54 protein-coding genes, 2 tRNA genes and 1 pseudogene are annotated in these 57671 nt (G+C 49.5%); 34 read left to right on the plus strand and 23 right to left on the minus strand.

Features of this window, described 5'->3' with window-relative positions:
- Positions 1–179: 179 nt before the first annotated feature.
- The 3 genes from AC5JLP_RS16105 (at position 180) to AC5JLP_RS16115 (ending at position 2067) form a co-directional block, all read left to right on the plus strand.
- Positions 180–857 (plus strand): hypothetical protein, encoded by a 678-nt coding sequence (locus AC5JLP_RS16105; protein WP_496068945.1) that lies wholly within the window; start codon positions 180–182, stop codon positions 855–857.
- A gap of 334 nt (positions 858–1191) precedes the next feature.
- A complete protein-coding gene (locus AC5JLP_RS16110) occupies positions 1192–1374 on the plus strand; it encodes a CsbD family protein (RefSeq protein ID WP_496068946.1) in 183 nt (60 codons plus the stop codon).
- Between the two features lie 471 nt (positions 1375–1845).
- The gene (locus tag AC5JLP_RS16115; protein ID WP_496068947.1) at positions 1846–2067 is read left to right on the plus strand and encodes a YqaE/Pmp3 family membrane protein; all 222 of its coding nucleotides are present in this window, start codon (positions 1846–1848) and stop codon (positions 2065–2067) included.
- 188 nt (positions 2068–2255) lie between these two features.
- Here the strand turns inward: AC5JLP_RS16115 and AC5JLP_RS16120 are convergent, their stop codons facing one another.
- The gene (locus AC5JLP_RS16120) at positions 2256–2753 is read right to left on the minus strand and encodes a hypothetical protein (RefSeq protein ID WP_496068948.1); all 498 of its coding nucleotides are present in this window, start codon (positions 2751–2753) and stop codon (positions 2256–2258) included.
- Positions 2754–3010: 257 nt separating this feature from the next.
- Here AC5JLP_RS16120 and AC5JLP_RS16125 point away from each other — a divergent pair, with 257 nt between their 5' ends.
- Entirely contained in the window at positions 3011–3628 is a 618-nt protein-coding gene (locus AC5JLP_RS16125; RefSeq protein WP_496068949.1) for an esterase/lipase family protein, read from the plus strand.
- Between the two features lie 32 nt (positions 3629–3660).
- Here AC5JLP_RS16125 and AC5JLP_RS16130 read toward each other — a convergent pair whose 3' ends face one another.
- Positions 3661–5055 carry a sensor histidine kinase gene (locus AC5JLP_RS16130; RefSeq protein ID WP_496068950.1) on the minus strand — a complete coding sequence of 465 codons (1395 nt, stop codon included), beginning with the start codon at positions 5053–5055 and terminating at the stop codon, positions 3661–3663.
- A gap of 61 nt (positions 5056–5116) precedes the next feature.
- Positions 5117–5809 carry a two-component system response regulator RppA gene (gene rppA / locus AC5JLP_RS16135; RefSeq protein ID WP_496068951.1) on the minus strand — a complete coding sequence of 231 codons (693 nt, stop codon included), beginning with the start codon at positions 5807–5809 and terminating at the stop codon, positions 5117–5119.
- Positions 5810–6017: 208 nt separating this feature from the next.
- Here rppA and der point away from each other — a divergent pair, with 208 nt between their 5' ends.
- The 6 genes from der (at position 6018) to proC (ending at position 11668) form a co-directional block, all read left to right on the plus strand.
- Positions 6018–7376 carry a ribosome biogenesis GTPase Der gene (gene der / locus AC5JLP_RS16140; RefSeq protein WP_496068952.1) on the plus strand — a complete coding sequence of 453 codons (1359 nt, stop codon included), beginning with the start codon at positions 6018–6020 and terminating at the stop codon, positions 7374–7376.
- An 8-nt stretch (positions 7377–7384) separates the two neighbouring features.
- Positions 7385–8377 carry an energy-coupling factor transporter transmembrane component T family protein gene (locus tag AC5JLP_RS16145; protein WP_496068953.1) on the plus strand — a complete coding sequence of 331 codons (993 nt, stop codon included), beginning with the start codon at positions 7385–7387 and terminating at the stop codon, positions 8375–8377.
- Between the two features lie 318 nt (positions 8378–8695).
- A complete protein-coding gene (gene pipX / locus AC5JLP_RS16150; protein ID WP_496068954.1) occupies positions 8696–8965 on the plus strand; it encodes a transcriptional coactivator PipX in 270 nt (89 codons plus the stop codon).
- Positions 8962–9651, plus strand: coding sequence for a YggS family pyridoxal phosphate-dependent enzyme (locus AC5JLP_RS16155; RefSeq protein ID WP_496068955.1), 690 nt, complete (start codon positions 8962–8964; stop codon positions 9649–9651). Before pipX ends, AC5JLP_RS16155 begins: the two co-directional genes overlap by 4 nt.
- A 544-nt stretch (positions 9652–10195) precedes the next feature.
- The gene (locus AC5JLP_RS16160; RefSeq protein ID WP_496068956.1) at positions 10196–10750 is read left to right on the plus strand and encodes a cell division protein SepF; all 555 of its coding nucleotides are present in this window, start codon (positions 10196–10198) and stop codon (positions 10748–10750) included.
- Between the two features lie 96 nt (positions 10751–10846).
- Entirely contained in the window at positions 10847–11668 is an 822-nt protein-coding gene (gene proC / locus AC5JLP_RS16165; RefSeq protein WP_496068957.1) for a pyrroline-5-carboxylate reductase, read from the plus strand.
- Between the two features lie 112 nt (positions 11669–11780).
- Here proC and AC5JLP_RS16170 read toward each other — a convergent pair whose 3' ends face one another.
- Entirely contained in the window at positions 11781–12341 is a 561-nt protein-coding gene (locus tag AC5JLP_RS16170) for a hypothetical protein (protein WP_496068958.1), read from the minus strand.
- Positions 12342–12599: 258 nt separating this feature from the next.
- Here AC5JLP_RS16170 and AC5JLP_RS16175 point away from each other — a divergent pair, with 258 nt between their 5' ends.
- Both AC5JLP_RS16175 and AC5JLP_RS16180 read left to right on the plus strand, forming a co-directional pair.
- Positions 12600–12896 (plus strand): hypothetical protein, encoded by a 297-nt coding sequence (locus tag AC5JLP_RS16175; protein WP_496068959.1) that lies wholly within the window; start codon positions 12600–12602, stop codon positions 12894–12896.
- A gap of 55 nt (positions 12897–12951) precedes the next feature.
- A complete protein-coding gene (locus AC5JLP_RS16180; protein WP_496068960.1) occupies positions 12952–15339 on the plus strand; it encodes an FHA domain-containing protein in 2388 nt (795 codons plus the stop codon).
- A gap of 255 nt (positions 15340–15594) precedes the next feature.
- Here AC5JLP_RS16180 and AC5JLP_RS16185 read toward each other — a convergent pair whose 3' ends face one another.
- Positions 15595–15912, minus strand: coding sequence for an SMR family transporter (locus tag AC5JLP_RS16185; protein ID WP_496068961.1), 318 nt, complete (start codon positions 15910–15912; stop codon positions 15595–15597).
- A 462-nt stretch (positions 15913–16374) separates the two neighbouring features.
- Here AC5JLP_RS16185 and aat point away from each other — a divergent pair, with 462 nt between their 5' ends.
- The gene (gene aat, locus AC5JLP_RS16190) at positions 16375–16959 is read left to right on the plus strand and encodes a leucyl/phenylalanyl-tRNA--protein transferase (RefSeq protein ID WP_496068962.1); all 585 of its coding nucleotides are present in this window, start codon (positions 16375–16377) and stop codon (positions 16957–16959) included.
- A 193-nt stretch (positions 16960–17152) separates the two neighbouring features.
- Here the strand turns inward: aat and AC5JLP_RS16195 are convergent, their stop codons facing one another.
- Positions 17153–17872, minus strand: coding sequence for an esterase/lipase family protein (locus tag AC5JLP_RS16195; RefSeq protein ID WP_496068963.1), 720 nt, complete (start codon positions 17870–17872; stop codon positions 17153–17155).
- Between the two features lie 535 nt (positions 17873–18407).
- Between AC5JLP_RS16195 and AC5JLP_RS16200 the strand changes: the two genes are divergently transcribed.
- From AC5JLP_RS16200 to AC5JLP_RS16210, 3 genes are all read left to right on the plus strand, one after another.
- On the plus strand, positions 18408–19493 hold the full coding sequence (locus tag AC5JLP_RS16200) for a hypothetical protein (protein WP_496068964.1): 1086 nt from the start codon (positions 18408–18410) through the stop codon (positions 19491–19493).
- 72 nt (positions 19494–19565) lie between these two features.
- Positions 19566–20672 (plus strand): bifunctional heptose 7-phosphate kinase/heptose 1-phosphate adenyltransferase, encoded by a 1107-nt coding sequence (locus AC5JLP_RS16205; RefSeq protein ID WP_496068965.1) that lies wholly within the window; start codon positions 19566–19568, stop codon positions 20670–20672.
- Positions 20673–20875: 203 nt separating this feature from the next.
- On the plus strand, positions 20876–21142 hold the full coding sequence (locus AC5JLP_RS16210) for a hypothetical protein (protein WP_496068966.1): 267 nt from the start codon (positions 20876–20878) through the stop codon (positions 21140–21142).
- Between the two features lie 24 nt (positions 21143–21166).
- On the opposite strand, the gene AC5JLP_RS16215 is transcribed toward AC5JLP_RS16210, so the two are convergent.
- Positions 21167–23953 carry a WD40 domain-containing protein gene (locus AC5JLP_RS16215; protein ID WP_496068967.1) on the minus strand — a complete coding sequence of 929 codons (2787 nt, stop codon included), beginning with the start codon at positions 23951–23953 and terminating at the stop codon, positions 21167–21169.
- A gap of 105 nt (positions 23954–24058) precedes the next feature.
- Complete coding sequence (locus AC5JLP_RS16220) at positions 24059–27355, minus strand: peptidoglycan-binding protein (RefSeq protein ID WP_496068968.1); 3297 nt, start codon at positions 27353–27355, stop codon at positions 24059–24061.
- A gap of 120 nt (positions 27356–27475) precedes the next feature.
- On the opposite strand from AC5JLP_RS16220, the gene AC5JLP_RS16225 reads away from it, so the two are divergent.
- From AC5JLP_RS16225 to AC5JLP_RS16245, 5 genes are all read left to right on the plus strand, one after another.
- The gene (locus tag AC5JLP_RS16225; RefSeq protein ID WP_496068969.1) at positions 27476–27982 is read left to right on the plus strand and encodes a GNAT family N-acetyltransferase; all 507 of its coding nucleotides are present in this window, start codon (positions 27476–27478) and stop codon (positions 27980–27982) included.
- Between the two features lie 113 nt (positions 27983–28095).
- The gene (locus AC5JLP_RS16230) at positions 28096–28302 is read left to right on the plus strand and encodes a glycogen debranching protein (protein ID WP_496068970.1); all 207 of its coding nucleotides are present in this window, start codon (positions 28096–28098) and stop codon (positions 28300–28302) included.
- A gap of 565 nt (positions 28303–28867) precedes the next feature.
- Complete coding sequence (psbA, locus tag AC5JLP_RS16235; RefSeq protein ID WP_496068971.1) at positions 28868–29950, plus strand: photosystem II q(b) protein; 1083 nt, start codon at positions 28868–28870, stop codon at positions 29948–29950.
- Between the two features lie 152 nt (positions 29951–30102).
- Positions 30103–31503 carry a DUF6745 domain-containing protein gene (locus AC5JLP_RS16240; RefSeq protein ID WP_496068972.1) on the plus strand — a complete coding sequence of 467 codons (1401 nt, stop codon included), beginning with the start codon at positions 30103–30105 and terminating at the stop codon, positions 31501–31503.
- On the plus strand, positions 31484–31699 hold the full coding sequence (locus AC5JLP_RS16245; RefSeq protein WP_496068973.1) for a type II toxin-antitoxin system HicB family antitoxin: 216 nt from the start codon (positions 31484–31486) through the stop codon (positions 31697–31699). Before AC5JLP_RS16240 ends, AC5JLP_RS16245 begins: the two co-directional genes overlap by 20 nt.
- A gap of 86 nt (positions 31700–31785) precedes the next feature.
- Here AC5JLP_RS16245 and AC5JLP_RS16250 read toward each other — a convergent pair whose 3' ends face one another.
- Positions 31786–31935, minus strand: coding sequence for a hypothetical protein (locus tag AC5JLP_RS16250; protein ID WP_496068974.1), 150 nt, complete (start codon positions 31933–31935; stop codon positions 31786–31788).
- Positions 31936–32191: 256 nt separating this feature from the next.
- Between AC5JLP_RS16250 and aroC the strand changes: the two genes are divergently transcribed.
- Together aroC and AC5JLP_RS16260 are read left to right on the plus strand one after the other, a co-directional pair.
- On the plus strand, positions 32192–33361 hold the full coding sequence (gene aroC, locus AC5JLP_RS16255) for a chorismate synthase (protein ID WP_496068975.1): 1170 nt from the start codon (positions 32192–32194) through the stop codon (positions 33359–33361).
- Between the two features lie 88 nt (positions 33362–33449).
- A complete protein-coding gene (locus tag AC5JLP_RS16260) occupies positions 33450–36329 on the plus strand; it encodes a PAS domain S-box protein (protein WP_496068976.1) in 2880 nt (959 codons plus the stop codon).
- A 59-nt stretch (positions 36330–36388) separates the two neighbouring features.
- Here AC5JLP_RS16260 and AC5JLP_RS16265 read toward each other — a convergent pair whose 3' ends face one another.
- From AC5JLP_RS16265 to AC5JLP_RS16275, 3 genes and pseudogenes are all read right to left on the minus strand, one after another.
- Entirely contained in the window at positions 36389–36790 is a 402-nt protein-coding gene (locus tag AC5JLP_RS16265) for a hypothetical protein (RefSeq protein ID WP_496068977.1), read from the minus strand.
- An 83-nt stretch (positions 36791–36873) separates the two neighbouring features.
- Entirely contained in the window at positions 36874–37008 is a 135-nt protein-coding gene (locus tag AC5JLP_RS16270; RefSeq protein WP_496068978.1) for a hypothetical protein, read from the minus strand.
- Positions 37009–37145: 137 nt separating this feature from the next.
- Positions 37146–37742, minus strand: a pseudogene (locus AC5JLP_RS16275) (TonB-dependent siderophore receptor); the annotation flags it as partial.
- A gap of 76 nt (positions 37743–37818) precedes the next feature.
- On the opposite strand from AC5JLP_RS16275, the gene AC5JLP_RS16280 reads away from it, so the two are divergent.
- Entirely contained in the window at positions 37819–38025 is a 207-nt protein-coding gene (locus AC5JLP_RS16280) for a hypothetical protein (protein ID WP_496068979.1), read from the plus strand.
- Between the two features lie 41 nt (positions 38026–38066).
- On the opposite strand, the gene AC5JLP_RS16285 is transcribed toward AC5JLP_RS16280, so the two are convergent.
- From AC5JLP_RS16285 to AC5JLP_RS16310, 6 genes are all read right to left on the minus strand, one after another.
- Positions 38067–39218 (minus strand): PepSY-associated TM helix domain-containing protein, encoded by a 1152-nt coding sequence (locus AC5JLP_RS16285; protein WP_496068980.1) that lies wholly within the window; start codon positions 39216–39218, stop codon positions 38067–38069.
- A 29-nt stretch (positions 39219–39247) separates the two neighbouring features.
- Complete coding sequence (locus tag AC5JLP_RS16290; RefSeq protein WP_496068981.1) at positions 39248–41782, minus strand: TonB-dependent siderophore receptor; 2535 nt, start codon at positions 41780–41782, stop codon at positions 39248–39250.
- Positions 41783–41819: 37 nt separating this feature from the next.
- Positions 41820–42938 carry a PepSY-associated TM helix domain-containing protein gene (locus AC5JLP_RS16295; protein ID WP_496068982.1) on the minus strand — a complete coding sequence of 373 codons (1119 nt, stop codon included), beginning with the start codon at positions 42936–42938 and terminating at the stop codon, positions 41820–41822.
- The gene (locus AC5JLP_RS16300; RefSeq protein WP_496068983.1) at positions 42935–43075 is read right to left on the minus strand and encodes a hypothetical protein; all 141 of its coding nucleotides are present in this window, start codon (positions 43073–43075) and stop codon (positions 42935–42937) included. Before AC5JLP_RS16300 ends, AC5JLP_RS16295 begins: the two co-directional genes overlap by 4 nt.
- Positions 43076–43129: 54 nt before the next feature.
- Positions 43130–43885 (minus strand): hypothetical protein, encoded by a 756-nt coding sequence (locus tag AC5JLP_RS16305; protein WP_496068984.1) that lies wholly within the window; start codon positions 43883–43885, stop codon positions 43130–43132.
- A 122-nt stretch (positions 43886–44007) separates the two neighbouring features.
- On the minus strand, positions 44008–44739 hold the full coding sequence (locus AC5JLP_RS16310) for an AMIN domain-containing protein (protein WP_496068985.1): 732 nt from the start codon (positions 44737–44739) through the stop codon (positions 44008–44010).
- Between the two features lie 510 nt (positions 44740–45249).
- Here AC5JLP_RS16310 and AC5JLP_RS16315 point away from each other — a divergent pair.
- From AC5JLP_RS16315 to AC5JLP_RS16325, 3 genes are read left to right on the plus strand one after another with little or no spacing between them, the layout of a single operon-like run.
- Positions 45250–45894, plus strand: a complete 645-nt coding sequence (locus tag AC5JLP_RS16315) for a MotA/TolQ/ExbB proton channel family protein (RefSeq protein ID WP_496068986.1) — start codon at positions 45250–45252, stop codon at positions 45892–45894.
- Positions 45887–46294: an ExbD/TolR family protein gene (locus tag AC5JLP_RS16320; RefSeq protein WP_496068987.1), complete on the plus strand. Its 408-nt coding sequence runs from the start codon at positions 45887–45889 to the stop codon at positions 46292–46294. Before AC5JLP_RS16315 ends, AC5JLP_RS16320 begins: the two co-directional genes overlap by 8 nt.
- A 2-nt stretch (positions 46295–46296) precedes the next feature.
- Positions 46297–47484, plus strand: coding sequence for an energy transducer TonB family protein (locus AC5JLP_RS16325; protein ID WP_496068988.1), 1188 nt, complete (start codon positions 46297–46299; stop codon positions 47482–47484).
- 74 nt (positions 47485–47558) lie between these two features.
- Here the strand turns inward: AC5JLP_RS16325 and dpsA are convergent, their stop codons facing one another.
- A complete protein-coding gene (gene dpsA / locus AC5JLP_RS16330; protein WP_496069354.1) occupies positions 47559–48095 on the minus strand; it encodes a DNA starvation/stress protection protein DpsA in 537 nt (178 codons plus the stop codon).
- Positions 48096–48330: 235 nt separating this feature from the next.
- Here dpsA and AC5JLP_RS16335 point away from each other — a divergent pair, with 235 nt between their 5' ends.
- Positions 48331–48708 (plus strand): IS1/IS1595 family N-terminal zinc-binding domain-containing protein, encoded by a 378-nt coding sequence (locus tag AC5JLP_RS16335; protein ID WP_496068989.1) that lies wholly within the window; start codon positions 48331–48333, stop codon positions 48706–48708.
- A gap of 148 nt (positions 48709–48856) precedes the next feature.
- The gene (locus AC5JLP_RS16340) at positions 48857–49123 is read left to right on the plus strand and encodes an Asr1405/Asl0597 family protein (protein WP_496068990.1); all 267 of its coding nucleotides are present in this window, start codon (positions 48857–48859) and stop codon (positions 49121–49123) included.
- Between the two features lie 295 nt (positions 49124–49418).
- On the opposite strand, the gene AC5JLP_RS16345 is transcribed toward AC5JLP_RS16340, so the two are convergent.
- Positions 49419–50909: an MBOAT family O-acyltransferase gene (locus AC5JLP_RS16345; RefSeq protein ID WP_496068991.1), complete on the minus strand. Its 1491-nt coding sequence runs from the start codon at positions 50907–50909 to the stop codon at positions 49419–49421.
- Positions 50910–51194: 285 nt separating this feature from the next.
- Here AC5JLP_RS16345 and AC5JLP_RS16350 point away from each other — a divergent pair.
- The 4 genes from AC5JLP_RS16350 to AC5JLP_RS16365 all read left to right on the plus strand — a co-directional run bounded on the left by AC5JLP_RS16350 (position 51195) and on the right by AC5JLP_RS16365 (position 52315).
- Positions 51195–51276 (plus strand) — tRNA-Tyr (locus tag AC5JLP_RS16350).
- A gap of 100 nt (positions 51277–51376) precedes the next feature.
- Positions 51377–51448 (plus strand) — tRNA-Thr (locus AC5JLP_RS16355).
- 278 nt (positions 51449–51726) lie between these two features.
- Positions 51727–51939 (plus strand): hypothetical protein, encoded by a 213-nt coding sequence (locus AC5JLP_RS16360; protein WP_496068992.1) that lies wholly within the window; start codon positions 51727–51729, stop codon positions 51937–51939.
- Positions 51940–52156: 217 nt separating this feature from the next.
- Complete coding sequence (locus AC5JLP_RS16365) at positions 52157–52315, plus strand: DUF3309 family protein (protein ID WP_496068993.1); 159 nt, start codon at positions 52157–52159, stop codon at positions 52313–52315.
- 587 nt (positions 52316–52902) lie between these two features.
- On the opposite strand, the gene AC5JLP_RS16370 is transcribed toward AC5JLP_RS16365, so the two are convergent.
- A complete protein-coding gene (locus tag AC5JLP_RS16370; RefSeq protein WP_496068994.1) occupies positions 52903–53163 on the minus strand; it encodes a hypothetical protein in 261 nt (86 codons plus the stop codon).
- A 315-nt stretch (positions 53164–53478) separates the two neighbouring features.
- Between AC5JLP_RS16370 and AC5JLP_RS16375 the strand changes: the two genes are divergently transcribed.
- The gene (locus AC5JLP_RS16375) at positions 53479–53820 is read left to right on the plus strand and encodes a hypothetical protein (RefSeq protein ID WP_496068995.1); all 342 of its coding nucleotides are present in this window, start codon (positions 53479–53481) and stop codon (positions 53818–53820) included.
- A 157-nt stretch (positions 53821–53977) separates the two neighbouring features.
- Here AC5JLP_RS16375 and AC5JLP_RS16380 read toward each other — a convergent pair whose 3' ends face one another.
- Positions 53978–55033, minus strand: coding sequence for a hypothetical protein (locus AC5JLP_RS16380; RefSeq protein ID WP_496068996.1), 1056 nt, complete (start codon positions 55031–55033; stop codon positions 53978–53980).
- Between the two features lie 499 nt (positions 55034–55532).
- The gene (hmpF, locus tag AC5JLP_RS16385) at positions 55533–57290 is read right to left on the minus strand and encodes a pilus motility taxis protein HmpF (protein ID WP_496068997.1); all 1758 of its coding nucleotides are present in this window, start codon (positions 57288–57290) and stop codon (positions 55533–55535) included.
- Between the last annotated feature and the right edge of the window lie 381 nt (positions 57291–57671).

Below are 57671 nucleotides of genomic sequence, written 5' to 3' on the forward strand. Positions count from 1 at the left end.
AACGCAGCTTCTTCCAGCTTAATTTGCTCTCGTTGAGGTAACAAAAGAGGGATTAACTCAAAACTCAAAACTCTCTCCCTCACCCTCCTTTCCCCTTCCCCTTTCCTCTCCCCGGAACCTTCTAATCTCTTGTCGAGTCTATGAAGCATCTGATGCATGGTTTATGCGGGTGACTCCTTATGGTTAATGTTCGTCAATGGCAGTCGGGCACTGCCTTTGCAATGACTCTAAGTATGGCTACAACCGCGATCGCTCCGTTGGCGATCGCGTCTACTGCAACAGCGGCTCCTTCTCCCTATTTGGTGGCGCAACTTTTTCCATCGCAAACAGCGCCGCGCCGTCTAGCAATTCCGGCTGGTACACAATTGCCTGTGCGATATGACGGTGCCGAGAAGATTGTCGTTTCGCCTACCGAAACGAGTCCCCTGACGTTGCTACTGTCCAGAAACATCCGTTCATCCACTGGTGCAATTCTGGTGCGGTCAGGTAGCCAAATTAGAGGCGAGCTGAGACCAGTAGAGGGCGGTTCTCAGTTTTATGCTCAAGAGATTACGTTAGAAAATGGTACTGTTCTACCGATCGACGCCAGGTCTGAAGTGGTGACGAAAACGCAAGAAATTGTTCCGGGTACAAACACAGATGCCGTGCTCAAAGGAGCGGCGATCGGAGCAGGTGCCGCTACCATCATTTCTGGAGTGACGGGTAAAAAGCGCATCACGCTTGGCAAGATTTTGATTGGTGGTGGTGCGGGTGCTCTGGGTGGTTTAATCTTCGGCAAAAAGCGAGCCGATGTCATTGTGGTTAACCCTAACAAAGATCTTACTCTGACCTTAAATTCGTCGCTGGCCTTGCCATAGTGTGAATGCCTCGGAAGGTTGCCTTACAATGATGTGCCTCTACTGTTTGGACTCACTCGCTCAAAAATGGCTGTGAGTAGGTAGTAAATCATACATTGCCAAGCGATCAAAAAAGCTCGTTAAATGTCTCGTGCGCCCCTTTGCTATGCATTTAGCATTTAGTCCTTCTCTGTCTTTTGGTGTGAATTAATTGTGCTGACTTATCTCTGAAGAGAGAGAGGTAAACGCGATCGTTCCTAGTAAATTATTGGTGTGCCGAAGGTAATGCAGCGAACAGATCAGTAGCTTCATCTACCAGACAGCATTTTTCCTAACATCAACTACGGAGAGTATCATGAGCTTAGAAGATAGAATTAAGGCGACTGCCAAAAACGTAGAGGGCAAAATTCAAGAAGCGGTTGGCGATGTTACTGGCGATCCTCAAGCGAAGGCTGAGGGCCAAGCGAAGCAAGCAGAAGCTTCGGGACGTCACACAGTAGAAGATGTGAAAGATAACGTCAAGAGAATGATTGACTAGGGGTGTTCCTCCCAAGAACTTTCACTTCTCTGAAGCTAGGGCTTACGCAAATTCTTGCAAAGCTAGCCCCAAACCCCCTCAATTTTTGGGGAGCAAGAACTCAGAGTCCCCAAAAATTGAGGGGGTTTGGGGCCCTCTGGGCATACCAAAAAAGAGGGCGACTGCGTAAGCCCTGAAAGCGTGTCTTTGAAGATTCTCTCTCCTTAGAAATCTGGCATAAGAAGGTTTGGACGCAGGCCGTGTTCCAGACCTTCTTTTTTAGTCATAGCAGTCTTTGGCTGGCGATTGGCGATCGATTGGAGCCTGCCTCGCTAAATTTGTCACTGTCTCACACATATTGTTTTTCAAAGCAGTGGGTTGAAGCCGCAACTTTATGTCAGCTTTTCGCTCTTGGGAGAGAGGCTAGCAAGCGTTGATTGCTACGACAATGTAGATATTCAAGACTATTAAAAAAGCAGGATAGAGGGATTTATGAAACTACTGCGCATCCTCTCGGCGATCGTTCTACCTCCACTTGGTGTTTTCTTAACTCTGGGCTTTGGGTTTGCTTTTCTCCTCAACGTGGGGCTGACACTGCTGGGATATGTACCTGGCATTATTCACGCGCTTTGGGTTGTCTTGAAGGAGTACGAGCACGAGGCGGCTGAACGTAAAGCCTATGAAAGCACGATCGAGCCAAGCCAACCTCTATAGAAACGCTACAGTGGCAGGCTAGCAAGCTTTCTCAGCAACCGCTCTAGATATGCTCCTCATCAAGGATCTCAAAAAAGCGGCGCTGAGCTAATGAACAAAGGCGCTAGAGAGCGAAATCAACTCTCTAGCGCCTTTGCAGGTTTATACCAGAATCAGTTACCGCAGTCGATGACTTCAAAGAAAAACGCTCAAGATGAGGTTTTCACCTGGCGTGCCATATCTAAAAAGGAAGACATGTTTGCACCGGGACGACGGCGACCGTTTGAACTGCTGGTAGGAGCGAGATATTTAGGGGCAAACGTTGTCACTGTTGGTTGAGGCAAATTTAACGCTGCCTTTGCCGCGGCAGGCTTAGGTTCGGCCTTTTCAGCAGTAGCTGCTGCCTTTGCCTTAGCGGCTTGCTTTGGTTTCGCCGCCTCTACTTTGGCAGGCTCTGGCTTAGCAGAGTCCTTCACAGCCTGAGATTTGGCTGCTGCCGCAACAGGTGTTTTAGCGGGTGCCGTAGCACCATTGCCAATGCCCTTAGCCTCATCAAGCTCTAGAAAATACCCAGAGTTCTTGGCTTTACGGGTCTTTGGCTCAGCCTCCGAGATCGCCGCTTTCGCTTTCTTAGAGCCAAATAGCCCACTTACGAAGGAAAAAAGACCAGAGAATAAATTTTTGAGAAAATTAACGAAACTGCTCATTGCAACTGCTCCTGAAATGCATACCGATATGCTCACGCATCGGTTAATCAAAAGGGGATGATGAAGTCAAACTATCCGACTCAAATTATCGCGGTTTTATGAGTACAGAAGGGTCAATATTGCGATTTATTAATTATTCCTTCAATACAACTAAACTGAGAAGAGTGTCTTCCTTTAGCCATTTCTGGAGCTGTCCCAGCCAACTCTAAGGAAAGACCTGGGGTGATTTAGACTCGGAATGTAACAGACTGTAAGCAATGAACACTTTAACCCCACGCAACCCAATTCTCCTTCTGCACGGTATCTGGGATACTGGCGCAATTTTCAAGCCGATGGCGCGCTACCTCAACAGCTTGGGTTGGGAAACTCACGACCTGAATCTCACACCAAATAATGGCGATGGCTGTCTTTCAGGGCTGGCACAGCAAGTTGCAGCCTACGCCGATCGCACCTTTGCTCCCAACACCCCGTTTGATTTGCTTGGTTTCAGTATGGGCGGCATTGTGGGGCGTTATTATCTTCAGCGTTTGGGCGGGATTGATCGTGTCCACCGATTTATTACCCTCTCGTCTCCTCATAGTGGCACCTGGGTTGCCTGTGGGTCTTTGCGATTGGGCTGTATGCAAATGCGTCCTCATCACGCCTTTCTGCAAGATTTGAATCAAGATATTGCGATGCTTGAGCGCATCAACTTCACCTCCATCTGGACACCGCTGGATGCGATGATTCTCCCAGCCAGCAGTTCGCAAGTGCCGATCGCGCAAGACGTGAAGGTGTGGGTACCGCTACATCGAGACATGGTATCGCACCCTCAGAGTCTGCAAGCGGTTGCCACTGCCTTAGCGGAACCTGTTAAGGTTATGAGCCGCTGCTAAAGGTGGTTGCGGTTGCTTACGAAAGGGACTGGTTATCCCCTCAGCGGTAACTCGATTTGAATGGTCGATCCTTTTCCCAAGGTGCTGGTGGTGGTGATGCGGCCTCGATGGGCTTCAATAATCTGTTGCGCGATCGCCAACCCCAAGCCAAAGCCACCTGTTTGACGCGATCGTGCCGTATCGACTCGATAAAAACGCTCAAAAATGTGTGGCAGATCGGCTGCGGGAATGCCAATGCCGTTGTCCTGGACTTGAATGACAGCATAGCGCGCTGTGGTGGAAAGGCGTAGCTGAACATTGCCACCTGGCAGCGTGTACTTAAATGCATTGCTGAGCAGGTTGGTCACGGCCTGACGCAGCAAGTCTGGATCGGCGTTTAAGGCGACAGCTTGCTCAGGCAGTTGGGGCGTGAAGGTTAAGCCCTGTGCCTGTGCTTGTGCGGTCTGATCGTCAATGAGCGATCGCACCAGTACCACCAGATCTATTCGCTGTAACCGAGTTGGATCAAGCGGGCCTTCCTGGCGGGAGAGAAACAGCAAATTGCCAATAAGCGTACTCATTGACTTTGCCGTCTCAACAATTTTTTCGAGCCGTAGCCGCTGCTGAGCTGTGTCTTCAGAAGCCATTAGACCGACTTGGGCATTGCTCAGCACGGCTGCCAGAGGTGCTCGCAATTCGTGAGACGCATCGGCTGTAAACCGCTGGAGCTGGTCGTAAGCTCGGCGGGTGGGTTGAATGGCAACACCGCCCAGAAACCAGCCCGTGACACCAATCAAACCGAGCGTTAGGGGTACGCCTAGCGCTAAAAATAAGCGCACTCGCTCCAAGCTTTCACGGATGGCGGTGAGGGGTTCTGCAACCTGTAGATAGCCAACCAACTGCTGATTTTGCAGTAAGGGTAGCGTGACCTGGCGTAACCACTGGCCTGTTGGCTGTGCTCCATTTTGTGGCTCGACCAGCACGATCGTCTGAAACTCTGGTGCAGGTGCTAAGCGCAAGGGCGCGGACAGGCCAATAAATCTGACTAGGAAGCCCTTTGTGTCATACCAGCGAACGTAAACCAATTCGCTGCTGCGCGATAAGCGATCGCCATTCATCCAGGGGGCATCTTCCGGCTCAATCTGCCATTGCCCTTGCTGAAAGCGAATCGTGGCACCTGCTGCGATCGCCTTGCTTTTCTTGTACAGCGCCTGATCGAATGCGTGAAGCTGCCCTTCCACACTTAAGTAATAGCTCACACCTGTAAACAAGACGAGAATGCCACCCATCGAAAGGGCAAACCAGTAAGCGAGATTGCGACGGCTGCGGGTGAACATGGAGGGAGGGGATAGGGCGTGGGGAGTGGGAGTGGGGAGGCAGGAGGCAGAGGAAGCAGGGGAGGTAGAGGAAGCAGGAGAAGAGCGATCGCCGTTACTAACAATTAACAACTGCTTTAACTCAAAACTTCCCCTCTTCTTCCTCTGCTCCCCTAGCCTCCCCATCTGTCTCTTACGCCTCACTTCTCATCTTCTCTGGCGACTGCAACCGATAGCCCATACCGTAAATAGTTTCTAGCCAATCTTTGGCATTGACAGCTTGTAGGCGTTGCCGTAGCCGTCGGACGAGGGTGGTGACGGCGTTGCTTTCGGGCTCGGTGCCCCAACCCCACAGCGCTTGCTCAATTTGGTTGTGGGACAAGACCTGTCGTGGGTGGCGCATGAGATATTCCATTAACTGAAATTCGCGGCTTGAGAGTTGGGTGGTCAGGTGATGGCACTCTAGCGTCAGGCTGTTCAGGTGCAATCGTAAAGCACCCAAAGAAAGGGAGTCGTTTTGCCAGAGAGGCGATCGCCGTCGCAAGGCACGCACTCGCGCTAGCAGTTCGACTACATCGACGGGCTTGACGAGGTAATCATCGGCTCCAGCATCTAGCCCGGTGACTTTATCGGCGATCGTGTCCTTTGCAGTTAGCATCAACACAGGGGCGGTTTTGCCGGAGCGACGATACTCCTGACAGAGTGCAACGCCGCTGATGTGGGGCAACATCCAATCGAGAATCAGCAAATCATATTCTTTTTGGGTGATTAACCACTGCGCCGTCTCACTCTCTTCGATCGCATCGACAATATGTCCGGCTTGTGAGAGTGCTGCCTGTAGTGGCTCTAGTTGGGATGGATCGTCTTCTACCAGTAAAATCAACATCGATCGCCGCGAAGTCTAACTATGTCCATCCTAACGAGTGGAAGAATGCAGCTTGTGTGCTGGAAATCGCTCTCCTCATCTGGCGATTGGCGTTGGGTAGCCTGCAAAGCAATACGAGTTTACGACTTATCGTTAGAATGGAAGACTTAAGTGATGATTCACAGCACTGAATCTGCATTGATCCTTTCGCCTTTATCCTTGTCTTCCCATGCCCTTGCCTATTGTTGCTATTATCGGTCGTCCTAACGTGGGCAAGTCTACGGTGGTCAACCGTTTGTCGGCGTTACAAGATGCCATTGTGTTTGACGAACCGGGCGTGACTCGCGATCGCACGTACAAGCCAGCCTTTTGGGGCGATCGAGAGTTTCAAGTTGTTGACACCGGCGGCTTGGTGTTTGACGATGACACTGAATTTTTGCCGCTGATTCGTGAGCAAGCAATGGCAGCCCTGGCAGAAGCAAGTGCGGCGATCTTTGTGGTCGATGGGCAGATGGGTCTCACCTCTTCTGATGAAGAAATTGCGACTTGGCTGCGGCAACAAACCGTGCCTGTCCTGTTAGCAGTGAACAAATGTGAATCGGTGGAGCAGGGCGCAGCGCAGGCAGCCGAGTTTTGGTCGTTGGGGTTGGGCGAACCGTTTCCCATTTCAGGAATTCATGGCAACGGCACAGGCGAACTACTGGATCAGTTGCTTGAACATTTGCCACCCGCAAATGAGATTGAAGCGTCAGACGACATTAAGGTGGCGATCGCGGGACGACCCAATGTGGGTAAATCGAGCTTGCTGAATGCGTTTGTGGGTGAAACCCGGTCGATTGTCAGCCCCATTTCGGGAACAACACGAGACGCGATCGACATGGTTGTGCAGCACGGCGACCAGACCTATCGCCTCATCGACACGGCGGGGATTCGCAAGAAAAAACAGGTTGAGTACGGGCCTGAATTTTTTGGCATCAACCGCGCCTTTAAAGCCATCAACCGGGCAGATGTGGTGCTGCTGGTCATTGATGCGCTGGATGGCGTGACCGAGCAAGACCAGAAGTTGGCAGGACGGATTGCGGATGAGGGCAAAGGCTGTGTCATCGTCGTCAACAAGTGGGATGCGGTTGAAAAAGATTCTTACACTATCTATGACCATGAAAAGCTAGTGCGCGATCGCCTGCACTTTACGGAATGGGCAGACGTGATCTTCATTAGCGCCAAAACCGGACAGCGCGTCGAAAAAATCCTCGATATGGTGAACATCGCGGCTGAGCAGCAGAAACGCCGTGTGTCTACTTCTGTCATTAACGAAGTGCTGGAAGAAGCGGTGGGTTGGCACTCACCCCCTACCACTCGTCAGGGTCGCCAGGGAAAAATCTACTACGGTACCCAGGTGAGTAGCCGTCCGCCTGCGATCGCCCTGTTCGTGAATGATCCTGCTCTTTTCAATGACAACTATCGCCGCTACATTGAGGGACAGTTTCGCAAAGCGCTTGGCTTTACGGGCACACCCATCCGTCTTCTGTGGCGTGGCAAAAAAACCAGAGAAGTCGAGCGCGTTACAGCGAATCGGGCCACAAGGTAACTCTGTTCATGGATCTTCTCCGCTCCCTACCATTAGGGCTTTACTTAGAACAACCCATTACCTGGCTGCATCGGTTAGATCCACGGCTCAAATTGGCGTGGCTCATGACGTTTTTGGCAGCTCCTTTACTAGCAAACTCGTTTTGGCGAGTGTTACTAGCTGGGTTATTGATGATCATCACCATCCTGGCTAAAATTCCGCTGCGGGTCTGGCGGCAACAGATGGTCTGGCTGTTGGTGCTTAGTCTTATGGTCTTTGCGCTCACGATGGTATTGCCCGATGGACTGAAAACACGCCATCAAGCTCGCTTACCAGTTGATGAGCTTGCTTTTGCACAGCAACCCGCCCCGTTACCGCCCGCCCCATCGCCTCGTCCCTGGTATAACCCATTTGGTCTTGGCAAACCTGCGATCGCTCCTACCCCTGGCACCGTGCCCCAAGTGTTGCCGCAACCGACAGACTACTGCTATGTGCTGTTTAAGGGCGGTTCTATCACGATCACTCAACGATCACTAGACTTGGCAATTCGCTATGGCACGCTGCTCTTTACCCTGCTCTACAGCACCAACCTCTTTCTACTAGTCACCGCACCCGAAGAAATTACCGCCGCGATCGAAGATTGGATGTCGCCCTTCCGCCGCTTCAACCTGCCCATTACCGAAATCGCCCTCACGCTCACCCTCTCACTTCGCTTTATTCCGCTGGTACTAGAAGAAGTGCAAAATTTGGTGCGATCGATCAGCACGCGTGCGATCAACTGGCGCAAACTCGGTTGGCGACGGGCACTGCAAATCTGGCTCATTGTGGCAGAGCGACTACTCAACAACTTATTGCTGCGGGCAGAACAAATTGCCAGCGCCATGAAAGTGCGTGGTTTTACCAGCCCAAACGACCATCAAGTGCAGTGGCACCAGTTTCAACTACGGTGGGGCGACTGGTTGGCGATCGTTACTTTAATTGGTCTGTGGAGTGCCCGTCTGGCGTGGGGTTGGGAACTTTAAAGAGGGGAGTAGGGAGTAGGGAGTGGGGCTAAAGGATGTAGCTTGCTTCCCGTTGGCGAAGCCTGCCGAAGGCATAGGGGCGGCTAAAGGCTAAAAGCCGACCGCTGACCGCTTGAAGGCTAAAGGCTAAAAGCCGGCCGCTGACTCCTGATTCCTATCCGCTCAACCAACTCAAAACTCAAAACTCGACACTCAAAACTCTCCCCCTCCTCCCCCCTCTCCCTACAAAACCTGCTTCAGACGCATCGTTATCACGTAAAGTGATGGCATACCGACTTTAAGTTGTACTGTTTTCATCGTCGTGCAGTCTAGACCTGAATGAGCAACGAAAATTATTTGAATCATCCGAATTTTGGCTTGCTTTTCAGAGTCTGTCTCATTGATGCAGCGCGTGAGTTATTTACAACGCTCTACGCGCAGCGTCTATTTTTTCTGGTTGCCAATGGAGACGACGGGCTGGAATTTGAGCCGATCACCCGGACTGACGCTCGCATCTTGGTCGAGAACCGTCTGCGAGTCTTGCGCCGTCAAGGACAGCAGCAAGACTACAATCAGCTTCAGGTGATTTATAAACAAACATTTCAATGAGAGCGTTTTCTCCGCTTAGCGGTACAATCGCAGAACGAATTGCCCAGATTCGCCAGACAGTGCCCAATTCGGTGCGGTTGATTGCCGTCACTAAGCAGGTTTCAGTCGAGGCAATGCGGGAAGCATATGCGGCTGGGGTGCGTGATTTTGCGGAGAACCGGGTGCAGGAGGCCGAAGCTAAACAGGCAAAGCTTAGTGATCTCACGGATGTGACTTGGCATCTAATCGGGCATTTACAAAGCAATAAAGCGCAAAAAGCGTTGGATTGTTTTCAATGGATTCATTCGATCGACGATTTAAAACTGGCGCAACGATTAAATCGCTTGGCAGCACAGCGATCGCACAAACCACAATCACTGCTTCAGGTGAAGCTATTGCCCGATCTAAACAAATATGGTTGGTCAGCAACCGATCTTTTACAGGATCTTTCAGCGTTGAGTCAGTGCGAAAATCTCAGAATTCAAGGGTTGATGACAATTCTTCCGCATGGATTATCGGCTGCAGACGCAACGATGGCGTTTCAAAAGACGGCAGAGTTGGCTAATACGATTCAGCAACAGAACCGCCCTCATCTGCAAATGCAAGTTCTATCGATGGGAATGTCTAATGATTATGCTTTGGCCGTGCAGGCGGGCGCGACCATGATTCGTTTAGGGCGCATCCTGTTTGGCGATCGTTCTACATAGCTGGTTTGAACCCTGGTAAACATCAATTCAATACGTTTTAGATCTTCTGTAAAATTCAGGAAAAAACGAAACAGTTTCAAATTTCAGACTGGCTGTGGAATTTGAGAAAAAATAAAGCGTTTTCCAAAAGATGGAGTATCTTGAATGCTAGAGTTCCTGCTTGGTTCCCCGATGCAGCATAAGTCTGTTCACCTGCCTGATCTGTCAATGATTTAAACATCTGATCAAAAAACTTTTGACGACATGTTTGAATTTTGGAATCTAGATGTATACTAATCTTTCAATTCGGTTAAGGCGGGCGGGGTGCCTGAGCAAATTGTTTGCGGATACAAGCCTTCATCCATTGGGCTTTCACTCAACGGTTACTCAACGTTTAAAGAGACGATCCTCTTGCCGACTCTTTCGATATTACAGACTAGATTTAGCGTTATTCCTGATATCTGGTCGCTATACGTCTTTCAATCTAAACCCTGATCGTGATGGAGCGTGAACAGTGAGCAGCATCTTTAGCAAGTTACGGGACTTTGTGGGATTTAACGAACCTATGGACTACGAATACGAGTACGACGAAATGGATGGCGATGAGTACCAGAATCTTTACCAGCAGGAGCATGCTCAACCCGCTGCCCCTCAAGAAGATGCTCGGATGCGTCGCCCTAGCCGCTTGCGTGAGCGCGCTCCACTGGGTACAGAGGTCGGTGCAATGGGTGCATCACCGATGGGAAACGTCATTGGCATGCCTGGGGTGAATGGTGTTTCTGAAGTGGTCGTGATGGAGCCCCGCTCTTTTGAAGAAATGCCTCAAGCTATTCAAGCGTTGCGCGAACGCAAGTCTGTTGTTCTGAATCTGACCATCATGGATCCTGATCAGGCGCAGCGCGCGGTTGATTTTGTGGCTGGTGGTACCTATGCGATCGATGGTCATCAAGAGCGCATCGGCGAAAGCATCTTCCTGTTTACCCCCAGTTGTGTTCAAGTCAGCACTCAGGGCGCTCCAGGTTACGAAGCGCCTCAGCCTCAGCAACCTCAAGCTCGTCCCACCCGTCAGGCTGCACCCGCTCCTGCTTGGGCAAACGAGCCAATGAGAATGGCTCAGTAGTTGTTGTTAGTCGTTAGTTTTTAGTTGTTAGAAGAGAGAAGATTGGCTTCTAACAACTAAAAACCAAAAACTAATAACTCTTTGGAGACAGTTAAATTGAGTATCAAGCTCGGCATGATTGGCGGCGGGGTAATGGGGGAAGCTCTGTTATCCCGCCTTATCGATCGTGGCACTTACCAGCCGCAAGATATTCTAGTCAGTGATCCGCAAGCAGAACGGCGAGAACTTCTGGTAGCAAATTATGGTGTTCAGGCCACAGAAAACAATCTGCTGCTGAAAACTGCTGATGTTTTACTCCTGGCAATCAAACCTCAAGTGTTTGATGCGGTAGCGCCGCAAATTATTCACATTGACTCTCCACGACGGTCTGAGGGCGTAATCATCTCGATTCTAGCGGGCACACCCTTGAGCAAATTGGAGGGGTCGCTGTTTGATCAGCCAGTAGTACGAGCAATGCCGAACTTTCCCGCTACAGTTGGTGCAGGCATCACTGCAATCTCCCCCGGTAAACGCGTAAAACCCCATCACCTTGAGCAAGCACGACAGATTTTTGAAGCGGTAGGCGAAGTGGTTGAAGTTCCCGAAACGGCGATGGATGCGGTGACGGGTTTGTCTGGCTCTGGCCCAGGCTATGTAGCGCTTGTGGTAGAAGCGTTGGCCGATGGTGGGGTAGCCGCCGGGTTGCCACGGGCGATCGCGCTCCAACTGGCACTGCAAACAGTAAAGGGGACTGCGCAATTGCTCCAGGAGTCGGGGCAACACCCTGGCGTACTGAAAGATCAGGTGACCAGCCCTGGTGGAACCACGATCGCAGGCGTTGCAGCTTTAGAGCGGGCTGGGTTGCGCTCAGCCTTGATTGAAGCCGTAATGGCTGCCTATGGACGATCGCAAGAATTGGGGCGCGAGGACAAGGTGTGAGAGGGCAGAGGGCAGAAAGGGGAAGAAGGTAAAGGGCAAAAGGCAGAGGGCAGAAGGGGAAAGGCAAGCTTACATCTCAAGGCTGACCGCTGACCGCTGACCGCTTTTTAACTCAAAACTTCTCCGCTGATGACTGTAGAGCACTTGCGTTGCGATCGTGAAAGCCAATTTGCTGTAAGTTCTCTGCCGACCAGTGCTGATAGTAGGCTGTACGCGCCAGTGGTTTGGAAGCGGCTTGTAAGACTGCTAATGATTGAACGGTGAGATTGATAAATGGCTCCTGTCGAGTATAGACCCCTTGCACATTGAAGGTGTCCTGGGGATGCCCGCCAAAGGCCGTTAGTTCTAGTGGTGCAAGGATCTGGTTCAACTGCTCTATAAAGGGTTGCATCTGCGCTACAGATAACGCCTGTTCGTCAGGGCTAATGACGAGCAAGACATCGTGCTGACGACTTGCATGAAAGGAGGCGATCGCTCGTCTGAGCTGAGAGTCCACGTGTAGCTGCTCCAGTCTTAACGTCAGCACTTGATAGAAAATTTTGTTCTGTAGCCGAGCCTTCTTAGAAAACGGACAAATGGGCAGTCCCCCAAAAACAGGATGGGGCTGTTCTAACACCGTTTCCAGGTACCGGATCATTGTTTCAATCATGCAAGACTCACGGTCAGAACTCATGCGTTTCTTCTCTCGTCACAGTGGCTGTCGGTAGGTTACGCGCCTAACGCCAAAGGACTTTGGTTTAGGTGGACGGTTATGAAAGCGCTCCTTTCTACGCTGTTAGTAAGTCCACTTGATGGTAATCACCAAAAATAAAATCCAGACTGTCCGGTGGAGTTTCTTTATCCCCCGTAAGAAGGTTTAAAGCTTTGAATCTTGGAGTGGCCTTTCGCTATTCAATCTTTAAACTCTTCTACCCTCGCTCAAGGAGGAGACATGGATTTGTCTCACATTGCGGTGCAATTGATTGCTGCGATCGTCTGTGGTTGGATTGCAAACATGCTCATTCCCGGTCAAATTCCCGGTAAATCTCTAGGCTTTGTGCTTACGGGATTGGTCGGAGTGTGGTTAGGAGAAACGGTTTTCAAATTGCTTAAAGCTCAGCATGGCCTGAACGTTCCGCTCCTTCATTGGACTGTGGGTGGGGTTGCTGTCGTCCCATCAATCATTGGTTGCGCCATCATCATTTATGTGGTGACAACGTTTGTGCGTTGGGGGCATTATCACCGATGAGTCTCTGTGGGTACTCTGAACACAGACGATTACCCGCCCTTTCTCATCACGCCTCATGCGAACCAGCGAAAAGACGGTTCTCACTCAACCCTATTTGGAGTTGAGTAAGCAAGGAACGACGCTTCAGCGCTTTCTCACTCAAGAACAACACTTTTTAGGCCGGGATGCTCAACGTGCTGACCTCGTTTTGCCTGGTGATTGGCAGGTCATTTCTGGCTGTCATGCGTTGCTGCGGCGATCGGGCGAAGATTACTGTATTTACGATGGTGATGGGCAAAAGCCAAGCACAAATGGCATTTTCCTTAACCGCACGCGCATTACGCCCTCAAAAGGCTATGTGCTCAAACACGGGGCAGAACTGCGAATTGGGCAAAATCCTCACAACCAGGTGGTGCTGACCTATCGCAATCCCCTGGGTGCAGAGGTGGCAGAAATGCCAGAGACACGATCGCTCTCGCTCAAAAATCGCTCTGTGCTGCTGGGGCGTGATCCCAAAGCGACGCTGGAACTGGATGCGCCGATCGTCTCTCGTCGCCACGCCACGATTGAATCGGATGGACACGATCGCTATGTCCTGCGGGATCACAGTACCAATGGTGTGTTTGTGAATGGCACGCGGGTCAACGCTAGCCTGGTTTTACCCGACGACTGCACGATTCAGATTGGCCCTTTCACATTGGTTTACCAGGGCGATACCTTAGCAGTGGTCGATCGCGGCAACCAGATTCGTCTGGATGCCTGGGAACTGGTGCGAGAAGTTCCTGGAAGCAAAAAAGGTGCTCACCGTTTGTTGGATGACCTTTCGCTGGCGATCGAGCCAGGACAATTTGTAGCGCTGGTTGGTGGCAGTGGTGCAGGCAAATCAACTCTAATGCGAACCTTGCTGGGGATCGATCCCACCGATCAAGGAGTGGTTTACCTCAACGGTGTGAATTTGCGCCAGAACTTTGGGATTTACCGTGCCCAAATTGGCTATGTGCCGCAAGATGACATTGTGCATCGAGACTTGACCGTTGAGGAAGTGCTAACCTACGCTGCCAGGTTACGCCTACCTGCCGATACAGACATCGCTGCTGTGGTCAACCAAACGCTAGAGCAGATCGAAATGAGCGATCGGCGTGAGGTGCTGGTGGGCAAACTCAGCGGTGGACAACGCAAACGGATTAGCATTGGCGTAGAACTGCTCGCTGATCCCAAACTGTTCTTTTTAGATGAACCTACTTCAGGACTTGATCCCGGTCTGGATAAAAAGATGATGCAGCTTTTGCGAAAGCTGGCAGACCAGGGACGCACGGTCATTCTAGTGACCCACGCTACGGCAAATATCAAGCTGTGCGATCGCCTTGTGTTTGTGGGTCGGGGTGGACGACTTTGCTACTTCGGCCCGCCCAGCAAAGCGCTAGACTTCTTTGAGGTGGAATCGGACGACTTCGCCGATATTTACAACGAATTGGAAAAAGGCAACACGATCGTGCGCCATTGGGCCGATCGCTTTCGCCACTCAGACGACTACTGGCATTACGTCACCGGGCACCTCAGTCCCGGCAATGGGCATAAGCTGCGATCGCACCCAACGCCTAGCAAAGGCATCTCTTTTCTGACCCAACTAATTCTGTTAACGCAGCGCTACTCTCAACTGGTTTGTCGCGATCCCGTCAATCTGGCACTGTCGCTCGTAACAGCACCGATCGGGATCAGCCTCATCATTCTGGCAGTGGGCGATCAAGATCCCCTGGTGCTGGCAGAACATCCTGATCCCACCCTGGCTCCATTAGCCTTGCGCGTCCTTTTTGTCTTTACCTGTGCAGCACTCTGGGTGGGCTTTTCCAGTTCTTTGCAGGAAATCGTTAAGGAGTCTGCCATTTACCTGCGGGAACGGCTCGTCAACCTCGGACTCTTTGCCTACCTGGGATCAAAAATGCTGATTCTTGCGTCGTTGGCACTTCTGCAAACGCTGCTGATGGTGCTGGTGATTCTAACGGGATTTGCTGCTCCCGACCACTTACTCTTATCCTGGCTTCTAGGTGTTGGCATCACGACCTTTCTCACCTTGCTTGCCTGCATGAGCATGGGACTGATGGTGTCGGCGATCGTCCGCAATGGCAGTCAGGCAAACAGCGCGCTGCCCTTACTTTTGCTGCCTCAGATCATTTTCTCTGGTGTACTCTTTCGCATGGACGGTCTCACCAGCAAACTGTCATGGCTCATGTTGAGTCGCTGGTCAGTAGGAGCCTACGGCACGTTGGTTAACATCAACGCGATGGTGCCCGAACCCACGAGGCTTCCTGATGGCAGCACGATTCCTCTCCCATTTGAGAAAACTACTGTCTACGATCTCACCTGGCATAACTTGACGCTGAACTGGGGCATGCTTTGCCTTCATGCAGTGGTGTACTTGATCGCCACCTTTTGGGTGCAAAAGCGCAAGGACATTTTTAAATAGCAGATCAGAGTTGGTGTCAGTGGTTGATAGGAGTCAGGGATTAGAAGGAACCCAGTCAATGGCTAACGAAGTTTCTGGCTTTTAGTTCTTTCGTCCTAAAGATATCTGCGGCATCAGTAAACGGATGGCTTACTGTAAGTGGCAGGATGATGGTTAAATTGAGCGAAAAGCGGATGCTGTGGCTCAATGAACGCAACAATTCAAGCTGATCTTCGGCAAGAGGGTGTCTTATGCGACAGCAGACACATGGCTACGTCACACAATCTTTCCTCGCAGACATGCTGTGCCTGCTGCAATTAGGAAAATACCGACAAGGGTCAAAGGCGTATAGCTTTCCTTAAAGATGAATAAGCTAAACAGAACAGCACACATGGCTTCCAATCCAAGCACCAATATGTACGTAATGCCTAGATGAGCATTGTGGGTGATATAAGTTTGCAAACTAACGCCTACAAGGAAAAACAGATATACCATTCCAGTCGGAATGAGCTGAGAAAAGCCTGCTGAAAATTTCATGAAAATGCCACCAACAGTGTAGAAAACCGCCGCAGCCACAGCCATTAAGAGATACATGAGCGCTATTTTCCTGGTAATCTTACATGCACGATCTGAGTATTTTGTATTGCGAAAGACGTACTTATATACTGTAGTAGGCACGTTCCATATGCCACCAAATACTTGAACTCACTCCATATCCAAGTGGTTTTAGAAATATTGTCCAAGTGGTTTTAGAAATATTCTATGTAATACGTAAGATGATGCGTTGCGCAACAATATCTACTTCACTGAAATTGCTTGCTGTCTTCATGGAGAATTTAAACTATCTTCATTGGCAAACCGAAACTGCTTTTTCAACCTGCGCTTTATTTACTGACTTCAGTCAATCCGCAATGGTTGTGCCTTTGGTGGTGACGAGTAAATGTATGGCCCGATAAAACGCTTCTCCTGCTCCCTCCGCTTCCGCTGCTCTCTCTACTCCCATCTTTCCTATAATGAGATTCTTGCCTCAACTGTTGGACTGGGAGCCTTGTACGATTGACTGTCCGTTTTGATGTTGCCTCGATCGTCCAGGGGTATACCCAGGGCTACTTTCTCATGGCAGATGAAACAGGGGCTTCGCTGGGTTGGTATTCCAGTCGAGAGCGAACGTTGATTCCTCTGGATGAGCGGTTTCGCTACCCTCGATCGCTCCAGCGAGTGCTTAATCAAGAACGCTTTACAGTCGCAGTCAATCGAGATTTTGAGGCCGTCATCGAAGGGTGTGCCGATCGCGAAACGACCTGGATCTCAGATGAACTGAAGGATATCTACCGATCGCTCCATGCGGCGGGATGGGCTTACAGCTTTGAAACCTGGCAGGGTGACGAACTCGCAGGTGGCATTTTGGGCTTGATCATTGGCGGCGCATTTATTGGCGAATCGATGTTCTTTCGCATCCCCGATGGCTCGAAAGTCGCAATGGTGAAGCTGGTAGAACGGCTGCGCGATCGTCAGTTTGTGCTCTTTGATGCCCAAATGATGAACCCCCATCTAGAGCGGTTTGGTGCTCATATCATCGGCAGTAGACAATACAATACGCTGCTAAAACTGGCACTCACGCGACAGTGCTCTCTAGAGTAATGCTGCTGTGTGAAAGGGGCAGGCAGGGAGTGGGAAGTGGGGGGAGAGTTTTGAGTTCTGAATGAATTCTGTCTTTAAGTTTTGAGCGGTCAGCTATCAGCAGTCAGCTACCAGCCGTCAATCATCCAGCTTCCTTCTAACAACTAAAAACTAATAGCCAGAAACTTCTTTTGCCTTCTACCCTCTGCCTCGACTACACAAGATACGACGTCCAGCGTTCTAGCAACCCAGGTGATCCATACCAAACTCGATCGCCTCTTGGAGAGTGCATCGCGCCATCGAGAATCAGATTTTCGGCTCCGTTTAAATGAGCGGCCTCGATTGGGGTGATGCCGTCCCCCCACGTGTTCCCTTGTCCGCAGGTGAGTTTATAGCTACTGTATGCCAACCAACTGCGCCAGCGATGCTTTCCAAGAGTTGCTCTGCGATCGCCATAAACTGCTTTTCCTGCCACGCACACATAACGCACATCAGGATAAAACGCACCGGGATAGCTGAGATTCACGAAGTCAAGATTTTTGCGCGTCCAGCGTTCCAGACTAGTATGAGGGGTGCCGAGTGTGATGAGGGTTGCGACTCGATCGCGGGCAGACCAAACGCAATCATCCGCATCATTAGGATGGATACAGTAAGGCTTTTCGCCCAGATAAATGCGCGACAGCCACCCGCCAGCAGAATGTCCAATGAGCGTCATTTTGGGAACACCATACTGTTGAATGACTTGCTGCACGGTGATATTCAGGATTCGCAGAATGGGTGCCACAGATCGCCCCCCGATCGTCGGCACCCAATCTTGCCAGCGAAGCGGTACTGTCACTGTTGGGAACCCAGATGCCCGTAGCGTTTGTTCTAAAGTGCGGTACTCGACAGCACCCGCAAGATAACCTGGCAAAATGACGATCGGTCGTAACATGGGTAATTTGAAGATTGAACATTCGTAACTCCCTTAAAATCTAAAGCGTTTTTGCACACAATAGGAAGTAGCTATCAGCCGTCAGCCATCAGCGCAGGAGTTTTGAGTTAAGACAGCTATCAGCCGTCAGCCGTCAGCCGTCAGCCGTCAGCTTTTTAGCCGCTCCTATGCCTTCGGCAGGCTTTGCCAACGGGAAGCAAGCTACATCCTTTAGCCTTCATCCTCCATCCCGCCTCCCCTGCCCCCTCTGCTTCCCCTGCCTCTCCTGTTCCCCCTTTCCCACTTTTCTCTCCTCACACCTCACTACCCACGGTTTCCAAACTGGCAACAAAGCTCAACCAGTTCAGCCACGAGCGTTAAGATTTGAGCAGGGCGTTTCTATCGATCACGTTATTCTAAGTAAACGGACACCGTTACACTGAACATGCTGAATGGGCTGAAAGCTGACCGCTGATTGCTTTGAAAGAGCGTCAGTTTAATTACAGACTTCTACTTAGTTGCCTTACCCAGTGCCCCACGACTGAACCTATCTGCTATGTCCAATTCTTTTTTGCCCAAAAAAGCGCCCAATGTTTTGAACCAGGAAACGCTGGAAAGAGCACTGGTGGTACTGCGCCAACCGTTTGCGATTGCCGTTCTCGCATCATTAGGGCTACATGGTCTGCTGTGGGCAGCGTTGCCGAACATTCTGGCTGAGACAGCAAAGGAAGCAGACACGAAGCAACGAGTTCGGACTATAGAGTTGTCGCCGGCCGAGCAAGGTCAACTGCCATCGCTAGGTCTTACTGCGATACCGCCAACGCTGTTGCCTACCACTCCCACCAAGCCAGCACAGTCAAACACCAAGCTGCCCGATCCCAAGCGGTACAACGATCCATCCCTTTACAACTTTCCACTGATTCAACCGCCACCGCCCGACGTTTTTCCCTCGTTTGGGCTACCGCCAACCACGTTTGATTTCAATCCACCGACGGTTAAAAAGACACCGAAGTCCTCTCCCAAGCCCACAACCAAGCCCACAACGCCGTCTGCACCACCGAACGAATCGAGAGCCGCAACGACACCAGATAAAAATTCACCTGGGGAGACGAATACACCCGTTGACCCCAACGCACCTGTCAGGCCAGAAACACTTTCATCTCAGCAGGTTGCTGCGCTACAGAAAGACGCTGAGCGATCGCGCCAACTAAGAAGCCTCTACGCCTTCAATGGTCCGACCAGTCTCACAGAACGTTCTGAGATCGGAAATCAGAATGCAACCAAGCTTTTTGAGTCTGCTGATAAATTGTCTGGTGGTAACTACAAGAAAACACATTTTGGAGTTCCATTAGGTAACGTTATCAGCGATCTCTTTCCAAAAGAAGCATGTCCTTACGTTAAAACAGGAGCGATAGCTTCAGTTGCCGCAATTGTTAAGCCTGATGCCCAACTGGCAGAACCGCCAAGCATTTTAGTGCCTTCAGGATTCAAAGGGCTTGATGATCTTGCAATCGACTACGTGGCAAAGAAAGATTACACCAAAGCAGAAGGGTTCAGTACCGACGGAAACTATCAAGTTCTTCGATTCAACTTCTTCTTCGATCCTAAATCAGCTTGCCCTACCTCTGATAATCCTGCTTAAACGACTCAGTTCATCGCAGATATCTACGCAAGCGTTGTCAGAGTGACGTGTGTGCCCCTAAATACGCTACTCTTGGCTGAGATAAGATGGGTTTCGTTATTTGGCTCCGTGCGATCGTCTATGGTTTTTGATGCGTCTTTTGCAGATCAGCTTGCAGCATCGGCTGAGCGGCTGTTTTACCTGATCAATCGCTTTCACGAAGCGACCGTTTTAGTGGTGGGCGACCTGACGCTGGATGAGTTTCTCACCGGGCAGGTCGAGCGGCTATCGCGTGAAGCACCCGTCCTCATTATTCGCCATGAGACGACGCGACAGGTGCCGGGTGGTGGAGCCAATGCCGTCTATAACTTTGCGAAACTGGGCGCGCAGGTGAAAGCGGTAGGGCTGTTGGGCGTTGATGACCAGGGCAAAGCACTGCGGGGCATTTTTGAAGAGGCAGGTATTGATACGCAAGGCATTTTTCTAGATAGCGATCGTCCCACCGTCACCAAAACACGCATTTCCGGTCATGCACGCCAGTCTGTAACTCAGCAAATTGTAAGGGTCGATCGCAAGTCGGATGCACTGCCCAACGAATCGCTTCAGCATCAGCTTGCTGACTACATCCAGCAGAACATTGGGTCGGTTGATGCGGTCGTTTGTTCTGATTATGGCGATGGTACGCTGACGCAACCCGTGATTGCTGCGGCACTTGCCCATCCGCTCTGCGTTGTGGATGCTCAAACCAGGCTCGATCGCTACAAAGGCGCGACGGTCTTCACCCCCAATCTGCCCGAAGCCGAGCAAGCCGTTGGCTATTCCCTGGTTGGCCCATCGGTCAATCCTTTTGACCTGACGCAACTTCAGCAAGGTGGACACGATCTCTTGCAATTGACGCAGGCGAAGCAGGCATTGATTACCCGTGGCGAAGCAGGCATGAGTTTGTTCGATCGCAATGGCACTCAGCACCACATTCCTGCCTTCAACCGCACCGACGTTTTTGATGTAACGGGTGCGGGGGACACCGTCGTGGCTGGTTTTACGCTAGGGCTAATCGTTGGAGCATCGGCGTGGGAAGCAACGGTACTCGGTAATCTCGCTGCTAGCATTGTCGTCCGGCAGTTTGGTACGACACCCACAACCCAAACTGAGATGAAAGCTGCACTGCAAGCGCTTTTAGATAAAGCACAGCAGGCGTAAAAGGTAAAAGGCAGAAGAAGGCAGAAAGCAGGAGGCAAAAGACAGAACAACTCAAAACTTCTCCGTGCTCCCCTCGCGCCCTTGTCTCCCCCTGCCCCCCCGCCCCCACTCCCTCTTAAAAAAAGGCATTTAGAATTTCTTAATAGTACAAATATACTGTTTTGTGTGTAGAATACTCACAGCAGAACATTGAGGAACTTTCGATGCAACCAGCACTCAACTTCTCGCTCGAAATTGTGGATGGCGAACGTCTGGGCAAGCTCGCTGTGCCCTACGTTCAGATGGCTCGATGGCTGAACTTCTTAACCTCGCCCCATTACGGCGCTGAAATTATCTTCGCTGAGCAAGGTAGAGATGGCGTGACTATCTATTTCGATGCTTGCGAGGGCATGTATAGTTATTTGAGCGATCGTATCCACCCTGAAGCTAAAGCTCCACAGCGAGAAGCATCCCTGCCAATTGCCAGCTAATGCTCGCCTTCTGATGCATAGTGGTTAGGTTTGAGCATTCACGCTGGCGCAAAACTCACGATCTTTAGGATCAGCGCTAGGGTTTGTGGTCAAGTAGTCGTGTAACCAGGTACAACTCCGTTGAATCAGTGCATCCAGGTTGAGGTTTGCTAAATTCCAGATCACAATTTTTCCGTCATCACTGCCCGTTGCCAGAGTTTTTCCATCAGGGCTAAAGCTCAAGCCAAAAATGCTGTTGCTGTAGCCTGCTAGGGTAGCCAGCAGCGTACCATCACGTTTCCAAAGCTTAACAGTGCGATCGTCACTGGCCGAGGCAATGGTCTGTCCATCTGGGCTAAACGTTACTCGGTTAATAATGTCTTTATGACCGCCAAAGGTCGCAATGACAGTACCGTCTAGTTTCCAGAGATTGATTATCTGATCAAGACCAGCAGATGCAAGTACTTGTCCATCAGGGCTAAAGGCAATACTGCGAACGCCGGCCGTAAGCGTCGGGAACGTTTTCAATAGTTTGCCATCGAGGCTCCAGAGCTTAATGGTTTTGTCACTACTGCCAGTGGCGATCGTTTTGCCATCGGGGCTAAAACTAACATCATTAACTGTATCTCCATGCCCACACAAGATTGTGGAGAGTGTGCCATCGCGTTGCCAGAGCCGCACTGTCTTGTCTACGCTGGCAGAAGCAAGTAACTGGCTGTCGGGGCTAATGTTGAGATTAACGATGAGATTCTGCCCCTCAAGGGTTTTGAGGAACATACCATTGCGATTCCATAGTTTTACCGGTTCCATACCGGCTGAGGCGATGAACTGTCCGTCAGGACTGAGTTGAACGGCAAATACTCTATCGTGATGTCCTTTCAGAGTTGATCGTAGTGTTCCATTGGGCTTCCAAAGCTTGATGGTTTTGTCACTACTGGCAGAGGCAAGAACTTGTCCGTCGCGGCTGAAACTAAGGCTATTTACAGCTTTCTGATGCCCAACGAGAATTGTCATCAGGCTATTGTCTTGCTTCCAAAGCTTGATGGTGCGATCCTGGCTTGCTGTTGCAATAAACTGCCCATCAGGGCTAAAACTGACTCCATTAACGAGTGAGCTATGCCCATAGAGTGTGCCGAGCAGTGTACCATCCTGCCTCCAAAGTTTGACCGTTTTGTCGCCGCTGCCGGAAGCAATAATCTGATCGTCTGGACTAAAAGCAACACCATAAACCGCATCAGTATGCCCACTAAATGTTTTCAGCAGCGTCCCGTCGCGCCTCCAAAGTTTAACGGTATTATCGACACCGGCTGTCGCGATGACCTGATTGTCATGGCTGAAACTAACTTCACTGACAATGCCACTGTGTCCTACAAGCGTTTTGCTTAATTTACCGTCAGATGTCCAGAGTTTTACTGTACCGTCATCACTAGCAGTTGCTAAGGTCGTTCCGTCTGAAGTAAACCTAACACTACGGACACGTAGACTATGCGCCCCGAAACGTTTGAGCAGACGACCATCTCGATTCCATAGAATGACTGTACCGTCTATGTCTCCTGATGCAATCGTCTGACCGTCGGGGCTGAAATCAACCGCCGAAAGTCCACTCTGGTGCCCGTTGAGCGTTTTCAGTACTTTACCGTCTAATTGCCACAATCTCACGGTTTTATCGTTGCTGGCAGAAGCAATCATCTGACCGTCTGGACTAAAACTGATATCTCTTACAACACCTTGATGTCCCTCTAGGGAGGCAATGAGTTGCCCATTCGGTTTCCACAATTTGATTGTTTTATCGCCACTACCCGAAGCAAGTAGCTGCCCATCAAAGCGAAACCGTACTTGCCCAACCCAATCTTTATGCCCCTCTAAGCGGTTTTGTTCTCTAACTCGGTATACCGCTTGCCCAAACGTCGTTAACACCTCATTCCGGGTCTCTTGCTGCGCCCAGTTTGCTTGCTTTAGTAGCCTGGCTGTACGTAATCCTTGAATCAGTGCGTCAAACTCCCGATTTAAGGTAAACATTGCCTCTGATGTGGCACGGAGAGCGTTTATTTCACCAATCACGGCTTGCTTGCGATGATCTTCGGCGATTCGATACTGTTGAAACGCAACTAACCCAAGCACTGATGAAACAACTAACCCCAGCGTGACGCTGGCAAGCACTAATTGCTGCCGTCGAGCGTCTGTCTTTTGTCGTGCGGTTTCCGCTAAGCGGCTCGTGATGACGTACTCTTGCTGTAGTTCGATTGGGTACGGCGCTGTATGCCGCCCATCCGCAAGCCATTGCTCTGCCCGTTCAAGCACATTGCCTCGCATCAGCCAGCTCTCGTCGCGGTTTTGCTTTTCCCACTCGATCGCCGCTCTTAGCAGACGAGTGTGAAGGCGGACATGCTCCAAATCGGTGTCAAGCGCTTTTAACAACGTTTGCAAGGCGCTGTCAAAGTCATCACGATCGCGGAAATAGATCCAATTGAGTGCTGATAGGCTTGGGTGAACGTCTTTGGCATCTACATCCTTTCGCAAAATGGGCAATAGCCGCTTGTTCAGCTTAATTGCCTGCTCCAATTCGATTCCACATTCAGCGGAGTTAAGCGAGTCAGGGCTAATGATGAATAAAAATGTGTCGCCTGCAATAATTCCGTCAGAAATTTCTTGTCGCCATTCTGCATTCGGCGGAATACTGTCCCAATCAACCCAAGCAATTCGATTGTTAGCTTGAAGGGCTTCCCAAAGCTGTTGGACAAAAGCTTTATCACGGCGCGAGTAAGAGATGAACGCTTCATAGTTCAACTTAGCCGTGTGAGAACTGGGTTTCGGTGGATTGGGTATAGACATGTAGCGTTCTACCTAAGGGAATTGAGAAGCTATAAATTCGTGCTTAAGTTTAGCTTGAAGCAATACGCAAGCTAAGTTACGACACTTTATGCTGTCTGACGAATATCATCTAGAAGTAATTGTGTCGCCCAAATTTGCTGTCCACGCGTCAGGAGAACTGAGACCAAACTGTTTGCTCTCAACCCATTCGGACTTGATGAGCGACCACCAATCTCGCGCTAAGCCGTTCAACACGTAGTCGTAGGGAAGCCAGCCGTAGCCGCCTTCGCCCCAGTTTACGCCCCACGAATTTTTAATCAGCAATGCGCCTGGGTTCGTTGCATTTTTGATTTGCTTATAGTCGTTGTAGCCAACGGCGATCGCGGCATGTCCTCCTTCCTGCTTATCATCCAGCGTGGGATACGGAATATGTCCCGGTGGATTGGTTTTGTCGCGAATCGAGTCGTAGACCGTAAAGCCAAACATACAGGGAAACCCGCCGACCAGGATAGTTTTAATTTGCGCTAACAGCTCTCGCGCAGGCATCGCGGCACCATCCAGGCGAAAGTAGGTAATTGTCTGGTAGTTTTGGGCAAAGGCGTAGCAAAAGGCAGAGGGGTCATCGTCAAATTTTGCTTCATCGTAGGGGCAATATTCTTCTGGCGGTACACCAAACAACACCATTGCTTTCATGGTTTCGCGCACCGATGCCCCTGTATCCCCTTCACGGTGCATCAAGTTACGAGTGACTTTGTAGAGAAAGCGGCGGGACGCATCGAGCGCATCTCCAAGGCTCTTCTTTTCAAAGTATTCAAGTAACGCAACGCCAGCATGAGCAGTACACGCATCAAGTTCGCCTTGATCTTCTACTTCTGAACACCAGATACTGAGATCGACCGAATCAGGAAGTATGAGATAAGTGGTGTTGCATTCTTCTGCCTGTTGAGAAAGCGCACGATACATTTTTCCAGTCACCGGAAGCTGTAGTGAGCAGCGATCGCAGTTAAGATCGACTCGGATGAAGGTCTGATCTCCTCTGGGTATAGCGTTAATTTCGCTGTTTTTGTTAGTACCAGCTTGTTGAGCTTTTCCTGATAGCGTAACATAGCGCTCGGCATTGACAAAAAGCTGCTCTTTAATCCATTTTTTTACTACTTCTACCAATTGAGTGGGTTGGTTTATTTGGCTGATGTCCTTCTCTACAGACGGAGTAGATTTGTGGAGGGCAGATGTCACCAGCGGTTGTAGTTGTTCAAACATATCTAAGCCCACGCTTGATAGCTCCTGCTGCCTAAACTCCGCTTTAAGAATAGCCAGAGTTTCCACCAGGGATTCATACTCTTTCGTGAGTCTGTCAATATCTCCTGAAACATCAACAATTAAGCCGTTTAGAATACGACTAATCTCTTGTACTTGTGAAAAATATGCAATCACTCTAAAGCGCCTCAATCCATCTCTAAAGGCTTCTTTAGGCTCATTATATTTACCAATTGGAGAAATGAGATAGGCGATCGCTTTGGCGATCGGATACAGCGTGAAGCGAAGAATCAATTCAAGGAATTGTCTAGCCAAAGCCTGCTTTTCTTCTATGGTTTTGCTAGATTCATTAATCTCTTGAGCGATTTTCTTTAAAGCTACCTCGCTGCTAGAGTCTAAAGCATTAACTGGTATCACTGGCTGAACCATCTCAACCCAGTGCACAGAATTAGGTGGTTTAGAAACGTCCTGAATGCTTAAAACAATTTTGTCGATTGTCTCAAAAATATGAATTTTACTGAAATAGCGAATCAGTCCCTCAAGTCCACCTAGATCAGCAATCAAGCTGGCAGTGAGATCATCTGGCAATGGCGGCTCCAAATTGACAAACTTCTCTTGGGACATCTTCTGTAACTGCTCAATGTCAGCTAACTTGAATTTGCCGTCTGGTTCAGGTTCTCCTCTTGCTACCTGAAAACGCTTTACAGCTTCCTGTGTGATTTGCTCATCAAAGTAACCCGTTGTGGGAGCATCGTAGTATCCCAGTGCTCGCAAGCGCTCTTGAATGTACGTGATGGCTGGTTGAGCCACCCCTGGCTGGTAGCTTGGATAGCGAAAAATATTACTGGAAACATATCCTTTTCCCTGCTCTAACCAATCAGCCAGCCGTAAAAGTCGCTTCGACTCAGTGCTCATTCCGTTCTCGCTGTCTGAAGGCTGATTGACAATATTAACCAGTGACTTATAGCTAGTTTTAAGCGCCTCTTCTAGAAACTTACTATCAACCGGAAGTGTTTTATCTATACAGGTAGCCAGTTGAATCAAAACCTCAATAATCGGTTCAAGACGCTTTTGTAGTTTTTCTTCGATCTCCTTTAGTACAGGTAGTACAGGTTCTTGACCATCAGCTTTTTTACCACTTTCATCAAAGAGAAATCGATCGATATCCTCCAAGCCTCCCAACTGGTTAATAATATTAGGAATTCCACCTTCCTCTTCCTTGATTAGTCTAAATATGTATTTTTTTAGCTCTTTAAACCGTTTTTTTGGCACTGGAGCAGAAGGTAGTACTCTTCGCAGATCTTCATTTTCATACTTCTTAATTAGCTTTTCCCAAGTTTCCTGGTCAACAATTGCCTCCTCTCTACTTTTTTCTTTTGAAAATTCTTTTTGAAATTCTTTTTGAAAATCTAGAACAGCCTGAGAGGTCTTAGTACCAAACAAACCAAGCGGCTTATCAACTTCAAACGAATTAGGTGGAGCTTCAAGTAGCGCTTGAATATAAATAACACCTGGACCCGACACGCCCGATCGATACTTGCTGCTGCCTAACTTGCCCACAATTGATATTAAGGCTAATAGCTCTGCTTTGGTGACAGCCGTGTAAATACCCGTTGGGTCAAGCTCTTGATTGATTTGAAATGCTTTGACCGCTGCCTCAGTTGCTTTACCAAAGTGACCTGGATCATCCGGTTCCAGGAGGTCTTTTTCTTGATCGTCTTGATTACTTGCTTTCGATGGCTGCTTTAAGCTGTCCAAATCCAACAGATTATTCCTGTAATCAAATTGGTTATTGTCCAATTTCAAATAATGCAACTTTTCGAGGTTATTCTGTAAATCCTGTACTGCACTACCTGAACTACCTAAAGATAGAAAACCATCAGTGAATGTGGCAGAAACAAAATGCAACTTAGAGTCAATCTCTTGTGTAAACTCCTCTTCTAAAATTGACAAGCTATGAGTAATATTGGGATCTACTATTGAGGTGGGGCTCTCTGGTGAGGGTTTCAAAATTTTAATGAGGTCGAGAAATTGTCGAGCACGATCGACCTCACTACCACCGCTGGACTGCTGGCTCTTCTGAATGTTTCTTACGTTGTCGTGCTTCAGGGTGCAATCTCTCACATCCGGGTAGTCAGGTACCCAGCCCATGCCTTTTTTACCCATGCTTGCTCCAGGTTGCGTTGCTCAAAAAAATGAGGCACGATGCAGTGTGCTGCTACTTGTATAACGTGTTCGTCTAAAATAAAAATGGTTTTCTAACAAAAATTTTGGGTCAAGGAATAAATGGTTGCCACACCCGCAGAGGTGATGTTGCGTTCAGCGACCCCTGATGATGCGTCTGTTTTGTTCAAATTAATTCAAGCTTTGGCAGACTACGAGCGGTTATCGGTTGCGGTAACGGGTACGCCAGAAGCGCTTAGAGAGCATCTATTTGCTTCCCGCCCTTATGCAGAAGCGATTCTGGCAGAGGTGGACGGACAAGCTGTGGGCTTCGCGTTGTTCTTCTATAACTATTCAACCTTTTTGACCAAGCCTGGAATTTACCTGGAAGATTTATTCGTGTTGCCAGAGTATCGACGCTTAGGCATCGGTAAAGCGCTGCTGAACCACTTAGCGCAACGTGCAATCGCCGAAAATTGCGGACGGTTAGAATGGAGCGTGCTGGATTGGAATGCACCCGCGATCGCCTTTTACGAAAAAATGGGAGCCACTGTGTTACCCGATTGGCGCATCTGCCGGGTGACGGGAGGGGGGTTGGCGTTGATGGCTCAAGTAGATGCTGATAGCTGATAACTCAAGCGGCTGCTAGCTGAATCATTGCGTATTGTTCACGGATGCTTGAGAGCAGTGAGAAAATCCTAGAATTAACAGGCAAATGGGTTCACTCTCAGGAGGACTTGATCGTGTCTATTTGGGTAAACGAACAAATTGATCCATCCGGCATCCTGTATTCGTGTATTGCGTGCTGCGATGAAGACCACGCGCAGGATTGTCATCAATCGTTCCAAAACAACTTGACTGATGAACAAATTGCAGCAGGGTGGATTGCTCGCCTTCGTACCGTTACTTCGTGGGATGACGTGCCTGCAAATGCATTGAAATTAGATTGATCGCGATTTATCAATTAGCAGCTTAGCTTAGTAAGAAGCTGATCGCTGATTGAGAGCGCTAGCTGCCTCGTCGCCATACGGGGTGCCGCTTACGCTAGGTCGTTTGGGAGCGCCGTTCTAAAGCGTTTTGCAGTAGAGTTGGTTTGCTTAAGCATGCTCAATTAAGAAAGATTACTGTTGGTTACAATTGCGTTAGTAAAGAGCCTGATTACTTAATTTGCACGAGCACCATCCGTGCTTGCTAGAAGGTCTGCTAGGTATGAATCATACAGTTCTTAAGCGCGCACTCTTTTACTTTGATAGAGTTACAAATATTCAATAAGTTTGTTGTGCCGTATTGGTTGACTTGTACGCGAAAACGATTGGATCGTTTATGTGGCGGTAGGTTTTGGACTGTAAACAATGGTTGCGATCGTGTTAATGAATATTCACTAACAGCGCAGAAAAATCAAAAAGAATCTCAATACTATAGGAGTAGGTAAGAAATACCTAGATAGAGTAGACCTTGCCGAACATTCATTCTTGGCTACGGATTTTCCTGTAGTTTCTAGCAATCATTACCACTATGACAACAACCATTCAAAGACGCGAAAGCGGAAGCGCATGGGATCGGTTCTGCAACTGGGTCACCAGCACCGACAACCGCCTGTATGTAGGCTGGTTCGGTGTGTTGATGATCCCCACTTTGCTATCTGCAACCATCTGCTTCATCATCGCCTTCATTGCAGCCCCTCCTGTAGACATTGATGGCATCCGTGAGCCTGTTGCTGGCTCTTTGATGTACGGCAACAACATCATTTCTGGTGCCGTTGTGCCTTCCAGCAACGCGATCGGCTTGCACCTGTACCCCATCTGGGAAGCGGCTTCCTTAGATGAGTGGCTGTACAACGGTGGTCCTTACCAGTTGGTGGTGTTCCACTTCCTGATTGGCATCTTCGCCTACATGGGTCGCCAGTGGGAACTGTCCTACCGCCTCGGCATGCGCCCCTGGATCTGCGTCGCTTACTCGGCACCGTTGGCTGCGGCTACGTCAGTGCTGTTGATCTACCCGATCGGGCAAGGTTCCTTCTCTGACGGGATGCCCCTGGGTATCTCTGGTACCTTCAACTTCATGTTCGTGTTCCAAGCCGAGCACAACATCCTGATGCATCCTTTCCACATGTTGGGTGTAGCGGGTGTATTCGGTGGCAGCTTGTTCTCCGCGATGCACGGTTCCTTGGTGACCTCCTCCTTGGTGCGTGAAACCAGCGAGAACGAATCGGCGAACGAAGGCTACAAGTTTGGGCAAGAAGAAGAAACCTACAACATCGTGGCAGCTCACGGCTACTTCGGTCGGTTGATCTTCCAATACGCCAGCTTCAACAACTCCCGCTCCCTGCACTTCTTCCTGGGTGCATGGCCCGTTGTGGGTATCTGGCTGACGGCTCTGGGCATCAGCACGATGGCGTTTAACCTCAATGGGTTTAACTTCAACCAGTCGGTGTTGGATTCTCAAGGTCGTGTGGTAAATACCTGGGCAGATGTGCTAAACCGCGCCAACCTGGGTATGGAAGTAATGCACGAGCGCAATGCTCACAACTTCCCGCTTGATCTCGCTTCTGGCGACGCAACGCTGGTTTCGATGCAGGCTCCCGCGATCGACGGCTAATTCCCTCGTCTCTCGCTAACCAAAAGCGCTCTCTTTACGGGGGCGCTTTTTGCTGTAAATAACGTTGTATTGAACGTGGTTTCTAACCGATGTCTGCGATTGGTTTGAGGGAACAATTACCTTGGTCATAAAATTTGCCAAGGGTTAGCAGAATGCCACAGATTCAGTTTCTCACTCCTGAGCAAGAAGCTCTGATTCCCGAATATCAGGAGAAATGGCAACGTATTTATTTGTCAACTGAACCGATCGATCGCATCCGAGCCGCAGCGGCCGTCAAAGGGGCGTATGCGGTCATGGGAAAAAAAGAACCCGAAGTCATTTTCTGCGCCAGTCCTCGTGAGGCGTTAGAGCGTCTGCAAGAAAATGTTTCACAAGTAGAAATACCTCAAGACAGCGTGAGGGTTTCTCCAGAAGAGATTCAGAGCAATTTCTTTAAGTTCTTTGTACAAGGAATTTGGGAAACGATCAAGATTCAGCTTAAACAGCAGCACGCAGGTACAAAACCGATTCACACTTTGCTGAAAGACGTTGCCCATGATGCATCCACGTCTTTGAGAAAGCACGTTGATCACCTTCTGCCCAAAGATCTGACCACTCAAGAGATTGTTGAGCAGGCGGTTCTCGGCTCATCTCCACTTTTTGAGACGTTGGGCAAACAAATGGCTCATCGTGGAGATGCTGAATTCGCAACAACGCTTCAGGATAGGCAGCCAGAGGACTGGCAGGAAACTTTTGTTTCAACAGCTTCTGCCGTTGAAAGTCAGTTAGCGTGGCTTCCAGCTAAAGGGCTGTTCTTTCGCAAGTGGCTGAAGCAGATGTTGCAAAGTACACTGACCGCAAAAATTTGTGGTTTAGAGCATCCTCGCTTTCAAGATCTAATTTCCATTTCGTTATCTCTTCCAGAGAAAAAGTTTTTAATCGAAAACCCACCTGTCATCATCTCTGACTTCGCAATTTATTGCACTTGGTCTGACTTTGCTTTTTCAGTGCTGAATTTTGCACATAGAGCCAAAAAATGGGCAGCTTTACAAGGACTGGTCAAACATTGCGGCTGGATTTTTGCCGTAGATAATCTCTGTATTGTTTGCGATCGCCCAACAACAATCCTTCTGGATAACGATCATCAACTTCATGGTGAGGGCGAACCTGCACTGCAATTTGCCGATGGGTTTGTTGCCTACGCCTATCACGGCATTCCTTTACTTGAGAAATATGGCATCGTTCATCCAGGTCAATGGCAAGCTCAGTGGATTTTGGAAGAAAGATATGAAAACTTGCAGCAAGCCCTAGTTCAAGCGATCGGAGCCGTTCGTTTATGTCAGGAGTTACCTGTTTTAGAACTGGATACACGACAAGACTATACGCTTCTCAAGCTTGAAAATGTAGAGGTCAGAGATACTCACATTCTGAAACGAATTGATTCTGAGACGGGCGCTATTTATGCTGTGTTTGTGCCCTGGCGCATTAAGACAGTACGATCGGCGATCCAATACGTCAATCAAAACCTCTCCCCAGAAGACTTTCCAATGCCTAATGATGATGCTCAAGTATGAACTAATCCTGTACTGGAGCGACGCTGATCAAGCGTTTATTGTCGAAGTGCCAGAACTACCTGGTTGCATGGCGGACGGTGAAACGTATCAGGAAGCAGTGCAAAATGCCGAAGTTGTGATCCAAGCATGGATTCAGACGGCACAAGCGTTGGGGCGATCGCTCCCAGAACCCAAAGGTCGGCTGCTGTTTGTCTGACGGTTTTATTGCCCACGTCCCGGCTTGCAATCTGCAAACCCTAATGCCTCTGTATCGAGAAAACTGGCGATTCTCTTACAGAAACACTACGTGAACGCCATTTCAATGACCACTTCAATGGGATACTCAATTTCAGCCGCACGAGCAATGAGAGCCTCTCGAATGCGCTCAGGCAAGCGACCCAAAATGACTTCAGCATCAGTTAGAGAAAGTTGCTCCTGAAGGTTGGCTTGCATCGCTTCACCGCTCGGCTGGATTTGCGTATTCTAAGGACTCGATCGCGTTCGCATAAAAGCAAAAGGATGATGGCAGAGAAATTCCTATGGATCGTAGATTAAATAACACCGGAAACTCAAGCGTAAGGGTTTAGCATTCGGCAGGTGCGCCCTTGGTCATAGCAAAGATTGTTGCCCGAATGCTAAACCCCTACAGATTATTGGTTCTATTGATGAGTTCTCGCTCCGGTAGATTCTCCTACGCCCTTTGCTGACAATGGTTTCATCTTCGCGATCGCAGCGGTCGATCGCCGTTTTCCGCTACGATCGCAATCTCACAATTACTCCATCACGCATCATGGGCAACACTTTTGGACATCTCTTTCGCATTACCACCTTTGGCGAATCGCATGGCGGCGGGGTGGGTGTTGTCATTGATGGGTGTCCGCCTAGGCTAGAGATCTCGGTTGAGGAAATTCAGGCAGAGTTGAATCGGCGCAGGCCGGGGCAGAGCAAGATTACCACGCCGCGCAATGAAGCCGATCAGTGCGAAATTCTCTCTGGCATGGTTGACGGCAAAACGACAGGTACGCCGATCGCCCTCCTCGTTCGCAACAAAGACCAGCGATCGCAGGACTATGACGAGATGGCAGTGAAGTATCGCCCCTCTCATGCCGATGCCACCTATGACGCTAAGTACGGCATTCGCAACTGGCAGGGTGGAGGACGATCGTCTGCACGAGAAACCATTGGCAGAGTGGCAGCAGGGGCGATCGCCAAAAAAATTCTTCAGCAGGTTGCAGGGGTTGAAATTATTGGCTACGTCAAGCGCATCAAAGATCTGGAAGGCGTGGTTGACCCCGAAACCGTGACGCTGGAGCAGGTGGAGAGCAACATTGTGCGCTGTCCCGATCAGGATGCCGCCGACCGCATGATTGACCGTATTGAGCAGGTGCGGAAGGAAGGCGATTCGATCGGGGGCGTAGTGGAATGCGTGGCCCGTCGCGTTCCCAAAAGCCTGGGCATGCCTGTTTTCGACAAGTTAGAAGCCGATCTGGCGAAAGGGGTGATGTCCCTTCCAGCCAGTAAAGGCTTTGAAATTGGCTCTGGCTTTGCGGGGACGCTGTTGACGGGCAGTGAGCACAACGACGAGTTTTACACCGATGAGCAGGGCACCATTCGCACCGTGACGAATCGATCGGGCGGCGTGCAGGGCGGCATCTCCAATGGCGAGAACATTATTATTCGGGTTGCCTTTAAGCCTACTGCGACGATTCGCAAAGAGCAGCGCACTGTGACAAAGACAGGCGAGGAAGTAACCTTGGCTGCCAAAGGTCGCCACGATCCGTGTGTGCTTCCTCGTGCTGTGCCAATGGTTGAGGCAATGGTTGCCCTGGTGCTCTGTGATCATTTACTGCGTCAACAAGGGCAGTGTGGCGTGTTGTAGCCAACGTGATCGTTAAACACCCTCTGATTCGGGAACACTAGGCATGGCTTACCGCCGCTTTTGTTTTCATAGGGAGTGTTTGGCACACATGCAGTCCACCGATCTGAGCCTGGAGTCAAACGGGGAGGCAATCAATCAAACGGCGCGCGATCGTGAACAGGCAGAATTAGAAGGCGATCGCTTCTTTATGCTGAGTGCAGATATATTCTGCATTGTGGACTTCGACGGAGTTTTTAGGCGTGTTAATCCGGCCTTTGAGCAAATTCTAGGCTATACGCCTGATGAGTTGGTGACAAAGCCCTTCATCGACTTTGTGCATATGGACGATCGCGAGGCCTCGATCGCAGAAGCCATCAAGCTTAGCCAGGGAGCTAAAACCGTCGCTTTCGAGAATCGCTACTACTGCAAAGATGGTTCCTATCGATGGCTCTCCTGGACTGCTGCTCCCTATCAGGAAGAACGCCTTATCTATGCCATTGCCCGCGACATCACTGAATCTCGGCAAGCAGAGAAAGAGCTACAAGCATCCAAACAGCTCCTACAGCTGGTGTTTGACCTGTTGCCTCAGCGGATTTTCTGGAAAGATCAGCATTTTCGCTATCTGGGGTGCAACAACCTGTTTGCTCAGGATGCACAACTAGAGTCACCAAAGCAAATTGTTGGAAAAGACGACTTTGAGCTTGTCTGGCGAGAGTCAGCCGATCGCTTTCGCGCGAATGATACGGCAGTCATACAAGACAATCGTCCCCGCCTGAACTACGAAGAATCGTGGCTCAAAGACGATGGCACCCTGCTCTGGATGAGAACCAGCAAAATGCCGATACATGATGAAACGGGCGCGATCGTCGGGGTTTTTGGCACCTACGAAGACATCACTGACTATAAACAGGCACAAATTGCCCTTGCCGAAAGTGAAGCCAAGTTTCGTCGCCTCGTCGAAGATGCCAGCGACTATATTTTTGCGTTCTCCGCAGCAGGCACCTTTACCTACATTTCCCCTCAATTTACGCAGCTTTTTGGCTACGACCCGGCAGACTTTTTAGGCAAGCCTTTCGCCCCACTGGTACATCCCGACGATTTAGCGATTTGTGGGGCAGCTTACGATCGCCTCATCAACACGGGGAAAAATGAGACGGGACTTGAGTTTCGGCACCGTTGCCAAGACGATCGCTGGTGCTGGGTATCGTGCAATTTGTCGCCCATTAAAAATGCCGAAGGCGGTGTCATTGGCTATCAGGGTGTGATGGAAGATATTAGCGATCGCAAAGAAGCCGAAGCTGCTTTGCAAAAAGAGCAACAATTCCTCAAAACCATTTTGGACAATTTGGCAGACGGCATTGTTGCCTGCGATGAAACGGGACGCCTGACCCTCTTTAACCGTGCCACACGAGAGTTTCACGGTTTACCCGAAGCTCCCTTGCCTCCTGATGAATGGGCACCTTATTTCGACCTGTACCATGCTGATGGCAAAACCCTCATGCAAACACAGAATATCCCGCTGTTTCGGGCGTTTCAAGGCGAAATTGTTCATCATGCCGAGATGGTGATTGCACCCAAGCAAGGTAAGACGCGTATCATATTGGCGAGTGGGCAAGCATTTTTTGATCATAATGGCAACAAATTAGGTGCTGTTGCTGCAATGCAAGACATCACAGCGCAACGCGAACGCGAGAAGGCCGAAGCTCAATTGCAAGAGCAAGAGCAGTTTTTACGCAGTATTTATGACGGCGTTGGCTGCTCCATTTTTGTGGTCGATGTGCTTGAAAATGGTGTCTTTCACTACGCTAACCACAACCACGTATCAGAACGCCTTACGGGATATAGCAGTGCTGCAATCGCAGGTAAGACAGCAGCCGAGTTGTTTGGTGCCACAGAAGGAGCCGCCATTGATCAACTCCTCCGCGAGTGCTCCAACAGGAGAACGACACTGATAGCCACCGAACATCTAACCTTTAATGGCAACCTGGCCTGGGTGATGACGACATTTAACCCGTTGATCAATGCAGATGGTAGGGTGCATCGCATTGTGGGTACCAGCTTTAATATCACCGATTTAAAGCAGGCAGAGGCTCAGTTGCAACAACAGGCAGCAGATCTAGAAGCGGCTCTGCAAGAGCTACAGCGTACTCAAACACAGATGGTGCAGAGCGAGAAAATGTCGAGCTTAGGGCAACTAGTCGCGGGTGTCGCGCACGAAATTAACAACCCAGTGAATTTTATCTATGGCAACTTAAATCACGCGAATGAATATACGCAAGATCTACTCAGGCTGCTTTCACTCTACGAAGAACATTATCCCGATCCAGTCGGTGCGATTAAAGTTGAGGCCGAGGCGATCGACCTGGACTTTTTAATGACCGATCTCCCCAAACTGTTAGGCTCCTTGAAGGTGGGAGCCGATCGCATTCAAAAAATTGTGGCATCCCTACGTTCGTTCTCGCGGTTAGACGAAGCGGAAGTGAAAGATGTGGATCTGCACGAAGGCATCGACAGTACGCTGATGATTTTACACAATCGGCTGAAGTCGCGCTCCGAGTATCCCGCCATCCAGATTGTGAAAGACTACGGCCCCTTGCCCCATATTGAATGCTATGCGGGACAGCTCAACCAGGTGTTTATGAATATCTTGAGCAACGCGATCGATGCGCTAGATGAGCAAAACCAACAGCGATCGCCCGCTGAAGTGAAGGAACAGCCGAGTGTGATTACAATTCAGACCAAGGTTGTGGGTGGCGATCGCGTGGCGATTCACATTACGGATAACGGACCTGGCATCCCTGAAGCTGTGCAAAAGCGCCTCTTTGACCCGTTTTTCACGACCAAGGCTGTGGGCAAAGGGACGGGGATGGGAATGTCTATCAGCCATCAAGTGATTACCGAACGACACAAAGGTCAGTTGACGTGTCATTCTGCACCAGGACAGGGCGCAACGTTTGTCATCGAAATTCCGACACGACAAACTGCATAATTGGGTAAGGCGGCTGCAAAAACCTGTTTCATCGATTCTTTGAAAACGTTTGGTAGACCTCATCTCACTTTGATTGAAAGCTCTGTGCCACCCTTCAAGGCCAAAGTGCTTGAACGATAGCCATTCTCAGGCTTTTGCAGAAACTCAACGTAAGGTCTCAAATCGTCTTTGAAGGTGCCAACGTTATCTGACACAAGCATACCTCCAGTTCTGAGATGTGGGTTGAGCAATTTCAATACCTCGATCTGATCTAACGCCGATTTGAATTTGCCTGCTTGAATTTGCTTGGCAACATCCGGATAGGCCATTAGATAAATATCTGCGTTAAAGCCAGCCACCTGTGCGGTTTGAGCAGCAGCAGGCATAAGAGTCGCTTGCTTTGAGATGGATAAAGTGGAGATGCAAATACCTGCGATCGCACCACTTACGATTGACAAAGCACCGAAGAGAGTTGTTTTCATTTTAATAGCTCCAAATGAATGAGTTAGGAAAGCCTGTTTTTTGGGTTTCTTAAACCAGCTGCAGCGCTGATTCTCGCCATGTGTTAATCGCTCGCCTCCGTCGCCAGTTCACTATCCCCGTGATGAATAAAACCCGTGAGGCTGCTCACAACCAGCAATAATTTCATCACAATGCCAATCAAACCGTGTAGCTTTAAGACCAAATTGCGAACTTTCATGCAGCGTTGTCCTTCAAATTCACAGGTGTTGAGCGATCGCTTCCAAAGTATTTTTGGGCTTAATTGTAAGTCGTATTAGATTTCTCTATTTGATGATAGAACGTATGCTCTCACGGTTGAAATCCGATCGTGCGTCCTTAAAACTCTACGGAAATAGTGCCGATTACACTCAATGGGGCACCGGGTGCGTTACCAAAGTTGCGAGAATTGTTAGTACTGCTGATGTAGCTCACATCAAACAGATTGTTCATGTTTAATCCTAAGCGCCAATTATTTCGCTGATAGAAGAGAGCCAAATTGGTGAGAAAATAGTCACCCACTTCAAACGTATTGGCTAAATCACCAAAACGATTACTCACATAGTTGATGCCTAAACCAAAGCCCAACCCCTACAAATCACCCCGCTGAATTCTGTAAGTTGTCCAAAACCCAGCGCTGTGGCGAGGCGCATTAAACAGGCGGTTCCCTACAGGAATATCATTGTCTTCAGTGATTCTGGCATCGGTATAAGCATAGTTGGCAATGATGCTCCAACCGGGTAAAATCTCTCCCGCGATGTCAAGTTCAACCCCCTGGCTGCGTTGTTCCCCCGCAGTAATTGTGAAAAAGGGATTGTTTGGATCGGTCGTCGCTACATTCTGCTTGGTGATGTCAAAGTAAGCCAGAGTGACAAACAGCCTGCCATCCAGAAATTCAGCTTTGGCACCCGCTTCTAACCCCCTCGCTTTTTCTGGTTCTGGCGGATTGCCCTCTGCGTCTCTCGAAAAGCTTGGCTACGTGATCTACTGAAAGGAGAAAGCAAACCGCAGAATGAGAAAGCAAATTGCCATTTTGCTTGCGAAAAACACTAAAATGAGTGCGCGATCCACCGAAATAAGAAAACAATTGGTTAAAACAAGAAAGCAAATTGCCATTCTGCTTACGGAACCTACTGAAATGAGTAAGCAAAGGGTCAAAACAAGAGAGCAAATCGCCATTTTGCTCATTGAATCTCTGAAAAAGAGTATGTGTCCCTGATAGTGCAATGAAGCAGCACACCCAGCGTTCAGCGTTCAGCTTCAAAAATGCTTCGTGATGACTTGCGGTGTTTCTTCAAAGTCAGGCTGCTTTTTACGTTTGCGATACCACCACATCACAAAGCCTGTCGTAAATAAAATGAGTGGTGTCAGCCCTACAAAGACATAGAAAATACGCGTTGGTAGACCGCCAAACGTGCCGTAATGGAGGGGAACAAAGGCATTGAGGACGCGATCGCCCAGGGGCAGTTTCAACCCATGATCTACACGCAAAACCACACCGCTATATTGATCGAGATACACATTGCTCTCTCCATAGCTCACTGATTCTTGGGGCAGCTTAAAGCGAAACCTTAATGCGTCTTCAGGCTTTGCAGGAAAATAGATTCTTCGCAGTGCCGCATCTGGTAAAGCCGCCTGGGCCGTTTGTAGTTGATCTGCAAGTCTGAGCGGAGCTTGCTTAGCAACAACTTGAGACACTGGTTCTGTTTTTGAGGGGCTGAGCGTCACAACTCGAATAAAAGGCTCACTGAACTCATAGAAATTCCAGCAGAAGCCTGTGAAAAAGGTGAAGAACAGAAAGGCCACCGCAATCATTCCCACCACTTTATGCAAGTCAAAATTTACCCGCTTGGGATGGGCATTCCATTTAATTGTGAAACCTGCTATGAGCTTTCTCCACCCAGGCCAAAGCATGGCACCTGTGAGCGTCAGAATGCACATGAGCAAACCAACAATGCCCGCAATTTTGATGCCGATGTCACCTGCTAACAGTGAGTAGTGCAATTTATAAGCTGTGCTGAAAAAATGCTCTGTTGCATTGGGCTTGAGCGTGTTACCGAGAACGGCTCCAGTGTAGGGATGCACGTAGTTCTCGATCCAATCGTTTGCTTTCGTAGCATAAACCACACGAAACGGCGCATTCGGCTTTGTGGGTGCATCAAGCACCTGGAGCACTGCATCCGATCGATTGGCATAGATGGGTTTTACCGCGTTGATGATGGTTTCAATGGGTAACGGTCGCCCTTGAGGCGTAATGGTTCCAATTTGGTGATGTTGTTGCAACTCACTGATCTCTGTGTGGAAGACCAGCAGGCTACCTGTTAAACCAATGACGATCGCAATCAGTCCAACCATTAAGCCAAGATAGCGATGTAGAACGAATAGCCAATTTCGGAATACTTTAGCGTTCATAGCAATGGATCAAAAGAGTTAATGCAAGGTCAAAAAGTCACAGAAACGCTGCCCAAAACGCTGAATGGCGCACCAGGACGAAGATAGTAACCTTGAGATTCGTAATATTGGGTACTGGTGAGATTCTTGAAATTGAGTCCCACTTTCCAGCGATCGCGCTTGTAATAAATGGCGGCATCGGCACGAACATAGGATGGAATCTCAAAGGTGTTGGGCAGTTCAGCTTCACGATCGCCCACAAAAAAGACACCCGCACCAAACCCTAAACCTTTAAGACTGCCTCGTTGAATCTCATAGGTTGTCCACAAGCTGGCTCCCTGGCTGGGTGCATTCACTAAGCGATCGCCCACAGGCAAACTGTTGTCCTGGTTCACAAACGCATCATTGACAAAGGCAGAGGCAATCACATTCCAACCAGGTAGGATCTCTCCTACCACGTCAAATTCAACCCCCCGACTTTTAACTTCCCCCGCTGCGATCGAGAAGTCAGTATTGTTGGCATCAACAGTCGCGACATTCGCTTTGGTAATTTGATAGGCAGAAAGGGTTGCCGAAAGCTTGCCATTTGAGGTTTCTGCCCGAACACCAACCTCGTACTGGGTACCGCGTTCTGGTGGTAAGAGACTGCCATCCACGGTGCGCGAAGAACTGGGATTAAACGATCGACTGTAGCTGGCGTATAGTGAAATCGGTGGAATCGGCTGATAAACAATGCCAACGCGCGGTGAAAAGGCTCCATTGTAAAGCCGATCCACGGTGGCATCATCAATCGGATCTCTGCCCGTAGCGTCTAGCGGCTGCGAACTATTTTTGCGGTGGATAAAGTCATATCTACCACCCACTAACAGTTTCAGGTTGGGTAGCAATGTGATTTGATCTTGGGCATAAATTCCGATCGTGTTGCGATCGTAGCGATCGCGCTGTGACCCCTCATCAAACTCCGGTGGGCGAGAGGCACCATATACCGGGTTGAATAAATCAATGCTGGGAGTCAGGTCAACCGACCCTCGGAGATAATCATAGCCGTAGGTATATTTATTCCACTCCAGACCTAGCAACAACTGGTGTTGAATAGAACCCGTATTGAAGTTGCTGATCAGATCATTTTGGAGAGCATAGTTGCGGTAGTAGCCAGGACCCGCCGCATACCTTCGCAAGACGGTACGACCATCGTCAGCAATGCTGTTGGGTCGAAACTCTGCCTCTTCCGTGTCATAAAGCGCAGTGGTAAAGGCACTCCGGAGCCGCAGATTTTCACTAAAGCGATGGTTGAAGGTTAAAAAGATCGTATGGGTCTGGATTTTATAGCGATCGTCCGCTTCTCCTAAAAACCGACTGATCGGTGCTTTGAAAACAATTGGGTCAGGTGGCAACCCATCATAGTAGGTGCGATCGGCTTTAAGGTATTCATATTGCAACGTCAACGTAGTCGCATCACCAATTTTATAGGTCAGTGATGGTGCAATGCTGAATTGCTTTTGGTCAATAAAGTCAATAAAACTACCAGAGCTTTCATAGGCAGTATTCAAACGATAGAGCAAGGTTTTATCGACGTTGAGCGGGCCAGAAAGATCGATCGAGGGACGGTAGGTATCAAAGCTTCCAGCTGTAAATTCAGCCGCATAATACGGTTCACTCAGCGGTTTTTTAGTGACATAATTCACGACACCTCCCGGTTCAAACTGCCCATACAGCACCGAAGCAGGCCCTTTAAGCACTTCAACTCGCTCGATGTTCGTTGGGTTTATCAAGTTATCCTGAGCGTAGTAACCATCCCTCAAGTTGTCGTAGGTGGTAAAGCCCCGGATGTTGTAATTGTCTGTCAGCCCTGCATACCCTCCCTGAGGAACCACACCACTCACATTCCGAACCGCATCCGAGATCCGAAAAAGCTTCTGATCATCAATTACCTGTCGAGGTACAACCTGAATGGATTGCGGAGTATCACGCAGTGGCGTATCCGTTCGTGTTGCAGTGGTCGCATCCGGAACTCGATAGCCACTCTGCCTTTCACCCGTCACTACGAGTTCTTCTTCCGGCGTTTCTCCTTCTGGGCTGAGGCTATATGCAAGTGCTCCCGTTTTCAGCGTCACTTCTTCGGTGGGCAGTGCTTTGCTACCCGTCACGCTCACCCGAATATTGGCCGCATCGCTTTGAGTGACGCGAACAGTGGCAATGTCCCCGGTTGGATTATCAGCACTGAATGTCTGAGTATTCGGGAGTGCCAGGACTGCATTGGGAATGTCTGCAATCAGACTGTTGCCTTCTGTTCTAAATTTTGTAGCATCCACCTGCAACGGCTTGCCATCGGCAGTTTGCAGGATAATGTCTAAGCCTACTTCGGTACGTTCGAGCGTTACCCCTGTTACCGTTACCGTAGCAGCTTCCACCTGTGCCAACCAGTCTTTAACGGTTTTGGCAGGCCGTTTCACGTCACCCAGTTGTATCAGCTTTGCTTCAGGTTGAACCAGGGTTGAAGCTTCGTTTGACTGCGCGGCTTGAGTTCCCAGTAGAGAAAGGATACTCAATAAACACAGGGAATGAATCAGTTGAGATGGTTGCACAATGAATCCTTTAATACGATTAATCAAATGAGTGGTGCTAGATAGACTTGTTTGCCTGGGTTTCTTGCGCCAATTGCAACGCAGCATCTCGTCGGGTTCCAAGCATCTGTCTGCGTCGCCAATTTACCAATCCTGTGATGAAAAGTACGGCGGGCATGATGCCAACAAAGACATATAAAATGCGAGTGGGAAGTCCACCAAAGGTGCCGAAGTGGAGATCGGCGATCGTCACAATAAACTTGAACAATCCTTCCGCTTTTTCCACTTTGGTTGCCTGTAAAACGCTGCCACTCACGCGATCGAGTTCCACCACACTGAGATCAAACCGTCCTGTTGTTTGATTGGGTAATTTTTTGCGGACCGCCATTTTTTGCGGACCGGTTTCGGGTAATTCAATAAAGGTCGTTTTACCGTCTGGAATGGCAGCATCGGCTTTTTGCAGCAGCGTGCTGAGTGCAACAGTTGGCGTATTAAGGGCAAGCTTCGCTTCCGGCGCTTGGTTGAACATTGGCAAAAGGTGAAGGATGACAATCACCACACCTGTAACAGCAGTAATGGTTAAAAAGAGATTAGAGATAATGCCGCTAACCTGGTGCAGGTCGTAACTCAAGAGCGGCAGCGGCGCATGCCACCGAATTTTGAACCCTGCTGCCAGCTTGCGCCAACCCGTCCACAGCAGTACGCCAGTGATTGACATCAGCAGCAATAAGCCACCGACCACACCCACAATTATTTGACCAACCTTGCCCGCAAATAAATCGTGGTGCAGCGTATAGAGAAAGCCAATGCAAGAATATTCCCAAATACGAGACCCCAAAACCTGCCCAGTATAGGGATTAACAAAGGTTTGTAAGCGTCGATCGTCTTGCGTCGTCTGATTGAAAACATAGCTTTCTTCAACCGTTTTGGGCGCTTGAATGTAGCTCACAGTTAAAGTAGGATGAGCGCTTTGCACAGAGGTCATCATGTCATCCAGTGACACTGGTTCAGCCTGGGGGATGACGTGCCAGAGCGATCGGTTCAGCCCATGATCTAGCTCTTCTTGAAAGACAATGCCAGCCCCAGACAGGCTAATCACGACCAGCAATAGTCCCATCCCAATGCCGATCGCACCATGTAACATCAATACCCATTTACGGATACGGTTCGCACTCATAAAAACGGCTCCTGATTAGTACTTGGGTCAATAGTGCAGCAGTGAGCCAAACTGGCGATCGACTTCACGTGTAATCGATCTAGAACAGACTGCACCTGACGATCGTTGAGTGGGCTGAATGGCATGATTTCTGGCATTGTCATTAAGGATAGATTGCTTCAATGACAGTGCTTCAATGATTGCAACTCACCCTATTTCATTGTGAAGATGCCGTACTGTTTAACGACATCACCCACAGTGAGCGTTTCAATACCCTCCACGATCGCGACCAAATCGCCTTTTACCGTTGCAATATGCAAGTTTCCCGCAACGGGCTTAAATGTATATTGCTTCGGTTCCCCCGCCAGCATCACCAGATCTTTGGTTGGGGTGAAGTTTTGAATGCGAGCATAATCGGCATCGCCATTGCCGATATAGAATGGCTCGGCTTTGGGGTTTACAGACGTCACAAAGCTACCCAAAAGAAATTCATTGCCACCGTCCTGGGTACCTACTAAAACATCCACTTCGCCCTTACCCAGACTTTTGGGACGCAATGGCAGCGGATCATTCTTTTTAGAGGCAATTTCAAAGCCAATACCTGCAAAGTGGGCGTGCTTGCCTTTACCAAAGCCTTGAATGGTATCGCTTCCATCTGTGCCTGTGAAGAAGCTCTCATAGTCTTCTCCATCCGCTTTCTTAGCCGTTTGTCCAACTTTCTCGTAATGTTCTAGCCCCGATTTATATTTGCCCTGTTTGATCAGTTTTTTGACATCAGGGTTGGCAAAGAGGTACAGTGACTCATCAAAACTACTCTCTGGAGAACTGGCAGTCGTCTTCGCAGCGATTGTGGCGGCTGACTCGCCAGAAACAGGCACGTTTGCAGTGGGTGGATTGGAGGATGGTTGGCAGGCAATCGCGATCGTGCCGCTCACTATCAACACCGTACCGAACAGCATTTTTTTCATAATCATCTCCTGATTGATAGACTTTGCAAAAAACAAGATATTCATTGCAAGCGGTTCACCTCAAGGCAGCGATAAAATTCTGGTTGCCAGTGTGAGTTTGGTTGAAGCTTCACAAAATGGATTTAAAACTGCACCGAAATTGAACCAATCAGAGTCAACGGTTCACCGGGTTCAATACCGCCCTCATTGCCCGTCAGCGCTTGAATGTAGTTAGCGTTGGGCACGCGGTAGCCCCGCTCTTCTTCGCCCGTCACCACCAGTTCTTCTTCCGGGGTTTTCCCTTCCGGGTTGAGGCTGTATGCCAATCCTCCGGTTTTCAAGGTTACGTCTGAGGTTAATAAGGTATTGTTGCCCGTCACCCGCACTTGAATCGTTGCAGCATCGGTTTGAGTGACGCGAATGTTAGCAATGTCTGCCGTTGGATTATCTACACTAAATTCTCGCGCCTGTGGCAATGCCATCACCGCATTAGGAATACCTGCAATCAGACTATTGCCTTCGCTTTTAAACTGTGTGGCATCAATTTGCAGCGGTTTGCCGTCTTGAGTATCCAGGACAATTTCCAACCCTATCTCTGTGCGATCGAGCTGTACTCGTGTCACCTGCGCAGTGGCGGCCTCTACCTGAGCCATCCACTCTTTAAGGGTCATAGCAGGGCGATGCAAATCTTTTACACGTAGCCCTGTTTCCTGCCACCGAGTTTCCAGTGCCGCTGGTTTTTCAACTTGAGGCTCCCTCGCTTCGCCTGCCGCATGGGCAATGCCGACTGACTGACCGACTGATAGTAGAGACGCGATCGTGCTTCGTGTGACGAAGTCATTCGCCACCTTTGGCCCTAAACGCAACTGACTCACAATACTTCCTCACAGGTGAATGAAACTATTTGCAACAGAAATTGCCTATCCTCGGTGGACAGGTAGCTGCACTTTTCCAACAGGATAGAACTGCTGGTTTAGCTTATTGCGAATAAGTTCTAGTAATGATCAAGAAGTTATGATGCCTGGTGCCCAAAGTCAAGCCTTCCATTATTAGAAAACTGTTTGATGCAACTCATTTATAAAACGATGTGATCCTTGCACGTAAGTCATTTTAGAGGTTTTAGAGTTGAGAAATATCGTTGAGCAGTAATAATTTTTCATGGTTGCTTGTCTTGAATACTTGAGAATTCTGTCGATCGCTGGTTAGTTGATAAAGCTAGTTTTGCTAGGAGAGATCGATCACCTTGATCGCAAAGGGTAAAATTAATTTGCTTTTCTACTTGATATATCTTCTCATTAAGTTCTATAGTTCACTTGAAAGACTTTCTCAGTCGCGAGCCATGAGCCGTGAGTGCTGGCTACTGTTTACCCTTCGTAGAGGAGTTCATGCAGAGACTTAACGAACTATTTGCAGCGGGCGGCATCATCATGCTGCCGCTGATTGGGTTTTCGATCGCTGTCCTTGCTCTGGCAGTCGAGCGCTTTGTTTTCTGGTATCGCGTCAAACGTCGTCAGCATAAAGTCATTCAGGAGGTGCTGAAGCTTTATGCGTATGACAATGAGCTGGCGATCGAAAAACTCAAACGCAATCTTGATCTTCCCGCTGCCCGCATTTTCTTAGAAGCGCTTTCGCTCAAAGAGGCCAACCCTGAAGAATTTCGCTTGGCGTTAGACGGTGCGATTCAGGCAGAATTGCCTCTCCTAAAACGATTTGCGCCCATTTTTGAAACGGTTGTGGGCCTTGCGCCGTTGCTCGGATTGCTGGGCACCATCATGGGTTTGATTCGTTCTTTTAGTTCACTTAACTTAGGCGAAATTGGTGGCACAAAGACGTTAGGTGTCACCGCTGGCATCAGTGAAGCCCTGATTGCAACGGCAACTGGCCTGGTCGTGGCCGTCATTGCTCTGTTACTTGCCAACACGTTTCGAGCCTTTTATCAGCGTCAACTTGGCTTAATTGAAGAATATAGTGTGCAGCTAGAGTTGCTCCACCGTCGTGCTCACAGGGGCGTGGAGCCATCCTATGCGTAGGCAACTGGCTGAAGAAATGGAGCGCCCTACAGAAATTAACGTCGTGCCTCTCATCGACGTGCTGTTTGCGCTGCTGACCTTTTTCATCCTCTCGACGCTGTTTCTAGTGCGCTCTGAAGGACTCCCAGTCAATCTGCCGAAAGCTACCACTGCCAAACCACAAGCAGCCAGTCGATCGACGGTCAGCATTGATCCAGCAGGAAACGTTTTCCTAAACAAAGCACCCATTCAAGTTGATAACCTGGCAAACACCATTAAAACGCAACTCAGCCCTGGTCAAGAACTGGTTGTAGTGCTCAACGCAGATGGCTCTGTGACGCACAACCATGTCATCGAAGTGATGGATCAACTGCGCCAGGTGCCAGGAGCAAAACTAGCCATTGCCACCCAACGGAAGTGATTATGCATGCCTCAGACTTAACCACTGCCCAACGCACAAAAGAAGGAAAGGCAATCAACACCTTTCTGCTCTGGAGCTTTTTAGGATCGGCGGCTTTCCACACGATCGCAATGGCAGCGACACCCACTGCTTTTTGGAACAGCCTACCCGAAGCCGAAGAAGACACGATCGAAGTCGTGGCAGAGCCCGAAACGCCGATCGAGCCAGAAAAACCTGAAGAGCAGGCGATCGAGCAGAAGGTAGAACCGCCCCCACCCGAAGTTGCCTCTGAAGTTGCGTTTGCGCCACCCCCACCGCTAGCACCCGATAGTCAGGCTCCACAAGCGACGGGTGAAGATGCTCCCAGCAATCTACCGCCCTCTCGCTCCTCGGAAGCGGTGAACCCCATGACCAGCAAAACGGGTGAGGACAGTGGGCTAAGGGTTGGCGGCGGCCCCATTTTTAGCCCCTTCGGCACCGGGTCTGGGTTTGGCAATGCCAGCCGACCCACTGGCTTTGATCCCTTAGGCCGACCCGATGGCGATGCTAAAGGTACGCCGGGTGGCACACCTGGTGGTACACCCGGCAGCACTGCAACCCGCACGACAGCGCCGCCCATTCCGGCTCCAAATCAACCTGCCTGCTTAAGCTGCCCCAAACCAAAATATCGGGGATCGGAAGGTAGCCCCCGTGTGGATATGACCGTTCGACCCGACGGCAGTGTAGAAGTACGACTGCGAAAATCCAGTGGTAATCCTGAGACCGATCGCGAAACGCTGGAAACCATGAGCAAATGGCGATTCGACCCCAAAACGATTCCCGAAGGCGGCCTTAAAAAACGGGTGCGAGTCGAGTATGAGCAAGAGGGCTCCAGTCGGCAGCGCCAAAACGAGGAGCGTCGCAGACAGGAGTCTGAACGTCAGCAAGTCGCAGAGCAGGAGCGGCAGCGGCGGGAAGCTCAGGAACGTCAGCGTCAACAACCAACCACGGCTGTAGAAACACCCGCAAAACCACCTGCGACACCGTCTGCAGTTCCGTCCCCGGTACAGGCTTCTCCGGTTGAACCCATCGCCCCCCAACCCGAAGCCGTCCCTACTCCAGCGGCACCGGAACCCGCACCTGTGGAAGCGGCTCCTCCTGCACCCGCGCCTGCTCCAGCAGCACCCGAAGTGGCACCTGTAGAAACAGCCCCTTCAACCCCTGCACCCTAAAGCAGCGACCTGCTTTAACCCATTACATCGATCGAAGAGCTGGAGGCAACGATGGTTGATTGCACCTGAATGAACTAATTCAACACTACCAGTGTGTCATGCGCCAGGAAGTGACCGATGTGGTAGGCTCGCTCCTCAGTTTTGAGCAAGATCTGCTCATACAGATAGCGAGTGGCCCGATCGCCCAGGCTTTCTGCCTGTGCCGCCTGACGACGAAGCACACCAATAATGGCTTGCTCTGCCGCCAAGTCATTCTCTAGCATCTGACGACAGCGGTAAATACCATCGGCTTCGGGTGTCACGCAACTCAGCTCTGCCAGCTTTGTAAAGCTAGCGGCGGGCACCCCTCCCAACCCATCTAACCGTTCACCAATTTCATGGACATGCTCTTGAACCGCTTCATAACTTTCGCTAAAGAATTCGTGCAGCGAATAAAATTCTGCGCCCTCAACAACAAAATGGTGCTTTTGGTACTGCAAATACAGAGCCTGAAAGCTTGCCAGAAGGATGTTCAAGCCTTCGCAAACTGGCTCAGTCGTCGATCGCTCCAGCAAGATAGGGTTGTCTGCAACCTGACCGAATGAGCGAATCAATGTTTGAACTTCAGACATCATGTCCTCCTTAAATGGCTAATACCCTGACGGCAACTCAAATCTACTATTCGTCACCTGACGCTATGACAGACATAATCATCAGATTCAACACTCATAAAGCGTATCAGATTTTTTAAAGTTCCTTATTCACCTTTTGGTTACTTTCTAACAAGAACTGAGAGTTTTTATCATCTGGTTTAACTTAAACCCTGTATGTAATTCTTTTGATCCAATAGCGCTGCACAGTGAATGTATGAAATGTCCTCGCTGCAATTCAACCAAAATTAATAAAAACGGACATCACCACGGCAAGCAAAATTACATCTGCAAGCAGTGTAGCCGCCAGTTTGTAGAGTTCTACAGCTCTAGGGGCTACTCCGAAGATGCTAGACAGATTTGTCTGCATATGTATGCGTCTGGCATAGGGCTTCGTGCGATCGAACGTGCTACTGGCATTAGTCATAACACCGTTATCAACTGGCTTAGACAAGCAAGTGCTGTTTTACCGGAAGCCACTGAAGCTGAAGAAAATTCAGATTCCGGCTCAAGCGTGGCTCATCTCAAACCGCTACAACCCATAAAAAAATTCAGCGAAAAAGGTAACGTTGCGTTTAGCCTGGATGCCTATTGATTGTTTTAATACAGCCACGAACGAGTTGTTCTAAAGGTTGAAATCATGACTGCATTGTGCAAACCCTTCTGAGCTTCCTATGCTTGTTTAAGCTAATCAGGAATTAGTTTTAATAAGGTACAACAAACAATTTTGTGGAATGATTAACATGGATTTAAACAATCTAAATTCTCAAGTAAATGAAATCATTCAGATTCAGTGCCAGGATCGTTGGCAGGTTTATCATCGGTTGCAAGAGTTGGAGATTGCCTGTTGGTGTAGCGGGTATCAGCCCTTAAGAGTGCAGGTTACAAGTGCTACAAAAGCCATTCAGGTCTGGAGTGTCGCACAGCATGCAACCCTATCCCGACACGCTCTGATACCGTGGCTAGAAGCCTGCTGGCAAGTGTGCAGTGCTTCCGAAACAGACGTGTAACGGCAATCATACCGTCTACCAATCTTTCGATTTGGTTATAGCGGCTTGTTGCTGTTGTTTGCAGAGCGTTCTTCCTAAGCTGTAGACCTGGTGTAATGGCTGTTTTGTAAAGAAACGTATCGGCTCTGCCCATTGGATGAGTTTGAGCGTTGGACGATCGCACTGCTCTGCTCAAGCTGCTTAGGAAAATGCCTTAAAAACGAGAAGCAAGCTACAGTTTACGAGTTTTCGTGGTCTACGAGGATTGTTGACCGCACGCCCCTATGCGAGACGATCGCAACATCTCAAACATCCTCTAAAAGTCAAAGTAAATGTAAGGTAGCGACCCCTTGGGTGCCAAAATCCAAACAGCAAACAGGCAGAGCGGCACCAGCATCAGCTTGACATGCCAATTGAGTTGGAGCTTGAGAGCACGATCGAACACATAGGCTGCACCCATACAGACCATCAGCACCCAAAGCAACAGCGCGATTTGCAGTAGCCCCAGACCGATCGCTTCTAAATAAACCTTTTGGGCAAACTGAGCATCGGCAGTATGCCCCCATAAACGCTGCACCACCAACCAGGATTCTTTGACATCCGGCAGGCGAAAGAAAATCCAGGTCGTGAACACCATGCTTTGAGTCAAAGCCCATGCGAGTACGACACCTGGTAGACTTTGCCATGCCCCTTCCAGCCAGGAAACCTGCTTTGAGAGCGCCTCAGTCAACCGATGCACAACCAGCGCTATGCCGTGTAGCACACCCCAGACAATGAAGCCCCAGGCTGCCCCATGCCAGATGCCCGCGATCGTCATGATAATCAGCAAGTTCAAGCAGGTACGCAGTAAGCCCTGCCGTGAGCCACCTAACGGAAAGTACAGATAATTGCGTAACCAGTCACCCAGCGTCATGTGCCAGCGTCGCCAAAAGTCTGCAATGCTGGTGCTGAAGTAGGGAAAATCAAAATTCTGCGGTAGGTCAAAGCCCAGCAGTATGGCGCTTCCTCGTGCCATATCCACGTAGCCGCTGAAATCGAGGTAAAGCTGTAGCCCATACGCGATCGTCGCCAGCCACAGATCGGCACTGCCTGCCCGCTGGAGGTTTTGAAAGCTAAGGTCAACCAAAACGCCGAGGTTATCTGCCAGCAACCCTTTTTTGACTGCGCCACAGGCAATGAGCCACACCCCTTCGACCCAGCGATCGACTGTCGGAAAGGTCTGTGTTTGCACCTGTGCTGCCAGCGGATGGTAGCGAGTGATCGGGCCGCTAATCAGCTTGGCAAAAAACAACTTGTACGCAGAGAAGTTAAGAAACTGATGGGCTGCGGGTGCCCCACGGTAAACATCCACCAGATACGCAATGCACTCAAAGCAAAAAAAGCTCAATCCTAAAGGCGCGATGAGATTCGATCGCGTCCACGTTGCATTGGCTTGCAGTGCTGTGTTGCCAGCTAGCGCTCCTATCGTAGACAGCACAAAAGGAACGTACTTAAAGCCCAGCAGCAGCAGCACATTGACTGCAATGCCCAACCAGAGCAATCGAAAGCGTTGCCGCTGCCAATCTTGCTGGGCAAACTGCCAGTCGTCATTGCGCCAGTCAGGCGGAACGGCGATCGCCTGTCCCAGTTGAAATGTTACCCATGTCCCAGCCAGCAGCAGTGGAATGTACTGCACCTGAAACGATGAGTAGAACACAATGCTGGCGGCTAGCAAGGCCCACATGCGGAGCCACTGCTGCTGCACCGACCAGTAAATGCCAATCACACTCAGCAGAAACAGTCCGTAGGCGATGGAAATGAAGGTCATGTGCGGGAAAAACGTGACGACAGTCGAAGCAAAAACGGCACAAAGAACAGGCAATGGCGTTGATTATAGTGAAGGTTTGTCCATTCGCACAGATTCCTTATCTAGCAGTCTTAAATCATGCGTGAAAAGCATGCTGTTCTCTCTTTCCAGGATTGACACAAAGTTTTGCAAAACCCAACGAATCCTCGTCGTTCAGCACACGCATCGCTTTGGTCATCGCTAAAATTTAATTAAGAGTGAATGTGGCCGTCCTGTTATGTTAGGATCTATAGCCATGGGAGAAGTGGGTCGATGCCCGAGTGGTTAATGGGGGCGGACTGTAAATCCGCTGGCTATGCCTACGCTGGTTCAAATCCAGCTCGGCCCATCCACGAACAAAGTTTTGGGCTTTGAGTTCTCAGTTTTGAGTTAACAAAGCACGTAGCTTTAACTCAACATTCAAAACTCGCAACTCAAAACTAAAGGTTGCCCGTGTGGCTCAGTGGTAGAGCACACCCTTGGTAAGGGTGAGGTCACGAGTTCAATCCTCGTCACGGGCTTAGGAACAGAAAGAAAAACGTCGTCTTGAGCGGAGAAGCTGCCTAAAAGCTTAGGCCAGATTGTTGTGGCGGTGAGACGAACGAGACTGTTCCAAGTCAGCTTGGAACCAGCGTAGGTGTAGCCAATGGCTTTACAGTCCGCCCCCATTTGACCCACAGTGTTAGAGGGTTGATGCAAGGGATACTGCCAAGTAAATAACTATTGGTTGATGCGGTGGTCGATACCAGAAACTAAAGTAGTAGAGTGACTAATCGATCGGATCGACGCTTAAACCAATATGGGCGACTTTCTACAGGCACTTGAAGCCAGCAGTAATAAGTACAGCCAAAAACTTGATGCTCTTTTGGAAGAGTGCAAGGGCTTAACCTGTCGAGGGGACTATGACGAAAAGCAAATGGCGTTGAATGCTTCTCTCGCTCTAGAGTTTGAAGCGATCATTGTTGACTACGAGACTTTAATCTCCAAATACAAGGAATTACACCAGCCGTGATGTGTTTTGCAAGGCATCTCTTCTACACGGTCTAAACGATCAAGTGGTTGGTCATGGTCGGATGCAACTGGTAGCGATCGATTGCTAAATTGCTGTATATGACAAGCTGTAATAAATCAATCTGTCATGCTGCTTCTGACCGTACTATATATTTTATGAGCAAAGGTCACCCACTTCTGATTAGACTCCTGTTAACAAAGAAAACTGAGAGGGCATTATGTCTTTAGGGACAATATTAATCATTATTCTGGTACTCGCTCTTTTAGGCGTTCTACCAATCTTCCCTCACAGCCGCAGTTGGGGCTATTATCCTAGTGGAGGGCTTGGTACAATTCTCGTCATTGTTATAATCCTCCTGCTACTGCGGGTGATTTGAAGTCGAACAACCTCCACTTTTTTCTTCCTCATCCAGCTATCAACCCGGCAGTAAAAGATCTAACAGCACCCTACACAATCAGAGCAGAATGCCAAACGATGTAGGGACAAACATTGCCGAGTTAATAAGTAGGAAGAGGCTCTAGTGATTGAGGCATAGTCACACACCTTGACAGACTAATGCTAACAACCTTGCTCTATGCAGCGATCTTTGGTTTGATGTTTGGTCGCGCTTAGCTTTCGTATCGTCTTGCTTGGGAGGCATTTGAAAGTAGTGATTGGAGATGATGATCAGCCTACACTGGCAAGAGCGGTACGTATTCAGCAAACTTTGCTGAATACGTACCGCTCTCACTCATACTGCTCTACCTCTTAGAAAGTCGCGTGGAGACAGGCATGTGAATGCATGAGCTTTGCAGTGCCCTGCTCCTAGGGCGCATCCTACACGCTTTCGGTGTCAGTCAAGTGAGAGAAACCATCAGTTACCGCGCGTTGCTGGCATGGTGCTCACTTTGACAGTAATGATGCTTGCGTCAGTAGGGCTTTTAGTCAGCTACACCTTCCAGGTTGGCGCTTAGCATCTGAGCTTCAAGCCGCGATCGCGCTTCTCCCTTTACCTTGATCAGCCAGCCGACGAAACTCTCGCTGCAAGCGATGCTCGAGCTTCGATGACCACTTAGGCACATCCGTGCGCTTGTGCCGCACGAGTAAGTAGGTCAATTGAAGGCTGAGCAAGCTTGGTACGGTTTCCACATGGACAGCATTGCCAGACTCATCTGCCAAAGCAAGGGCAATCTTGCCTGCCTTTCGATTAACGTCGATGACCTTGGTAATATATGGCGTTAACATTGTCTACCTCTGATGCCCTAACCTTCACTCAATGATATTTAGTTGACGTGGTTGTACCTCTGCCACAGGGGGAAACGTTCACCCGTCCATAGGCTGAGTCAATCACCGCAGTCGTTCCTGCTTTGTGCTGACAAGTTTACCGATTTAAAGAATGACGGCTACAGATCAATCAGTGGGTAGGGGCAAGGCATTGCCTTGCCCCTACAGGATGTGTCGCATTTTCAATTCAAATTGGCATTACTTCAGCCGATGCGATCGCGCAAAATGAGCTGCCGAATGGGATGATTGTGGAGGATACAAAGCGAGAGATTTAAGATGGCTTGGAATGTGCAGGTTTTAGAAATTACTGATGAACATGGTCATGGTATTGATAAATATCGAAAAGTCGCTAACTCAGATGATGAAGGTGAGCTACATCCGCTTTGTGAGCATCAGCATGACTCCATCGACGAGGCTAATCACTGTCCTGAAGCTTTAGCGAAAACGGTAGAAATTACGGGCATCCCAGACGGTAGCAACGCTGATCGTGCTGCCATGCTGGAAGCAGAAGCAGAACAAATGCTAACTGAAGCGGCGCAATTGAAGGATCAACACAAAGCCTCAAATACCTGGAACCGAGACACCGATAGTAGTGCGATCGCTCCGTCACTTTGGTAACGAAATTTTTGAAACGCTAGAGAAAAAACAGTCAATTTCAGGTCAGAAATAATTTCTGATTTGCCCTCCATTCAAGAGCGATCGATTAAGTCAGTCGATCGCTCTTGAATGGAGCTTTTATGCCGATTACTACGGCACTCTGCTATAAATACCGAACCTACTGCTGTTTTAACACCAAGCGTCCTTCATTAGTTTGAGCACCTTTACTTGCTTTCAAGCTGACTTCATACTGGGTTCCTGGCACAGCAAGGGTTGGCTTAAAGGAAACGCTAAAGTTTCCTTGAGCATCTGTCTGTACGTCTTGATTGAAAATGCTGCGATTTAAGCCCACTATCCCTACTACGGATGTTACCGCTTGGACACTCACATTGACCGTTGCACCTGGGGCGCTGCGTCCTTTTAGTTCCACAGAACCCTGCACTCGACTGTTATTTTGCGGGCTAATGATCTCCAGTGGTAGTTGGCTTGTACTCGTATCGCTGCCATTATTAGCTGTCAACGTTGAGTCAAGCTTGGCACGCACTGATTCTTGACCCAATTGTAACCTAGCCGTAACACTTGCATTGGAAGTCGGGAAGACATCTTGACGACGAATCACGTATCTGCCCTGATAGGTGCCAGGAGAAACTTCGTTTAAGGCTTGATTGTTCGTTACGCCTTCAATCGAGAACGTCGCTTTGGCACTAGGAGTGCCCACCAACGTAAAAGTCAACTCCGTGCCTGGGTCAAGCTGTTGCACAGGTTGGGCTGTAAAACTCTCAATCGCCACCGTTTGACCGGTACTGCTACCCGATGTTGGGTTTGTTGCAGTGGTTGAGACCAGAGGTTGTTGTAAGCGAATACTGCTAACACGACTATCCATCGCTAAATTTGCTCGCACAGTCGTGCTGTTAGAGAGGCTATCCTGACTGCGAATCGTGTAGCGTCCTTCGTAGATACCTGGCTGAACCTCTTGCATCGGTAGATTTCTCACCGTGCTACCGATCGTCAAGGTTGCTTTGGCATTTGGTGTGCCTTGTAATGTAAACACAAGCTCAGTTCCCGGCGATAGTTGCTTAACCGAATTAACCGAAAAATCATCGATCTGCGGGGTGCCAGTCTGTTGAGCAACTTGAAACGGAGCGGCAGACTGGGCTTGTACAACCTCTGGTAAAACCGCGATCGTACTCAGTAATGCCACTGCTACAGTGGTTGGGAAAATATTCAGCTTCATAGAGCTTCTCATTCTCATTGGGTTTTTCCTCTGAGCGTTTTTGCTTTCTTCGCTCTAAACCCTAGACGAAATGATTGACACATGCGGTCTATCGTATGTTACAGACTGTGATCTCTCAAAAGAATGATTAATTGAAACGGATTGATATGTTTCTGTTGCCGTCAAGTGGTGCTGGCAATGAAGATAGTGCCAATCCCTAAGATAAAGACAACCTGTAACAGCCTTATTCACCACGATTGCCGAAAGCGACATTCCTATACATACAGGACTTACGCAGTTGCCCCCTAAATTCCCCAATTCGGGGGGACTTTAAGTGCTTGCTCTCCCAAAGTTGGGGGCTGAGGGGCAGTTTTGCAAGAATTTGCGTAAGTCCTGACCCTGTGATCGCTACTCGCATCATTAGCTACGATCTTTACTCTAGCAACTCTGCTTTACCGCTTCGAGCAATGCTTTTGGTTCACCCTCACGCGATCGCGCACTAACCCAACTATAAATGTCATTAGGACGCAGCGAGTTCTGGGGTGCTGGTGAGGTTGGCGAGAATTTGGCGCATTTCGGCGATCGCTTGGCCTTGTGAGTCTCCTGTTTCCTGAAATTGAGCCATTGAGCCTGCAATGCCTTCCAAGCGTTGACGCAAGCCGTCTACATTATCTTGAATCGGCTGGAGTAGTTCCTGGTAGAGGTTGACGCGTCCCCAGGTTTCAGCGGCAGCAGAGCGACGATCGAGCAGGGTTTGCTCTAGCTGCTTCAGTTCGTTGCGCTTGTTTTCCTGCTCTGCGGCCTGGTTGTTGACCATGCCTTGCGCCTGGTCGATCGCGCCGCGCATTTGCTCAATCTGGCTTTCCAGCTTTTGCAATTCGTCGGCTTGCTGCTGTCGTTGGGCTTCAATCTGGCTTAAGATCGGCCCTAGATCGATGTCGTTTTCCGGCGGGCTGGCATCGGCATTACCCTGACGGCGCAACAGAACGTTACGGTGCTGGCTCAGTAGTCCTTCGCGTTCTCGCAGGTTACGTCGCTGACCTACCAGGGTTTCGTTCAGCATCTGGTAGCCGTCACGTTCGTCAGCCAGTTCGTTTTCCAGGTTGAGGCGATCGTACTCGTTGGCAGCCTGAATTTTTGCCTGTAATTCATCGATTTCTTGCTGCTTATAGCGCAATTCCTCTTCCTGGCTTTCGACAAACTGCGACAGTTTTTGCAAATCACGCTCCAGATCGCTAACCAGCTTTTGCAGGTCGTCGATCGAGAGCTTCTCCAACGCCTCAACATCGACCTTTTGACCAACGTTGACTTTATCGGAACTGTCTGCAAGCCCATAAAGCTGCTGGTGCAAATCCTCCTGGTTTTGAATCTGCACACCCAGCATGCGGGCGTACTCCTGCCGCACGTTTAGCGATGTTTGCTGCACCTTAAGTTCTGCGCGTCCTTGCTCCAAAGATTCTTGCGCTTGGTTCCAGTCTTGCCAGCGTTGTTCGATCTCTTGCGTCTGGCGATCGGCATCTCCCTGTAGCTCTTGAGCGGTAGAACGTTGCTGCTCTAAGTTCTGCCACTGCTGGTTCAGAGTATTTTGTTGCTGAGCGAGAATGTCTAATGAGGCGTTCAACTGCTCTCGCACGGCGTCGGTGGGTGGTACGGCACCGGCTAAACGGTTCAACAACTCATGGATCGTGCGTGCCTGTTCGTCATCCAGAAAGGCGGTTTGCTGAAATTCTGCCTGCCGTTCTTCTAGCCGACGCATTTCGCCGCGTAGATGATCCCACGCCCCTTCGAGTTCTTGCCGATTGCGTTCAAACTCGTCTCGCTGTTGAGTAAACTCATCCCGCAGCGTTTCTACTTCCTGGCGCTGCTGCTCTAGCTGCTCAAAGTCATCTTCCATCTGCTGGAGCTGTTCGCGCCGGGCTTCCATCTCCATTTCCCGACGGTTCAGTTCCTGACTCTGGTAGGTCAGCGATTGCTTCCACTGCTCAATTTCTTCTTCTTGCGTTTTAAACTTTTCTTGCAGTCGTGAAAAGTTTTGCAGAATGCTAACCAACTGTCGCCCTGCTTCCTGGACGCGTTGCACTTGCTTGTTTGCTGTTAGATCGACCAGTACCAGCGCGCCGCCATTGTAGTTGTTTGCTTCTTCGCAGCCAACAATTTCTTCACCAGGCACAGCGCTCCAGCTTTGTTCAGATCGCTGGCAGGCGAGCAGCTTTAGCTCTGCTTTGCCACCGCCCAGCAAGCCACCACTTTTCTTTTGTACTTCTGCGAGATACAGCACGCTGATAATCCTCTTCTGTGTCTGTGCCTAAGCTTGATCGCGTTTACGGTCTTCAATTAACGGTCTGTTCAAAACTCGTTAGACCTAGTGTAGTGAGACAACCCCAGCAAGACAATCCTTGCGGCAAATTGCGATCGTACACACCTGTTTAGTTACCGTTTTATCGACGCCTTAACGTCAGCGTCTTGACAGCTTCGTATTTTGACTGCCGCAACCACTCCAGCGCTTGATTCGGGTGCTACTTCATTCCGCAACTACGGGAAGCACTCTGACGAGCGGTATCAATTTATAGTTCCATATCAAGACACTTAACGCTCAACCAAACACTACCGTTACTGAACCTGTTCGCCTGCCTCTGCGGGTTACTGCGCCTAACCTGGT

The organism is Stenomitos rutilans (assembly GCF_059505485.1).

Bases quoted from the DNA above. Each gene is read 5' to 3' on its own strand.
- AC5JLP_RS16105 (WP_496068945.1), top strand. From the start codon at position 180: ATGGTTAATGTTCGTCAATGGCAGTCGGGCACTGCCTTTGCAATGACT.
- AC5JLP_RS16110 (WP_496068946.1), top strand. From the start codon at position 1,192: ATGAGCTTAGAAGATAGAATTAAGGCGACTGCCAAAAACGTAGAGGGC.
- AC5JLP_RS16115 (WP_496068947.1), top strand. From the start codon at position 1,846: ATGAAACTACTGCGCATCCTCTCGGCGATCGTTCTACCTCCACTTGGT.
- AC5JLP_RS16120 (WP_496068948.1), bottom strand. From the start codon at position 2,753: ATGAGCAGTTTCGTTAATTTTCTCAAAAATTTATTCTCTGGTCTTTTT.
- AC5JLP_RS16125 (WP_496068949.1), top strand. From the start codon at position 3,011: ATGAACACTTTAACCCCACGCAACCCAATTCTCCTTCTGCACGGTATC.
- rppA (WP_496068951.1), bottom strand. From the start codon at position 5,809: ATGTTGATTTTACTGGTAGAAGACGATCCATCCCAACTAGAGCCACTA.
- der (WP_496068952.1), top strand. From the start codon at position 6,018: ATGCCCTTGCCTATTGTTGCTATTATCGGTCGTCCTAACGTGGGCAAG.
- AC5JLP_RS16145 (WP_496068953.1), top strand. From the start codon at position 7,385: ATGGATCTTCTCCGCTCCCTACCATTAGGGCTTTACTTAGAACAACCC.
- pipX (WP_496068954.1), top strand. From the start codon at position 8,696: ATGAGCAACGAAAATTATTTGAATCATCCGAATTTTGGCTTGCTTTTC.
- AC5JLP_RS16155 (WP_496068955.1), top strand. From the start codon at position 8,962: ATGAGAGCGTTTTCTCCGCTTAGCGGTACAATCGCAGAACGAATTGCC.
- AC5JLP_RS16160 (WP_496068956.1), top strand. From the start codon at position 10,196: ATGGACTACGAATACGAGTACGACGAAATGGATGGCGATGAGTACCAG.
- AC5JLP_RS16170 (WP_496068958.1), bottom strand. From the start codon at position 12,341: ATGAGTTCTGACCGTGAGTCTTGCATGATTGAAACAATGATCCGGTAC.
- AC5JLP_RS16175 (WP_496068959.1), top strand. From the start codon at position 12,600: ATGGATTTGTCTCACATTGCGGTGCAATTGATTGCTGCGATCGTCTGT.
- AC5JLP_RS16180 (WP_496068960.1), top strand. From the start codon at position 12,952: ATGCGAACCAGCGAAAAGACGGTTCTCACTCAACCCTATTTGGAGTTG.
- AC5JLP_RS16185 (WP_496068961.1), bottom strand. From the start codon at position 15,912: ATGTATCTCTTAATGGCTGTGGCTGCGGCGGTTTTCTACACTGTTGGT.
- AC5JLP_RS16195 (WP_496068963.1), bottom strand. From the start codon at position 17,872: ATGTTACGACCGATCGTCATTTTGCCAGGTTATCTTGCGGGTGCTGTC.
- AC5JLP_RS16200 (WP_496068964.1), top strand. From the start codon at position 18,408: ATGTCCAATTCTTTTTTGCCCAAAAAAGCGCCCAATGTTTTGAACCAG.
- AC5JLP_RS16210 (WP_496068966.1), top strand. From the start codon at position 20,876: ATGCAACCAGCACTCAACTTCTCGCTCGAAATTGTGGATGGCGAACGT.
- AC5JLP_RS16215 (WP_496068967.1), bottom strand. From the start codon at position 23,953: ATGTCTATACCCAATCCACCGAAACCCAGTTCTCACACGGCTAAGTTG.
- AC5JLP_RS16220 (WP_496068968.1), bottom strand. From the start codon at position 27,355: ATGGGTAAAAAAGGCATGGGCTGGGTACCTGACTACCCGGATGTGAGA.
- AC5JLP_RS16225 (WP_496068969.1), top strand. From the start codon at position 27,476: ATGGTTGCCACACCCGCAGAGGTGATGTTGCGTTCAGCGACCCCTGAT.
- psbA (WP_496068971.1), top strand. From the start codon at position 28,868: ATGACAACAACCATTCAAAGACGCGAAAGCGGAAGCGCATGGGATCGG.
- AC5JLP_RS16240 (WP_496068972.1), top strand. From the start codon at position 30,103: ATGCCACAGATTCAGTTTCTCACTCCTGAGCAAGAAGCTCTGATTCCC.
- AC5JLP_RS16245 (WP_496068973.1), top strand. From the start codon at position 31,484: ATGATGATGCTCAAGTATGAACTAATCCTGTACTGGAGCGACGCTGAT.
- AC5JLP_RS16250 (WP_496068974.1), bottom strand. From the start codon at position 31,935: ATGCAAGCCAACCTTCAGGAGCAACTTTCTCTAACTGATGCTGAAGTC.
- aroC (WP_496068975.1), top strand. From the start codon at position 32,192: ATGGTTTCATCTTCGCGATCGCAGCGGTCGATCGCCGTTTTCCGCTAC.
- AC5JLP_RS16260 (WP_496068976.1), top strand. From the start codon at position 33,450: ATGCAGTCCACCGATCTGAGCCTGGAGTCAAACGGGGAGGCAATCAAT.
- AC5JLP_RS16265 (WP_496068977.1), bottom strand. From the start codon at position 36,790: ATGAAAACAACTCTCTTCGGTGCTTTGTCAATCGTAAGTGGTGCGATC.
- AC5JLP_RS16270 (WP_496068978.1), bottom strand. From the start codon at position 37,008: ATGAAAGTTCGCAATTTGGTCTTAAAGCTACACGGTTTGATTGGCATT.
- AC5JLP_RS16280 (WP_496068979.1), top strand. From the start codon at position 37,819: ATGAGAAAGCAAATTGCCATTTTGCTTGCGAAAAACACTAAAATGAGT.
- AC5JLP_RS16285 (WP_496068980.1), bottom strand. From the start codon at position 39,218: ATGAACGCTAAAGTATTCCGAAATTGGCTATTCGTTCTACATCGCTAT.
- AC5JLP_RS16295 (WP_496068982.1), bottom strand. From the start codon at position 42,938: ATGAGTGCGAACCGTATCCGTAAATGGGTATTGATGTTACATGGTGCG.
- AC5JLP_RS16300 (WP_496068983.1), bottom strand. From the start codon at position 43,075: ATGCCAGAAATCATGCCATTCAGCCCACTCAACGATCGTCAGGTGCAG.
- AC5JLP_RS16305 (WP_496068984.1), bottom strand. From the start codon at position 43,885: ATGAAAAAAATGCTGTTCGGTACGGTGTTGATAGTGAGCGGCACGATC.
- AC5JLP_RS16315 (WP_496068986.1), top strand. From the start codon at position 45,250: ATGCAGAGACTTAACGAACTATTTGCAGCGGGCGGCATCATCATGCTG.
- AC5JLP_RS16320 (WP_496068987.1), top strand. From the start codon at position 45,887: ATGCGTAGGCAACTGGCTGAAGAAATGGAGCGCCCTACAGAAATTAAC.
- AC5JLP_RS16325 (WP_496068988.1), top strand. From the start codon at position 46,297: ATGCATGCCTCAGACTTAACCACTGCCCAACGCACAAAAGAAGGAAAG.
- dpsA (WP_496069354.1), bottom strand. From the start codon at position 48,095: ATGTCTGAAGTTCAAACATTGATTCGCTCATTCGGTCAGGTTGCAGAC.
- AC5JLP_RS16335 (WP_496068989.1), top strand. From the start codon at position 48,331: ATGAAATGTCCTCGCTGCAATTCAACCAAAATTAATAAAAACGGACAT.
- AC5JLP_RS16340 (WP_496068990.1), top strand. From the start codon at position 48,857: ATGGATTTAAACAATCTAAATTCTCAAGTAAATGAAATCATTCAGATT.
- AC5JLP_RS16345 (WP_496068991.1), bottom strand. From the start codon at position 50,909: ATGACCTTCATTTCCATCGCCTACGGACTGTTTCTGCTGAGTGTGATT.
- AC5JLP_RS16360 (WP_496068992.1), top strand. From the start codon at position 51,727: ATGGGCGACTTTCTACAGGCACTTGAAGCCAGCAGTAATAAGTACAGC.
- AC5JLP_RS16365 (WP_496068993.1), top strand. From the start codon at position 52,157: ATGTCTTTAGGGACAATATTAATCATTATTCTGGTACTCGCTCTTTTA.
- AC5JLP_RS16370 (WP_496068994.1), bottom strand. From the start codon at position 53,163: ATGTTAACGCCATATATTACCAAGGTCATCGACGTTAATCGAAAGGCA.
- AC5JLP_RS16375 (WP_496068995.1), top strand. From the start codon at position 53,479: ATGGCTTGGAATGTGCAGGTTTTAGAAATTACTGATGAACATGGTCAT.
- AC5JLP_RS16380 (WP_496068996.1), bottom strand. From the start codon at position 55,033: ATGAAGCTGAATATTTTCCCAACCACTGTAGCAGTGGCATTACTGAGT.